Origin of the sequence: Neobacillus canaveralius (assembly GCF_047237705.1) — a bacterium.
Taxonomy (GTDB): domain Bacteria; phylum Bacillota; class Bacilli; order Bacillales; family Cytobacillaceae; genus Neobacillus; species Neobacillus niacini_K.
In genome coordinates this window covers 5,007,501-5,065,171 of sequence record NZ_JBDFLL010000001.1, presented here as the reverse complement: position 1 = coordinate 5,065,171, position 57,671 = coordinate 5,007,501, and the positions used below count along the sequence as shown (strand labels likewise).

Annotated in this window: 59 protein-coding genes (2 of these 59 cut by a window edge); 44 read left to right on the top strand and 15 right to left on the bottom strand. The window is 38.6% G+C overall.

Features of this window, described 5'->3' with window-relative positions:
- From ABC255_RS24855 to ABC255_RS24840, 4 genes are all read left to right on the top strand, one after another.
- On the top strand, positions 1 to 1,152 hold the 3' portion of the coding sequence (locus tag ABC255_RS24855; protein ID WP_412998631.1) for a cbb3-type cytochrome c oxidase subunit I. The gene continues 531 nt to the left of window position 1, outside the view; 1,152 of the gene's 1,683 nt are visible here — the last part of the coding sequence; its start codon lies beyond the left edge, outside the window; its stop codon occupies positions 1,150 to 1,152.
- 106 nt (positions 1,153 to 1,258) lie between these two features.
- Entirely contained in the window at positions 1,259 to 1,888 is a 630-nt protein-coding gene (locus ABC255_RS24850) for an SCO family protein (protein WP_412997663.1), read from the top strand.
- Positions 1,889 to 1,891: 3 nt separating this feature from the next.
- On the top strand, positions 1,892 to 2,449 hold the full coding sequence (locus ABC255_RS24845) for a hypothetical protein (protein ID WP_412997660.1): 558 nt from the start codon (positions 1,892 to 1,894) through the stop codon (positions 2,447 to 2,449).
- Positions 2,450 to 2,471: 22 nt separating this feature from the next.
- Positions 2,472 to 3,080: a methyltransferase gene (locus ABC255_RS24840; RefSeq protein WP_412997659.1), complete on the top strand. Its 609-nt coding sequence runs from the start codon at positions 2,472 to 2,474 to the stop codon at positions 3,078 to 3,080.
- Positions 3,081 to 3,114: 34 nt separating this feature from the next.
- On the opposite strand, the gene ABC255_RS24835 is transcribed toward ABC255_RS24840, so the two are convergent.
- Positions 3,115 to 4,179 carry a UvrB/UvrC motif-containing protein gene (locus ABC255_RS24835; protein ID WP_412997657.1) on the bottom strand — a complete coding sequence of 355 codons (1,065 nt, stop codon included), beginning with the start codon at positions 4,177 to 4,179 and terminating at the stop codon, positions 3,115 to 3,117.
- A gap of 553 nt (positions 4,180 to 4,732) precedes the next feature.
- Here ABC255_RS24835 and desA point away from each other — a divergent pair.
- The 12 genes from desA (at position 4,733) to ABC255_RS24775 (ending at position 16,703) form a co-directional block, all read left to right on the top strand.
- Positions 4,733 to 5,764 carry a Delta(5) desaturase DesA gene (desA, locus tag ABC255_RS24830; protein ID WP_412997655.1) on the top strand — a complete coding sequence of 344 codons (1,032 nt, stop codon included), beginning with the start codon at positions 4,733 to 4,735 and terminating at the stop codon, positions 5,762 to 5,764.
- 144 nt (positions 5,765 to 5,908) lie between these two features.
- Complete coding sequence (locus ABC255_RS24825; protein ID WP_412997653.1) at positions 5,909 to 7,042, top strand: sensor histidine kinase; 1,134 nt, start codon at positions 5,909 to 5,911, stop codon at positions 7,040 to 7,042.
- Positions 7,043 to 7,044: 2 nt separating this feature from the next.
- Positions 7,045 to 7,644 carry a response regulator transcription factor gene (locus tag ABC255_RS24820; RefSeq protein ID WP_306077233.1) on the top strand — a complete coding sequence of 200 codons (600 nt, stop codon included), beginning with the start codon at positions 7,045 to 7,047 and terminating at the stop codon, positions 7,642 to 7,644.
- A 103-nt stretch (positions 7,645 to 7,747) separates the two neighbouring features.
- Complete coding sequence (locus ABC255_RS24815; protein ID WP_412997651.1) at positions 7,748 to 9,361, top strand: acyl-CoA dehydrogenase family protein; 1,614 nt, start codon at positions 7,748 to 7,750, stop codon at positions 9,359 to 9,361.
- A gap of 124 nt (positions 9,362 to 9,485) precedes the next feature.
- Positions 9,486 to 10,250 carry a MerR family transcriptional regulator gene (locus tag ABC255_RS24810; protein ID WP_412997649.1) on the top strand — a complete coding sequence of 255 codons (765 nt, stop codon included), beginning with the start codon at positions 9,486 to 9,488 and terminating at the stop codon, positions 10,248 to 10,250.
- Between the two features lie 177 nt (positions 10,251 to 10,427).
- The gene (locus ABC255_RS24805; protein ID WP_412997647.1) at positions 10,428 to 11,690 is read left to right on the top strand and encodes a diguanylate cyclase; all 1,263 of its coding nucleotides are present in this window, start codon (positions 10,428 to 10,430) and stop codon (positions 11,688 to 11,690) included.
- Positions 11,691 to 11,817: 127 nt separating this feature from the next.
- Positions 11,818 to 12,921 (top strand): MFS transporter, encoded by a 1,104-nt coding sequence (locus ABC255_RS24800; RefSeq protein WP_412997645.1) that lies wholly within the window; start codon positions 11,818 to 11,820, stop codon positions 12,919 to 12,921.
- Positions 12,922 to 15,084: a formate dehydrogenase subunit alpha gene (gene fdhF, locus ABC255_RS24795; RefSeq protein ID WP_412997643.1), complete on the top strand. Its 2,163-nt coding sequence runs from the start codon at positions 12,922 to 12,924 to the stop codon at positions 15,082 to 15,084.
- Positions 15,077 to 15,646, top strand: coding sequence for a 4Fe-4S dicluster domain-containing protein (locus tag ABC255_RS24790; protein ID WP_335529863.1), 570 nt, complete (start codon positions 15,077 to 15,079; stop codon positions 15,644 to 15,646). Before fdhF ends, ABC255_RS24790 begins: the two co-directional genes overlap by 8 nt.
- Positions 15,643 to 16,146 (top strand): QcrA and Rieske domain-containing protein, encoded by a 504-nt coding sequence (locus ABC255_RS24785; protein ID WP_335529865.1) that lies wholly within the window; start codon positions 15,643 to 15,645, stop codon positions 16,144 to 16,146. Before ABC255_RS24790 ends, ABC255_RS24785 begins: the two co-directional genes overlap by 4 nt.
- Positions 16,147 to 16,158: 12 nt before the next feature.
- On the top strand, positions 16,159 to 16,353 hold the full coding sequence (locus ABC255_RS24780) for a hypothetical protein (RefSeq protein ID WP_412997641.1): 195 nt from the start codon (positions 16,159 to 16,161) through the stop codon (positions 16,351 to 16,353).
- Between the two features lie 14 nt (positions 16,354 to 16,367).
- Complete coding sequence (locus ABC255_RS24775; RefSeq protein WP_412997639.1) at positions 16,368 to 16,703, top strand: globin domain-containing protein; 336 nt, start codon at positions 16,368 to 16,370, stop codon at positions 16,701 to 16,703.
- Positions 16,704 to 16,746: 43 nt separating this feature from the next.
- On the opposite strand, the gene ABC255_RS24770 is transcribed toward ABC255_RS24775, so the two are convergent.
- Both ABC255_RS24770 and ABC255_RS24765 read right to left on the bottom strand, forming a co-directional pair.
- Positions 16,747 to 17,484 (bottom strand): Mrp/NBP35 family ATP-binding protein, encoded by a 738-nt coding sequence (locus tag ABC255_RS24770; RefSeq protein WP_412997638.1) that lies wholly within the window; start codon positions 17,482 to 17,484, stop codon positions 16,747 to 16,749.
- Positions 17,485 to 17,501: 17 nt separating this feature from the next.
- Positions 17,502 to 17,879, bottom strand: coding sequence for a hypothetical protein (locus tag ABC255_RS24765; protein WP_412997636.1), 378 nt, complete (start codon positions 17,877 to 17,879; stop codon positions 17,502 to 17,504).
- A gap of 237 nt (positions 17,880 to 18,116) precedes the next feature.
- Between ABC255_RS24765 and argC the strand changes: the two genes are divergently transcribed.
- The 12 genes from argC to ABC255_RS24705 all read left to right on the top strand — a co-directional run bounded on the left by argC (position 18,117) and on the right by ABC255_RS24705 (position 33,141).
- Entirely contained in the window at positions 18,117 to 19,154 is a 1,038-nt protein-coding gene (gene argC / locus ABC255_RS24760; protein WP_412997634.1) for an N-acetyl-gamma-glutamyl-phosphate reductase, read from the top strand.
- Between the two features lie 43 nt (positions 19,155 to 19,197).
- Positions 19,198 to 20,424 carry a bifunctional ornithine acetyltransferase/N-acetylglutamate synthase gene (argJ, locus tag ABC255_RS24755; RefSeq protein WP_412998630.1) on the top strand — a complete coding sequence of 409 codons (1,227 nt, stop codon included), beginning with the start codon at positions 19,198 to 19,200 and terminating at the stop codon, positions 20,422 to 20,424.
- 15 nt (positions 20,425 to 20,439) lie between these two features.
- On the top strand, positions 20,440 to 21,234 hold the full coding sequence (argB, locus tag ABC255_RS24750) for an acetylglutamate kinase (RefSeq protein WP_412997632.1): 795 nt from the start codon (positions 20,440 to 20,442) through the stop codon (positions 21,232 to 21,234).
- A complete protein-coding gene (argD, locus tag ABC255_RS24745; RefSeq protein ID WP_412997630.1) occupies positions 21,234 to 22,433 on the top strand; it encodes an acetylornithine transaminase in 1,200 nt (399 codons plus the stop codon). The genes argB and argD overlap by 1 nt, the downstream gene beginning before the upstream one ends.
- Before the next feature lie 5 nt (positions 22,434 to 22,438).
- A complete protein-coding gene (locus ABC255_RS24740) occupies positions 22,439 to 23,515 on the top strand; it encodes a carbamoyl phosphate synthase small subunit (protein ID WP_412998629.1) in 1,077 nt (358 codons plus the stop codon).
- Positions 23,502 to 26,735, top strand: coding sequence for a carbamoyl-phosphate synthase (glutamine-hydrolyzing) large subunit (gene carB, locus ABC255_RS24735; protein WP_412997629.1), 3,234 nt, complete (start codon positions 23,502 to 23,504; stop codon positions 26,733 to 26,735). The genes ABC255_RS24740 and carB overlap by 14 nt, the downstream gene beginning before the upstream one ends.
- On the top strand, positions 26,719 to 27,696 hold the full coding sequence (gene argF, locus ABC255_RS24730) for an ornithine carbamoyltransferase (RefSeq protein WP_412997627.1): 978 nt from the start codon (positions 26,719 to 26,721) through the stop codon (positions 27,694 to 27,696). The genes carB and argF overlap by 17 nt, the downstream gene beginning before the upstream one ends.
- Positions 27,697 to 27,773: 77 nt before the next feature.
- A complete protein-coding gene (locus ABC255_RS24725; RefSeq protein WP_412997625.1) occupies positions 27,774 to 28,985 on the top strand; it encodes an argininosuccinate synthase in 1,212 nt (403 codons plus the stop codon).
- A 63-nt stretch (positions 28,986 to 29,048) separates the two neighbouring features.
- Positions 29,049 to 30,425, top strand: coding sequence for an argininosuccinate lyase (gene argH, locus ABC255_RS24720; protein WP_335529902.1), 1,377 nt, complete (start codon positions 29,049 to 29,051; stop codon positions 30,423 to 30,425).
- Between the two features lie 485 nt (positions 30,426 to 30,910).
- Positions 30,911 to 31,771 (top strand): carbon-nitrogen hydrolase family protein, encoded by an 861-nt coding sequence (locus ABC255_RS24715; protein ID WP_412997623.1) that lies wholly within the window; start codon positions 30,911 to 30,913, stop codon positions 31,769 to 31,771.
- Positions 31,772 to 31,789: 18 nt separating this feature from the next.
- Positions 31,790 to 32,470: a GNAT family N-acetyltransferase gene (locus ABC255_RS24710; protein WP_412997621.1), complete on the top strand. Its 681-nt coding sequence runs from the start codon at positions 31,790 to 31,792 to the stop codon at positions 32,468 to 32,470.
- Positions 32,471 to 32,472: 2 nt separating this feature from the next.
- Entirely contained in the window at positions 32,473 to 33,141 is a 669-nt protein-coding gene (locus ABC255_RS24705) for a GNAT family N-acetyltransferase (protein ID WP_412997619.1), read from the top strand.
- A gap of 322 nt (positions 33,142 to 33,463) precedes the next feature.
- Here ABC255_RS24705 and ABC255_RS24700 read toward each other — a convergent pair whose 3' ends face one another.
- Both ABC255_RS24700 and ABC255_RS24695 read right to left on the bottom strand, forming a co-directional pair.
- Positions 33,464 to 33,649: a YfhD family protein gene (locus ABC255_RS24700; RefSeq protein ID WP_412997617.1), complete on the bottom strand. Its 186-nt coding sequence runs from the start codon at positions 33,647 to 33,649 to the stop codon at positions 33,464 to 33,466.
- 95 nt (positions 33,650 to 33,744) lie between these two features.
- Positions 33,745 to 33,879, bottom strand: a complete 135-nt coding sequence (locus ABC255_RS24695; protein ID WP_335529918.1) for a YfhE family protein — start codon at positions 33,877 to 33,879, stop codon at positions 33,745 to 33,747.
- Positions 33,880 to 34,101: 222 nt separating this feature from the next.
- On the opposite strand from ABC255_RS24695, the gene recX reads away from it, so the two are divergent.
- Positions 34,102 to 34,911: a recombination regulator RecX gene (recX, locus tag ABC255_RS24690; RefSeq protein WP_412997616.1), complete on the top strand. Its 810-nt coding sequence runs from the start codon at positions 34,102 to 34,104 to the stop codon at positions 34,909 to 34,911.
- Between the two features lie 9 nt (positions 34,912 to 34,920).
- Here recX and ABC255_RS24685 read toward each other — a convergent pair whose 3' ends face one another.
- On the bottom strand, positions 34,921 to 35,598 hold the full coding sequence (locus tag ABC255_RS24685; RefSeq protein ID WP_412998628.1) for an SDR family NAD(P)-dependent oxidoreductase: 678 nt from the start codon (positions 35,596 to 35,598) through the stop codon (positions 34,921 to 34,923).
- A gap of 84 nt (positions 35,599 to 35,682) precedes the next feature.
- Here ABC255_RS24685 and ABC255_RS24680 point away from each other — a divergent pair, with 84 nt between their 5' ends.
- Positions 35,683 to 36,006 (top strand): YfhH family protein, encoded by a 324-nt coding sequence (locus ABC255_RS24680; protein ID WP_412997614.1) that lies wholly within the window; start codon positions 35,683 to 35,685, stop codon positions 36,004 to 36,006.
- A gap of 49 nt (positions 36,007 to 36,055) precedes the next feature.
- On the opposite strand, the gene ABC255_RS24675 is transcribed toward ABC255_RS24680, so the two are convergent.
- Entirely contained in the window at positions 36,056 to 36,229 is a 174-nt protein-coding gene (locus ABC255_RS24675; protein ID WP_335529929.1) for a small, acid-soluble spore protein K, read from the bottom strand.
- A 134-nt stretch (positions 36,230 to 36,363) separates the two neighbouring features.
- On the opposite strand from ABC255_RS24675, the gene ABC255_RS24670 reads away from it, so the two are divergent.
- On the top strand, positions 36,364 to 36,633 hold the full coding sequence (locus tag ABC255_RS24670) for a YfhJ family protein (RefSeq protein WP_335529930.1): 270 nt from the start codon (positions 36,364 to 36,366) through the stop codon (positions 36,631 to 36,633).
- Between the two features lie 35 nt (positions 36,634 to 36,668).
- Here ABC255_RS24670 and ABC255_RS24665 read toward each other — a convergent pair whose 3' ends face one another.
- Positions 36,669 to 37,649, bottom strand: coding sequence for a metal-dependent hydrolase (locus ABC255_RS24665; protein WP_412997611.1), 981 nt, complete (start codon positions 37,647 to 37,649; stop codon positions 36,669 to 36,671).
- A 121-nt stretch (positions 37,650 to 37,770) separates the two neighbouring features.
- Between ABC255_RS24665 and mutY the strand changes: the two genes are divergently transcribed.
- Both mutY and ABC255_RS24655 read left to right on the top strand, forming a co-directional pair.
- Positions 37,771 to 38,883 carry an A/G-specific adenine glycosylase gene (mutY, locus tag ABC255_RS24660; protein ID WP_412997609.1) on the top strand — a complete coding sequence of 371 codons (1,113 nt, stop codon included), beginning with the start codon at positions 37,771 to 37,773 and terminating at the stop codon, positions 38,881 to 38,883.
- A gap of 152 nt (positions 38,884 to 39,035) precedes the next feature.
- Positions 39,036 to 39,734 carry a YetF domain-containing protein gene (locus ABC255_RS24655; protein ID WP_412998627.1) on the top strand — a complete coding sequence of 233 codons (699 nt, stop codon included), beginning with the start codon at positions 39,036 to 39,038 and terminating at the stop codon, positions 39,732 to 39,734.
- A gap of 74 nt (positions 39,735 to 39,808) precedes the next feature.
- Here the strand turns inward: ABC255_RS24655 and ABC255_RS24650 are convergent, their stop codons facing one another.
- Positions 39,809 to 40,033, bottom strand: coding sequence for a hypothetical protein (locus ABC255_RS24650; protein WP_412997607.1), 225 nt, complete (start codon positions 40,031 to 40,033; stop codon positions 39,809 to 39,811).
- Positions 40,034 to 40,143: 110 nt separating this feature from the next.
- Here ABC255_RS24650 and fabL point away from each other — a divergent pair, with 110 nt between their 5' ends.
- The 5 genes from fabL to ABC255_RS24625 all read left to right on the top strand — a co-directional run bounded on the left by fabL (position 40,144) and on the right by ABC255_RS24625 (position 44,311).
- Positions 40,144 to 40,893: an enoyl-[acyl-carrier-protein] reductase FabL gene (gene fabL / locus ABC255_RS24645; RefSeq protein ID WP_412997605.1), complete on the top strand. Its 750-nt coding sequence runs from the start codon at positions 40,144 to 40,146 to the stop codon at positions 40,891 to 40,893.
- Positions 40,894 to 40,968: 75 nt separating this feature from the next.
- Positions 40,969 to 41,289: a gamma-type small acid-soluble spore protein gene (locus ABC255_RS24640; protein ID WP_412997603.1), complete on the top strand. Its 321-nt coding sequence runs from the start codon at positions 40,969 to 40,971 to the stop codon at positions 41,287 to 41,289.
- A 149-nt stretch (positions 41,290 to 41,438) separates the two neighbouring features.
- Positions 41,439 to 41,696, top strand: coding sequence for a YgaB family protein (locus ABC255_RS24635; protein ID WP_412997601.1), 258 nt, complete (start codon positions 41,439 to 41,441; stop codon positions 41,694 to 41,696).
- 191 nt (positions 41,697 to 41,887) lie between these two features.
- Positions 41,888 to 42,418: a nucleoside tri-diphosphate phosphatase gene (gene ntdP, locus ABC255_RS24630; protein ID WP_095249190.1), complete on the top strand. Its 531-nt coding sequence runs from the start codon at positions 41,888 to 41,890 to the stop codon at positions 42,416 to 42,418.
- Positions 42,419 to 42,535: 117 nt separating this feature from the next.
- Positions 42,536 to 44,311, top strand: a complete 1,776-nt coding sequence (locus ABC255_RS24625; protein ID WP_412997598.1) for an ABC transporter ATP-binding protein — start codon at positions 42,536 to 42,538, stop codon at positions 44,309 to 44,311.
- A 96-nt stretch (positions 44,312 to 44,407) separates the two neighbouring features.
- Here the strand turns inward: ABC255_RS24625 and ABC255_RS24620 are convergent, their stop codons facing one another.
- The 4 genes from ABC255_RS24620 to ABC255_RS24605 form a co-directional block, all read right to left on the bottom strand.
- Complete coding sequence (locus ABC255_RS24620; RefSeq protein WP_412997596.1) at positions 44,408 to 45,349, bottom strand: glycoside hydrolase family 43 protein; 942 nt, start codon at positions 45,347 to 45,349, stop codon at positions 44,408 to 44,410.
- 196 nt (positions 45,350 to 45,545) lie between these two features.
- Positions 45,546 to 46,619 carry an FUSC family protein gene (locus ABC255_RS24615; protein WP_412997594.1) on the bottom strand — a complete coding sequence of 358 codons (1,074 nt, stop codon included), beginning with the start codon at positions 46,617 to 46,619 and terminating at the stop codon, positions 45,546 to 45,548.
- Positions 46,620 to 46,808: 189 nt separating this feature from the next.
- Positions 46,809 to 51,278: a glutamate synthase-related protein gene (locus ABC255_RS24610; RefSeq protein ID WP_412997592.1), complete on the bottom strand. Its 4,470-nt coding sequence runs from the start codon at positions 51,276 to 51,278 to the stop codon at positions 46,809 to 46,811.
- Positions 51,279 to 51,577: 299 nt separating this feature from the next.
- Positions 51,578 to 52,873, bottom strand: coding sequence for a glutamate-1-semialdehyde 2,1-aminomutase (locus ABC255_RS24605; RefSeq protein ID WP_412997591.1), 1,296 nt, complete (start codon positions 52,871 to 52,873; stop codon positions 51,578 to 51,580).
- A 175-nt stretch (positions 52,874 to 53,048) separates the two neighbouring features.
- Between ABC255_RS24605 and ABC255_RS24600 the strand changes: the two genes are divergently transcribed.
- Both ABC255_RS24600 and bcp read left to right on the top strand, forming a co-directional pair.
- Entirely contained in the window at positions 53,049 to 53,453 is a 405-nt protein-coding gene (locus tag ABC255_RS24600) for an ion channel (RefSeq protein WP_335536701.1), read from the top strand.
- Positions 53,454 to 53,519: 66 nt separating this feature from the next.
- On the top strand, positions 53,520 to 53,990 hold the full coding sequence (gene bcp / locus ABC255_RS24595) for a thioredoxin-dependent thiol peroxidase (RefSeq protein WP_412997589.1): 471 nt from the start codon (positions 53,520 to 53,522) through the stop codon (positions 53,988 to 53,990).
- A 50-nt stretch (positions 53,991 to 54,040) separates the two neighbouring features.
- Here the strand turns inward: bcp and ABC255_RS24590 are convergent, their stop codons facing one another.
- Positions 54,041 to 54,811 (bottom strand): IclR family transcriptional regulator, encoded by a 771-nt coding sequence (locus tag ABC255_RS24590; RefSeq protein WP_412997587.1) that lies wholly within the window; start codon positions 54,809 to 54,811, stop codon positions 54,041 to 54,043.
- Between the two features lie 237 nt (positions 54,812 to 55,048).
- Between ABC255_RS24590 and ABC255_RS24585 the strand changes: the two genes are divergently transcribed.
- The 3 genes from ABC255_RS24585 (at position 55,049) to perR (ending at position 56,770) form a co-directional block, all read left to right on the top strand.
- Positions 55,049 to 55,261, top strand: coding sequence for a hypothetical protein (locus ABC255_RS24585; RefSeq protein WP_412997585.1), 213 nt, complete (start codon positions 55,049 to 55,051; stop codon positions 55,259 to 55,261).
- 411 nt (positions 55,262 to 55,672) lie between these two features.
- Positions 55,673 to 56,227, top strand: a complete 555-nt coding sequence (locus ABC255_RS24580; RefSeq protein ID WP_412997583.1) for a cob(I)yrinic acid a,c-diamide adenosyltransferase — start codon at positions 55,673 to 55,675, stop codon at positions 56,225 to 56,227.
- A 105-nt stretch (positions 56,228 to 56,332) separates the two neighbouring features.
- Positions 56,333 to 56,770, top strand: a complete 438-nt coding sequence (gene perR / locus ABC255_RS24575) for a peroxide-responsive transcriptional repressor PerR (RefSeq protein ID WP_335514335.1) — start codon at positions 56,333 to 56,335, stop codon at positions 56,768 to 56,770.
- A gap of 18 nt (positions 56,771 to 56,788) precedes the next feature.
- Here the strand turns inward: perR and ABC255_RS24570 are convergent, their stop codons facing one another.
- A complete protein-coding gene (locus ABC255_RS24570; protein WP_412998626.1) occupies positions 56,789 to 57,157 on the bottom strand; it encodes a YgzB family protein in 369 nt (122 codons plus the stop codon).
- 145 nt (positions 57,158 to 57,302) lie between these two features.
- Here ABC255_RS24570 and ABC255_RS24565 point away from each other — a divergent pair, with 145 nt between their 5' ends.
- Positions 57,303 to 57,671: the 5' portion of a nucleotidyltransferase-like protein gene (locus ABC255_RS24565; protein WP_412997580.1), read on the top strand. The gene runs 507 nt beyond the window's last position; only the first 369 of its 876 coding nucleotides appear in the window; its start codon is at positions 57,303 to 57,305; its stop codon lies off the right edge, out of view.

Here is a 57,671-nt window from a genome sequence, read left to right as displayed (position 1 = left end):
CAACACGTTCCAATCCTATCTTACTTCGCAACAGGAGTATTCGTTCTATTATTTTTCGCTCTAATGTTCGTAGCAGTGGAAGTATTATTTATGATTATTCCATGGGTATTTGGCTGGGTCGACACGATCAATGTAATGGTCGCTCGTACACTGTTCTGGGCTTTTGGACACACATTGGTTAATATCTGGTATTTAACAGCTGTTTCTGCCTGGTACGTAGTGGTACCAAAAGTAATCGGCGGAAAGCGCTGGAGTGATTTACTAACACGTGTGGTTATTATCGCTCTAGTCATTATGAACATCACTGGTGGATTCCATCACCAAATCATTGACCCAGGTATTAATGCAGTCGTTAAATTTATGCACGTATTTATGAGTTTGGCAATTGGTTTCCCGTCACTCATGACAGCATTTGCACTATTCGCAGTATTTGAGCGTACAGCTAGAAGAAAAGGCGGTAAAGGCTTAATCGGCTGGTGGAAGAAAATGCCTTGGGGCGATGTTCGCTTTCTAGCTCCATTTATTGCAATGGTTGCTTTCATTCCAGCTGGAGCAGGCGGTATTGCACAAAGCACAAACCAATTAGACCAGGTGGTTCATAATACAATGTGGATTGTTGGACATTTCCACTTAACATTAGGTATGACAGTCGTTATGACTTTCTTTGGAATCAGTTATTGGTTAGTTCCTTTTATCTCAAACCGAGTATTAACACCGCAAATCAATCGATTAGGTGTGATCCAAACATGGATTTGGACTGCTGGAATGGTCTGTATGTCTGGTGCTATGCACTACGCTGGATTGCTTGGTTCACCCAGAAGAACTTCTTATACCACTTATGGAGATCATGCAACAGCATTAAGCTGGGACCCGTACTTAATGCTATTAGCAGTTGGCGGTACGTTGTTAATTGTCGGTGTTATTCTTCAAGTATACGCAGTATTTAATATGATGTTCTTTGCACCAAAAGGTGAAACAGAATTCCCAATTGCAGAGGAAGAAGATAACGCAACAAAAACACCTTATTTAACAGAGCGCTGGGGCATTTGGATTGTAGTTATGCTTATCGTCGTTGCAATGGCATATGTAATACCACTTACAGAATTTATCGTAAATGCACCTCCAGGATCACCACCGTTTAAAACTTGGTAAAACGAAAAGCGGAAGCGCTGGAGCTAGACAATTATTTTTAAAGAGATAGCTCTTTGTTTATGGGCTATCTCTTTATTCTAATAAAACAAATTTGGAAGTGATCACTATGATCAATAATAGGTATACGAAAATCTCATTTTTCCTAGTTATAATATTTGGCCTTGGCTTGTTTTACTTCGGAACCGATGGATTTACCGCCTTAACTGCCGAGACTGCCAGAGTGCAGCAGCTAAAAGATGATCAACCTAAATTCCCTGATGTTACCATTGAGGACAGCATGGGGCGAAAATATTCAATTTCTGAATTTGAAGGTAAATATGTATTTATTACATTTCTCTATACATCCTGTACCACTGTTTGCCCTGAATTAGAATACAACATGAAGCAAGTTTACGATAAACTGCCGAACAGCGTTAAAGGAGAAGAAATTGTCTTTTTAAGCATAAGCTTCGATCCTGAAAGTGATACACCCGCTGTTTTAAACAAGTACAAAGACTATTTTAAAAGTGATGGGGAAACCTGGCGGATGGCAAGAATCCCGGACCAGGCTGAGTTAGATTCATTATTAAAAGCATTTGGTGTCATCGTGATCCCAGATGATAACGGGACTTTTGCTCATAATTCTGCTTTTTATTTAGTGAATAAAAAAGGCAGTTTAATTGATGTAATGGACTATAAAAAAATCGACGAAGCTGCTCAAAAGGTTAGTAACATCCTAGTAAGAGGGGAGGAGTAAGCTATGAATCAGTCCTTTTATGGTTTGCTTTTATGGATTTTCCTGGTAGCTCCTCCTGTCGCGAATTTCATGGAATCTGTTATGGTCATTCATATGCATATGCAAATGCCAATGCTGGTCATTGCGGGAATGTTAATGGCACGTTTTTTTCAAAAAAAACTTCCGGGATTTTTTGAAAAGTGGAACAGCAATGGGGTTCCAGGAATTACGCTATTTGTCCTTATCGTGATATACTGGATGTTACCGCGGACAATGGATGAAGCATTAACTTCTCACCTCGTAGAAGGATTTAAATTTATCAGTTTACCATTTTTAGCGGGAATTTCTTTAAGTGACAGCTGGAAAAAGCTCAATCCTTTCGGAAAAAATTCAATCATTATTAGTTTTACAGTTTTGTTTTTAGGCTTAGGATGGTTATATATTTGGTCACCCGTGCAATTATGTAATAACTATCTGGTAATCCAGCAGATTACTCTTGGATGGGGCTTTTTAACGACTTCAATAGGGATGGTAGTCTATTTAGGCTATACCTTTTTTATCGACCCTTCCGCATATGAATGAGAGGGCAGGCAGGAGAAAGTGAATGAAAGAATCGAATTACGATGTACTGTTGAATATCGAAACGGAAGGAAATCAAAGGGGATATAACAAATCCTTCCATTATCACAGATACGAGCCAACTCCCTATCACGCACTTGAAAGATTATTCGCAGAATATGGATTAACTAGCAGCGATCATATCGTTGATTTTGGCTGTGGAAAAGGACGACTCAATTTCTTTATTCATTATCTGTTTCATGCTTCGGTAACAGGGGTTGAGATGAACGAAAAGCTATACGATGAAGCGATGGAGAACAAAGCGAATTATTTATTAAAAGCGAAGGAAAATAAAGGTGAGATTCAATTTCAATGCTGCCTGGCAGAAAAATATGAAATAAATCCACTTGATAACACTTTTTATTTTTTCAACCCATTTACAATACCGATTTTTTGGAAAATCATAAATAATATTTTGGTTTCGGTAGAAAAATACAAACGCGAAGTAGACGTGATTTTATATTATCCATCTGAGGATTATATCTACTATTTAGAAAACAATACTTTATTTGAATTAATAAAAGAAATTCAACTTCCTGGTTTATATGAGAATAACGCAAATGAGCGATTTTTAATTTACCGCTTGGCATATTAAATGGCCCTCGCAGTCTAATGGAGACAATCGAAGGCTATTTTGTGATCGTTTGTTTTTTATATATTAATTTCGTAACTGCATTTTCAATGTTCTTATCGTTTTGGTTTCGAATCCATTTATCCGGAATCGTCTTATAGCGGCAATGGCTGCTATTTAGATAGTTATAAATAATTTGAGCTTCATCGATCTCATCTCTCTTTATAAGGCTGCCAGCAGGTAAAGTAGTACCATTAAAGGTTTTGGTGATGAGGCTGCTAAGTTGATTAATCTCCAAATTATCAATAGTAACTATTTTACTGAAAAGAATCTCGTTGCGTTTAATGAGAAAAAGTTTGAAGGTTTCCTTGCTTAAATTTTCTAGGACCACAAGATTTTTATTTTCCCCGGTAAACTCGATGACCTTTTCTTTTCGAAGGAGAAACTGAATGGCATCAATCCTATCTCTATACTGTGCTGCTGTCTCAAAATCAAAATCGACGGCGGCCTTATCCATTTCCTGCTTCATATCATTAAGGACCTTCTCATTTTTACCATTAAGTAAAGCAATGATATCTTTGAGTATGGCATGGTATTCCTGTAAAGCTGGTCCTCCGCCGCACATCCCGATGCACAACCCAATGGAATGATTCAAGCACAGCGAATTCTGCCTCTTAGGGTTGCTGCATAGAATTTTATAGGCTTCCTTGATGCCGATTATCGCAGTTTCGACTCTAGCTTTACTGGGAAATGGTCCAAAATAAAGTCTGCCATCCTGTTCATCTCGATGGTTTGTGATCTCAATATCCGGATATTTTCTATCCTTATCAATCACAACGTAGGTGTAGGATTGGGGACTTTTCATCATTTTATTGAATAGCGGTTTTATCTCTCGAATTAATTTACATTCCAGCATAAACGCTTCAAATTCGGTATCGGTTAACAAAATATCAAAATCTCGAATATTGCTGACAAGCTTAATAATCTTTTGCGGATGTGCCTTTGATTGTTGGAAATAGGATTGAACACGTCTTTTAAGATTTTTTGCCTTGCCAATATAAATAATGGAGCCGCGGGAATCCTTCATTAAATAGACCCCAGGGGTCGAGGGAAGATTCTTCACCTTTTCTTTTATAAAAATAAAACTCTCCCCCTTTTCCCATTTTTCTTCATTTTATCATAAATCGGAGTGGGGTTATGTTAAAAGAATAGCAGCTACCATAATCCTAATTAATGGAATTACTGGATATTTTACACTTTAAAAAAGTGAAATTTTTAAAAGTAAGGGTTAATAATGCGCTTGAAAGTAAAAAATAAAAGTGCCCAAAAGGGAGGAGAGGCTCGAAGTCGAGCTTCTCCTCTCTTCGTGTAATAGGGGGAATATGACATTTATCATATTTGGCACATGACAGCTATATCTACAAAATGGTGTTTTACTGAGGCTATAATTTTGATAACAAATAGGCTGTGTTAAAGGTAATTGTTGAGTTTTGCACCCTGTTGATTTACGCGGAAGGCACGAAGACTCCTGCGGGAGGACGGGGCAGGGGAGACCCCGCAGACGCTTTAGCGGCGAGGAGGCTCCCCGTACCGCCCGCGGAAAGCGAAGTGCCTGGAGTGTAAATCAACAGGCCCGGTTAACACAGCCAACAATTAAAAGGAAGGGAATAAAAGTTATGATTGAACAAAACCAAAAGAATTTACGAAAGCAAGTTGCACCTTTTGAAAAATCCAATCTACGAGCAAGCATTTGGCAGATATTCAATACCTTGGTACCTTTCATATTATTGTGGATTCTTGCCTATCAAAGTCTAAATATATCTTACATACTTACATTGGGTATTTCAGTACTTGCAGCAGGATTTTTGGTGAGAACATTTATTATTTTCCATGATTGCTGCCATCACTCCTTTTTTAAAAATCGGAAGGCAAACATGATCCTTGGAACGATTACCGGAATATTGACCGTTTTTCCCTATCATCAATGGCAGCACGATCATTCTGTTCACCATGCTACCAGCAGCAACTTGGATAAGCGGGGAACAGGAGATATCTGGGTGCTGACGGTGGATGAATACTTAGCTGCCTCAACCTGGGGAAGATTAAAATACCGGTTATATCGGAATCCACTTGTTATGTTTGGACTCGGTCCGATTTACGTATTCCTGCTTAAAAACCGCTTTAATCGAAAAGGCGCCCGCTTGAATGAACGTATGAATACCTATATAACCAATGCAGGAATTGCTGCTTTGATAGCGATACTTTGCTTAACAATTGGGTGGGAGCCATTTCTATTAGTCCAAGCTCCAATCTTTCTAATATCAGGATCGCTGGGAATATGGCTATTTTATGTGCAGCATACTTTTGAGGATTCCTATTTTGAGGAAGATCAGCATTGGGAATATGTAAAAGCAGCTGTTGAGGGCAGTTCCTTTTATAAGCTTCCAAAAATTTTACAATGGCTGACGGGGAATATTGGTTACCACCATGTTCACCATTTAAGCCCGAGAGTTCCTAATTATAAGCTTGAAGAGGCACATAATAACGCATTGCCATTGCAAAGTGTTCCAACCATCACGTTAGCAACCAGCTTAAGTTCACTCAAATTTCGACTGTGGGATGAGCAGGGGAAAAAGTTTGTCGGCTTTAGAGAGGTTAAGGTCCTATTAAAAAAACAGAAAGAGTTTCTTCGACCGGAGAAAGCTTAATTTCGGCAAGCCCAAATAGGGGCTTGTCGTTTTTACTGTTCTAAATGGAGGTATTGGCCGAATAAATAGTAGTAAATGAAGATAGAGGGGAATTGTGGTAAAATTAAGGTGATTACTATTAAAAAATGAAAATGAGGTTCCTTCATGTTAAAGAGGTATATGACATTCCAGAAAAATAGCGGTATATCACCTTATATATGGACAATTCTTTGTATATTGCCATTTTATTTTATTTTTCAAACAGCCTCACCTATTAAAATCATCATTGGGATTATCCTTACCATTCTCTTTTTCATTTTCTACCGGATTGCATTCATTTCGAAAGGATGGCCGGTTTATCTCTGGACCTTTATCCTAATTGGTATTTCGATTACATCCACGAGCCTTTTCAGCTATGTGTATTTTGCTTTTTTTCTCTCATATTTTATCGGGAATATCAAAGACCGTGTCACGTTTCTAACCTTATATTTTATTCATTTGATTAGCACATCCGCTTCTATTAACTTCAGTATTGTACAAATGGATGAACTTTTTCTTAAGCAATTGCCTTTTGTTATCATCATTTGGATAAGCGTCATTTTGCTTCCATTTAATATTCATAACAAGAAAGAAATGGGGCAGCTTGAAGAGAAATTGGAGGATGCCAATAAGCGGATTTCAGAGCTTGTTAAGCTCGAGGAACGCCAGAGAATAGCCCGAGACCTTCACGATACATTAGGGCAAAAGCTCTCACTCATTGGTTTGAAGAGTGATTTAGCGAGGAGATTAATTACAAAAGATCCGGATAAGGCACGTAATGAGTTAAAGGACGTGCAGCAAACCGCAAGAACGGCGTTAAGTGAAGTCAGAAAAATGGTATCTTCGATGCGGGGAATCCGATTAAAGGATGAAATTGTCCGGGTGAAACAAATCCTGAAGGCTGCCGAAATAACCTTCGAGGGAAACCAGGAGATTTCCATAAAAAATGTTCCCTTATTGACTGAAAACATACTTAGCATGTGCTTAAAAGAGGCAGTAAACAATGTAGTCAAACATAGTGGTGCCACCTCTTGCTCCATATCATTTGTACAATCATGGAAGGAAATGGTGATGACCATCCATGATAATGGTGTGTTTAAAAGCGAAGGAGACAAAGACACAAGGGGAAGCGGTCTTTTAGGAATGAAAGAACGCCTTGAATTTATTAATGGCAGCTTAGAACTTCAAACAATAGAAGGCACAACCTTAGTTATCAGAGTGCCTAATGACGTAAAGCCGTCTGATAGGGAGGAGGCGTAAAAATGATTAGAATTGTACTAGCGGAAGACCAGCAAATGCTTTTGGGCGCCTTCGGTTCGCTTCTTAATTTGGAAGAGGACATGGAAGTGGTGGGCAAGGCTTCAAATGGGGAAGAAGCCGTAGCTTTGGTACGAAAACATCAGCCTGATATATGTATAATGGACATTGAAATGCCAGGGAAAACAGGACTGGAAGCGGCAGAAGAGATAAAAGGATTAAACTGCAAAGTAATCATTCTAACCACCTTTGCCCGGACTGGCTATTTCCAGCGTGCGCTAAAAGCAGGAGTAAGAGGCTATTTGTTAAAGGATAGTCCAAGCGAAGAGCTGGCAAGCTCCATCCGTCGTGTTATGGAGGGAAAACGGATTTACGCACCGGAGCTAATGGATGATGTCTACTCCGAAGAAAATCCACTAACAGATCGTGAAAAAGAAGTATTAGAGCTCGTCGCAGATGGCAAAAATACACAAGAAATCGCAGAACAACTGAGCATCAAAACAGGAACCGTCCGCAACTACATCTCAACCATCCTAGACAAACTGGACGTCAAAAACCGAATCGAAGCCATCAAACAATCCAAAGAAAAAGGCTGGTTCAAATAAGCCCGGTAAATGGAAACAGGAGGAGAATCCTGTTTCTTTTTATTGGAGCACTCGTGTTATAATTAGACTGAAAATTAAGGTTATTAAAAGAGGTGAGCTTAGGATGAGTTTGACTTCGGATGAAACGGAAACAAGGGGAAAGAATACGTATAGTTTTGATGAGTTTGTCTCTAGACGTGAGGATCTGGATTGGTATAGGGATGAACCTTTTTTGCAAAAGGCTGTGAAGAAATTTACTGGTGCTCAGTTTGAACAGGTTAACGAGAAGATCCTCGCTTTTTCAACAAGGGTGTCTTCGAAATGGAATACATTAGCTGAACGAAATGCGAGACCAGAGGTTCGGCCATACATGCTTCATTATGATGCTTTTAATCATCGAATTGACCGAATTGTGCGGCCGTATGAGGTACATCAGTTAGAGAACGAAGTATTTGGCGAAGGGGTATTTTCGAGTAAAATGCCGCCATGGGAAAGCTTTGTGAAAAGAATGCTGACACACCAAATTGGTGAAGGCGGCGTAACATGCCCACTAACTTGTACACATGGATTAATTGCACTACTAGAGCAATTCCCCAATCATGAAATAGCTGAACTCCAAGACATTTTACTACATACTAAAGAAGGCCTAAACGGCGAATTTGCGATTGGGGCGCAGTTTATGACGGAAATTCAAGGCGGCTCTGATTTGCCTGCAAATGTTCTTGAAGCTGTACCTGATGGTAAAAACTATCGGCTATATGGAAATAAGTTTTTCTGTTCTGCAGCTCATGCTGATTATTCCGTTGTTACCGCAAAAATATCCGGTTCAAATAAGGTATCTACGTTTATTGTTCCTGCATGGCTACCCGGCGATAAGGAGAAGGAAAAACGAAATGGATATCAAATCAATCGGATAAAATGGAAACTTGGCACGGCTGAATTGCCAACAGCTGAAATTGAATATAACGGAGCACTTGCTTATCCGATTGGTCCTAAGGATAAAGGTATTGCCGTCGCGGTGGGAATTGTTCTTACCTTATCGAGGCTGGAGATTGGGATGGCATGTGCAGGTTTTATGCTTAGGGCTTCAAGGGAGGCGAATCTTTATAGTGACTTCCGTACAGTCTTTGGTAAAAAGGTTAAAGATTATCCATTAGCTGCTAGCAAACTACGAAAAATTGAAAACGCTGCCAAACGAACAACTGCAGGGGCTTTTAAAATTTATGAACTTTTCTTACGATTGGAGAAACCTTTAAATCCAGGGATTAATTCTGACCATCCTATTGAAGTGCGAAAGCAGCTATTCAACTTACGAGAACTTGTCTTACTTCAAAAAATATGTGCGACAAATGAGGGAGCCGACGTGCTTCGAGAAGCGATATCAGTATTTGCTGGTCACGGAGTAATGGAGGAGTTCTCCGCACTGCCAAGAATTTTCCGTGATGTTGTCGTTAATGAACAATGGGAAGGCCCGCGTAATCTGCTTCTCACCCAAATTTATCGGGACCTTCAGAGAGTTGCAGACTGGTATTCACCATCTGATTTTGTTCGTAATGTATTAGTAGGTGCGCAGCATGAAACGATTGAGCCATTCTCTGATCAACTGGCGGATTTACTCCAAAGACCAGTCCTAGGAGAAGTAAGTGAGGCTTCAATGAAAGCCGCTGAGGAATGGGATACTTTTTGTGATTCCTTCTTCAAAGCATATCAAGAAGTTGCTCTAGCAGAAATCGAATAACACGTTTGGCCAGCCAGTGTCTTCCACCCAATGGCTGGCTTTATTTTTTTGAAAAATAGGCAACCTAAGGTATTGACCTTAACGCTGCGTAAAGGTGTATTGTTATTTATGAGGAGATGATCACATGGAATATACAATACAAAAACTAGCTAGTCTCGCAGGTGTCAGCACTCGAACACTCAGATATTATGATGAAATTGGAATTCTTAAGCCGGCAAGAATCAATTCATCAGGATATCGGATCTATGGACAGGAGGAAGTAAATCGACTTCAGCAAATCCTATTCTATAGAGAGCTAGGAGTGGGTTTAGACAGCATTAAGGAGATTGTAACAGCACCTTCCTTTGATGGGGCTAAAGCACTGCGCGAGCATCGTGAAAAACTCCTCGAAAAAAGAGAACAACTAGATTTATTAATCAACAATGTCGATAAAACCATAGCACTTACCGAGGGGAGAATAACCATGTCAAATAAAGAAAAATTTGAAGGCTTTAAGAGAGGGATGGTTGAAGATAACGAGGAAAAGTATGGCAAGGAAATCCGTGATAAGTACGGCAAGGAAAGTGTAGAGGCTTCAAATGCAAAAGTAATGAACATGACAGAGGAGCAATATCAAGAGGTAACCGCATTGGCTGAACAAATCTACACTACTCTAGCTGAAGCATTTAAAACAGGAGACCCTGCAGGTGAATCAGCGCAAGAAGCAGCACATCTCCACAAGAAATGGCTAACCTATTATTGGAAAGAATACAGCAAGGAAGCCCATGCAGGACTAGCTCAAATGTATGTGGATGATGAAAGATTTTCAGCTTACTATGACAAAGAACAACCGGGTACAGCAAAGTTCTTAAGAGATGCGATTCATATCTACACAGGTCAAAAAAACTAATAGTCAATGCTCACCCAATAATTGTTCTGGGTGAGCTTTTTATATTTTAAAAGTAAAGAGTGTAGAATAAAGTAAAGTTTATATAAGAATTTCCATGGAAAGGCGAAAATTATGGTTGAAAAATACAGTTTAGAGATTTTGGATAGGCCCGATCTATTTTATCAGCTGATTAATAATATGACTGATTTAGTGTTTTTGACAAAAGTAAATCCTGATAAATCATTAAGCTACGTTATTTTAAATAAACCAGCTAAAGACCTTTACGGATTAACAAATGAATCCTTTGGCAAGCCGATTCAAGAGGTTCTTCCAAAAAATGCTTACCACATTGTCAGGAGCAAATACGAAGAAGCAATGGAGAATAAAAAGCCGATTAAATACGAAGATATGGTTACTGTTTCACACCTTCCTCAAAGCAGTAATAAAGAAGTAATATATTGGGAATCGACGATAACTCCTGTATTTAATCAAGACGGTGAGTGTACCCATTTGCTAGCCATTGTTCGTAATCTAACAGAACAAAGGGAGAAAGAAAATGAAATACAAAGAATTAAAGACCGATTGGAGCTCGTTTGGAATAGCGTGGCGGATGCCATGTTTACATTTGATAAAAATCAAAATATTGTATCAGTTAATAGATCCTTTGAAAAATTACTAGGGTGGACGGCAGAAGACCTGATAAAGGATAAGTCTATCATTTTTGTCCCTGAAGGGGAGAAAGAAGACCTAAGTAAAATCATTGAAAGAGTAAAAAACGGTGAGACAGTTACTAATCATGAGGTAAAACGGATAACAAAGAGTGGAGGAATCATTTATTTTCTTGGCTCGTTTTCGCCTCTTTATAATCAGAATGGTGATTGGGATGGAGGTGTAGTCGCATATAAAGACATTACAGAAAGAAAGAAATATGAAGATATGTTAAAACAATTAGCTCTTCATGATCCATTGACGGGTCTTCCCAATAGAACTTACTTTTCACAATGTCTAAAAATAGAGATGGACAAAGCAAAATGCTCGAAAACGTTGCTTTCAGTATTTGTACTTGATATCGATCACTTTAAAAACATTAATGATACATATGGGCATGACATTGGTGATGAAGTATTGAAGGAATTTGTCGAGCGCGTCAAAAGTGCATTAAGAAAAAATGATATCATGGCAAGAATAGGAGGAGATGAATTCGTCATTCTTGTACCCGATTTGAAAGAAAAGACAAATGTGATTGAAATAGCGGAAAGAATCAAGCAGTGCCTCAGTAGTGTATGGCAAGTAGGTATGACCAGATTACAAATTACTTCAAGTATTGGTATTGCTTTCTACGATTATCCGTTTAACCTAGATGATAAGGTATTATTTAAAAACGCTGACCTAGCTTTATACGAGGTCAAGGTAGAAGGAAGAAATAATTATAAAATCTATGAAGACATCGAAACCGGCTGATTTATAACTATGCCGGTTTTTTGTATGCCCGAAAGGATTACACCTGCATATTTCTGCTAAATTACTGGGAATTTTTTAATAGTGCCTTGGTATACTAAACGAGACAAAGAGTAAAGGAGTTTAGCATATGAACTTTTATCCATATGAAGATGATTCACTGCTTTTTTCAAAAAAATCAGCACGAAATGTATTCATCGTGTTAGTGATTGTATTCTTTTCAGTTTATATTGGATCAGAACAATTTGGTTATTTCGATATGGCCTTATACGGGTATTTATGGGCAACTATTTTGTGTTTTGTTCTATTAACCATAAGAATCACTTCATGGACACTAAGGCCGCCAACGAGAAGGCTGTGGAAGCAGGGCATTAAAATGATGTTTAGTGCCAAGGGTTTAGCCTTTGTCTTAAAAACTCTCTATACCAATATTGGAGAGCAAAAGTTTATTAGAAAAAGATCGATGTACCGCTGGGCTCAGCACATGTTTATTTCTTGGGGAGTCTTGTTTTCTTTTGCTATCACTTTTGCCCTTGTTCTAAATTGGCTCCACTTTGAATTGGTGGAGCCCAAAACATATGCAGCGATTGTCTTTGGAATTCCCTTTTTCCGAATGGGCGTAGATTCACCACTAGCGATTGCGATTTATCACGGATTAAATTGGACAGGAATTGCAACCATAATCGGGTGTGGAATGGCCTTGTATCGAAGAGTTACCGATGAAAAAAAGCTGGTGGAGCAATCAAAGGAATACGATTTCTTTCCACTGTTTCTACTAATTGCAATATCTATTACAGGTTCATTATTAACCGTGTCTGCGCTATGGATGGAAGGGGCTTTTTATTTAGGGATTGGTCTTGCCCATCAAGTAACCGTCATAATTTTTCTGCTTTACTTTCCTTTCAGTAAGTTTTGGCATCTACCACTTAGATTTTTAGCTGTAATAGTTCCGATGTATCATTCTATGGCTGAACAAAAGCCTTGCGCGCGGTGTGGACGTGAATATGCAACTGCAACCCAAATAAAAGATGTTCAATTAGCTTTAGAAAAAAGGCATTTGTCTGTACCCATTGAACATACGAACTTACATTTCTCTGATATGTGTGCCGAATGCCGGAGGGTTAGTCACCGATTAGGCGGCTATGGAGCAAAAATTGAGCTGGGTCAGGCCCATTTAATATTAGAACCAACTGGCAGAAATGGACTGCAGCTGAAGAAGGGAGGAAAACAGTAGATGGGTCATGCTCAAAATAAAGATTATTCGCAAAGAGATTACGACGCGATTTTAAGAGATGGAGAGGAACTAATTTCAACACATTGCTGTTTTTGTGGTATGCAATGCGGTATGAACATACGTGTCAAAAAAGAAGACCAATCCGTTATAGGTGTTGAGCCCCGATACGATTTTCCAATGAACGGAGGAAGGCTTTGTCCAAAAGGTGTGGCGGCTTACAGGCAGGCTGAGCACCAAGAACGGATCCTTCATCCGCTTATTCGTAAAAATGGCAAGCTGGAGCAAGCCACTTGGGATGAAGCAATGGACTTAATCGTTTCAAAAATCCAAGAAATTCAGGGGAAGCATGGAAAAGATGCTTTTGGCATTTACAGTGGATCATCGATGACCAATGAAAAGTGTTATTTAATGGGTAAATTCGCCCGGATTGGGCTGGGAACCAAAAATATCGATTATAACGGTCGTTATTGTATGTCCTCGGCATCTGTTGGTTTTAATCAAAGCTTAGGGATTGACCGAGGTGGTACGAATCCATGGTCAGACATCAAGTTTGCAGATGTTCTATTAATTGCTGGCTCAAATACAGCAGAATGCCACCCATTATCAATGCCTTATATCTGGGGAGCAAGAGACCGCGGAGCGAAATTAATTGTGGTCGATCCACGCCAGACAAAAACAGCTCTTGTTGCAGATGTTCACCTAAATATTCGCCCTGGTACAGACGTTGCGTTAGTGAATGGTTTATTACATGTCATGATTAAAGAGGATCTAATCGATCAGGATTTTATTACCAAACATACCACCGGTTTTGAGGAATTAAAGGAACTGGTCCAATCCTATAATCCAGCATATGTTTCTGAGATAACTGGAACTGCTGCTGATAAGATTATAACCGCCGCAAGGATTTTTGGTCAGGCTAAGAATGGATTTGCCATGTTTGCCCGCGGAGTAGAGCAGCATGCGACAGGTACAGATGCTGTTTCTAACTATGTGAATTTATGTTTGGTTACTGGAAAGTTTGGAAGAAAAGGTTCGGGTGTAGCTACATTCACCGGCCAAGGGAATGGGCAGGGTGGAAGAGAGCATGGTCAGAAAACCGATCAGCTCCCAGGTTTCCGAAAAATTACTGACCCGAAAGCAAGAGAATATATTGCCGGCGTTTGGGGTGTTGACGAATCAGAGATCCCAGGGCCAGGGCTATCAGCCTTTGAAATGCTTCAGTCACTAGGAAAGGAAATAAAGGGACTGCTATTGGTGTGCAGTAACCCCATTGTTTCATCTCCAACTGTGGGAGATGTCGGTGAGTATCTCAAAAGCCTTGATTTCTTTGTTTGTATGGACTTCTTTTTATCAGAGTCAGCTGAGTTGGCAGACGTTGTTCTTCCATCAACAGTATGGATTGAAGATAATGGAACGATGACAAATGTGGAAGGTCGTGTTTTACGCGTTAAAGGAGTTGATCGGACTCCTGGGGAATCAAAACGGGATTGGAAGGTGATTTGTGATATCGCCGAACGTCTTGGCAGGGGTCAGTACTTCCAATTTGATTCGCCAGAGGACATTTTCAATGAATTGCGGGTAGCAAGTAAAGGCGGTATTGCTGATTATTACGGAATCACCTATGAGAAGCTTGATAAAATGCAAGGTGTATTCTGGCCTTGTCCAACAGAGGAATCTGAGGGAAAGCCAAGATTATTTGAGGATCTAAAATTTAATTTCCCGGATGGAAAAGCAAGAATTCTAGCATTCGAATATAAAGGTCCAAATGAGAGAACAAGTAAGGATTTTCCAATTATTCTCACTACTGGACGAGTTGTGTTTCATTATCTAAGCGGGAATCAAACACGTCGAATTGATACACTCAGAAATTTTTGCCCAGATCCATATGTAGAAATTCATCCTAAACTAGCAGAAAAGTACAATATTTCTAATGGTGAAACTGTTAAAGTCTCGAGCCCAAGGGGCAGTATAGAGCTCGTAGCAAAAATAACAAAAATAACCCGTGAAGATATGGTGTTTGTACCCTATCATTGGGGCAAGTCATTGGCGATTAATCATTTAACCAATCCTGCCCTCGAACCGAAATCCAAGATTCCTGAATTCAAGGTGTGCGCAGTCAAGCTTGAAAAAATAGCTTCAAGTGCAGGTGAAATGCATGGATAAGGTTTTATATATTGATTACGAACGCTGTATAGGATGCCGTGCCTGTGTAATTGGCTGTGAGGAATGCAGCGGGCATGATCATTTATCAAGGATGTTTGTCGACGAGCTGAATCCCGGTGAAACGGTTGCGACTTCTCCCACACCATGTATGCACTGTGTGACCCCTGCATGTGCGGAATCATGTCCTGTACAAGCGATCTCTATAGCTGCAGATGGAACGGTTTTATCTGCTTCAATGGAAAAATGTATTGGCTGTAAAAACTGTACGTATGCCTGTCCGTTTGGGATACCCAAAGTGGATGATGTGAAAAAAGTCATGTATAAATGCGACATGTGTTATGACCGTACGTCTAAAGGAAGACCGCCGATGTGTGCAAGTGTCTGTCCGACTGATACGATTCGATTTGTGGATCAGGATGATATTAAAAATGACCCGCCGAAGCCTGTTCAATTTAAATGGGATTTTGGGGGTACTATCATTGAAACACGAACAGTAATTGGTTTGCCAGACACAGAAGAGCATAGATTTGGATATAGAGAAGGCGATGGTGTTCAATCATGAAGAAAATAGAAGAGTTTCTTCGTAAATTGTCTTTTAATATCAGAAGAGATCGAGAATTAGATTTGAATAGAAGGGGATTTATTGCCTCTACTTTATCACTAATGGGTGTGTTCTTTGTCAGTGCCACCCCGTTAGCGGTTTTATCTAAGAATCGAAAAGAAGAAGGGCACGAATCTGAACTGTTTATTGTTAACGAAAAAGACATTTCAGTTGGAGAGAGTGTTTCGTTTCATTATCCAGAAGAAAATGATTCAGCTATATTGGTAAGAATCTCTGAAAAGGAATACAGGGCGTATAACAATAAATGTACGCATTTAATGTGTCCTGTTTATTGGGAAAAGGATACTGGGAAGCTAACCTGCCCGTGTCATAATGGCTTTTTTAACGTAGAGGATGGTTCTGTACTAGCAGGACCGCCGCCACGACCATTACCATCCATCAAATTAAAGTTTAAGAACAAAAAAATCTATGCTGTTGGAATCACTCAGGCTCAACATTAGGAGGCGGGTACTATGAAAATGGCATGGTGGGTTTTTATGAGTCTGCTGACCGTGCAAATTATTCTTATACAATATATGGTAGAGGAATATCTAGCAGGACACTATGGAGATCTTTTTTACTATGTAGTAGCCTTAGGCTTTATGTTTATTTTGACTGTGATAACGTATCTGTTCTTTAGAAGAGTAGATAAGGTAATGGATCATTAAAGGAGGTCGGAATCTTGCAAATCAATGATGAAAAAATAACTTCTGTTGTAAAAGACTTTTTTCATAAAATACATGCGGATGAACTTATGAGCAAGTTTTTTAAGGATCACGATCAGGAGAGAATCCAGCATCACCCACAGACATTTTTAGAGCATGGGCTGGGTGAAGGGAAATATAGTAATGAACAGATTGCAAAAGCACATAAGGATATCCCTATCAACGATGAGCATTTTGAAGCAATGGTCGGTAATTTCATGGCCACACTGGACGAACATGATTTTAGTGAGGAAGACAAACAAAAAGTACATGGGATATTACACGGATACAAAGGGAATATCTTAGGAAAATAAAATGGTGGTGCCCCGTTATGTTATGCGGGACACCGCCATTATTTCAGGCAATAGAATCCTGGACTTTATCAGCTAAGTCGTTGTATTTATCAAATAGTAAGGATCCTCGTTTATATATAGAAGGCTCAAAATCATCTTCGCTAGGAGCTAATATTGGCAGCTGAGCTATGAGGTCAGTACCCAATTTTGCTGCTAATTGCTCGGAACCGCCTCTGCCAAAAAGGTAATATTTTTGGTCGAGGTCTGGCGGCTGAAAGTAAGCCATGTTTTCCACAATACCTAAGATATTATGATTGTTGATGGCAGCCATTTTACCTGCTCTTTCTGCAACATGTGAGGCTGTTGGATGTGGAGTTGTGACGACAATCTGATTGGAGCTTGGAATCAGACGATTTACATCCATCGCAACATCTCCTGTGCCGGGCGGCATATCGATCACCACATAATCCAGTGGTCCCCAAATTACTTCATTAATAAATTGGTTAATGACCTTTCCAAGCATAGGTCCGCGCCAAACTACAGGATCGTTATTTTTTACAATAAAGCCCATTGACATGATTTTAACACCATGTGATTCGACTGGAATAATCTTATTATTCATCGATTTCGGTCCGAAACTTATATTCATCATATTAGGAATACTGCTTCCGTAAATATCAAAATCAATCAGTCCAACACTTTTACCCTGTCTGCTTAAGGAAACAGCAAGATTCGCAGATACTGTAGACTTACCGACCCCGCCTTTTCCCGAGATCACCGAAATTACTTTTCCAGATAGCATACAATCACCTCTTTAGTTTATAGACAATTTTTCATCGAACTTTGAAGATACTCTATCCATGGCTCCCAATTATTAACGATATATACAGGCTCACCATTGGATAGATAACCTAAAAAACTCTTAGAGTCATCGACTATCACATCATTTCTTTCACGTAATCGAGAGATTAAGTCATGAATAATGATATATTCTTCTAATAATAATTCACTGGAGTACTCAAGCGTAACCCCGTTATGGTCGATATGGACATCGCCTAAAGTTTTATCAGAGTTCTCAAGATAAATTTCGTAATGGCCTTCAGTCCTTTTTTTTAAAAAAGGCAAGTCATACTTGGCAAGGTCAACTTCTTTATGAAATGTTAATGTGGTAGTTAACAGTCTGTATACCCCCTTCACACTCTATAACAGTATTTACCAATGCCCCTTATAAAAAACATCTTTTTGAAGGAAGTTATCACATGCATAAATTATGCATATTACTTGTATGTTCATACATCGTATTATGAAAGCGTTTCCAAAAATAACAGCAAAAAAATTCGATAAAAACTGAAAATTGAGCAATTTTCTTGTTGAATAATTATTACTAAGTATGTATAATGATTCATTATGATGGAGACTTAGGAGTTGGAATAAATGAGAGCTGCGATAATTGGTGGAACAGGATATGGAGCAATTGAGTTAATAAGGCTTATAAACAATCACCCATATTTAGAGGTTGGTTCGGTTGTTTCCAACTCTCAAGCGGGTAACAACTTTAGCGAATCCTATCCGCACCTAACTGATATTATTAATCAACCACTCGAAAGCTTTGATGTAAATAGATTATCAGAACAAAATGAACTCGTGTTTCTTGCCACTCCATCAGGCGTGAGTAGTAAATTGGTTCCACAATTGATGGAAAAAGGAATAAAAGTAATCGACCTTTCAGGAGATTTCCGGCTAAGGTCGCAAAATGAATATGAAACATGGTATAAGCATTCAGCTCCTGAGGAGGAATACTTGAACCAGGCTGTTTATGGATTAAGTGAGATTTATGCAGAAGAAATTAAAGGTGCAGCACTAATTGCTAATCCGGGCTGCTACCCAACTGCAACCAGCCTCGGTTTGCTTCCAATCTTAAAAGCAAATCTAGCTGACTCAAATTCTATTATTATTGACGCCAAATCAGGAGTTTCTGGTGCAGGCAGGGGTCTTTCTTTAACCTCACATTATGCTGAAATAAATGAAAATGTAAGAGCATATAAGCTTGGAGCTCATCAACATATACCTGAAATTGAACAAGTACTTAAAGATGAAACTGGCAGGATAGTCACCATTTCGTTTACAACACATTTGGTTCCAATGACAAGAGGAATCATGATAACAGCGTATGTAAATTTATTGGGGAAAATCTCAACGAGTGAAGTGAATGATTTATATAAACAGTTTTACGAAAGTCATCCGTTTGTCAGGATCAGGCCAGACGGAATTTATCCATCAACAAAAGAAGTAAGTGGTAGCAACTACTGTGATATCGGCTTGCACGTTGACCCACGAACCAATCGTCTAACGGTCGTTTCGGTAATTGATAATTTAGTCAAAGGTGCTGCAGGGCAAGCTATACAGAATGCAAACATAATGAATGATTGGGATGTCAGGACGGGGCTAAACAGCATACCAATGTATCCATAATAATATTTTTCGAGTTACCTAGAATAAAGGGGGAATTAATTTGTTGCCAGCAGTATCGAATAAAGAAATCGTTGTATTAGAAGAAGAAAGTGTTACCTTGCCAAAGGGCTTTAAAGCAGGTGGCATGCATTGTGGGATTAAAAGAAAACGTCTTGATCTTGGTTATATTGTTTCGGAAGTTCCAGCAACGGTTGCTGGCGTGTATACAACGAACATTTTTCAAGCGGCTCCCCTTTTAGTTACTCAAGAGAGTATTGCAAAGGAAAATAAAATTCAGGCTATCATCGTCAATTCCGGTAATGCCAACGCTTGTACCGGGGAACAGGGAATGTTAGACGCTTTTGAAATGCAAAAAGGATTTGCAAACGTACTAGGAATCGAGGAGCACCTTGTTGCAGTTACTTCTACAGGAGTTATTGGTGAACTTTTACCGATGGATAAGGTGAAAACAGGTATTGATCAAATTCTTCAAACCAAATATGCAACAGAAGAGAATTTCAAGAATGCAATCTTAACAACAGACACTTGTATCAAGCAGGTTGCTGTTCAAGTGAAAATAGATGGTAAGACCGTCAGCATCGGCGGTGCAGCTAAAGGATCTGGGATGATTCACCCTAATATGGCGACTATGCTTGGTTTTGTCACAACAGATGCCAATATTGCCCATGAGGACTTACATGCAGCATTAAAAGATATAACAAATCAAACCTTCAATATGATCACAGTTGATGGAGATACAAGTACGAATGATATGGTTTTGGTTTTGGCCAACGGGCTAGCTGGTAACGAACAGCTAACAAAAGACCATCCAGATTGGGAGCTTTTCAAATCTGGCCTAAAGCTGGTAAGTGAAGAGCTTGCAAAGAAAATTGCCAGAGATGGTGAAGGGGCAACGAAGCTCGTTGAAGTTCAAGTAAACGGGGCTTATAGTCATGAAGCTGCTAGAGCAGTAGGAAAATCAATTATTTCTTCTAATCTTGTAAAAACTGCTATCTACGGAACTGATCCGAACTGGGGAAGAATTGTAACAGCCATCGGATATTCAGGAATACCTGTTGAGCCAAATGCATTGAAAGTGGCAATCGGTCCTTACAAGGTATTTGAAAATGGCTTACCATGTCCATTCGTAGAAGAAGAAGTAAAAGAGTACTTAGAGCTGGAAACAGTTAAAATCTTTGTTGAACTAAATCAAGGTGATGAAAGTGCAACGGCTTGGGGCTGCGATTTAACTTATGATTATGTAAAAATCAATGCATCCTACCGCACGTAAGTGGAGGGACAAAAGATGAACTATATAGTCATTAAGTGTGGCGGAAGTGTGTTAGAAAATCTGCCAAAATCATTCTATGAAGATGTGATTTCCCTCCATCAAAAAGGAGAATGGACACCGATTATAGTCCATGGCGGCGGACCACTTATCAATAAATTGTTAAAAAACTTACATGTAGAAACTACCTTTGTAAATGGATTAAGGGTAACCAATCATGAGGTATTAGATATTGTAGAAATGGTGTTAAGCGGAACGGTAAATAAACAAGTAGTGCGGAACATCATTGAAGCAGGCGGAAGTTCATTTGGTGTAAGTGGAGTGGATGGAAGTTTGTTAAAAGCCATTCCGACTTCAGATGAAACTTTAGGTTTTGTAGGCGAAGTGGTTGAAGTGAATACCGCAGTCATTGAAAGTATTGTATCCCAAGGACATATACCTGTTGTTTCACCAATAGGCATTGGAGCAGATGGGCAGCGCTACAATATAAATGGAGATGTTGCAGCAAGTGCTGTAGCCAAGGCGCTTGGTGCAAATCTTTGCTTTATCAGTGATATACCTGGAATTTTAGTTGAAAATAATGGTGAAAAATCTAAATTAGATAAGGTTACCAAAGCCGAAGTGGAAGAACTGATCGAAAATAAAACGATTTACGGCGGGATGATTCCAAAGGTCAAAGCAGCAATTGATGGATTAGTTCATAAAATACCGATGGTTGGTATTATCGATGGATTTGAAAAAAGTAGCTTAGTAGAATACGTGGATGGTAAAAATATCGGAACAAAAATTGTTTTAGACGAGGAGATTGCCTAATGACCATTAATACTTCTGTTTCCCAAATTTCGCCGGTAATGGCAACCTATAGCCGCTTTCCCATTACGTTGGTAAAGGGGAAAGGAAGCTATGTATGGGATGATCAAGGAAAAAAATACTTAGATTTCACTTCAGGCATTGCAACATGTAATTTAGGGCATGTGCCGGATGTGGTGAAAGAAAAGCTTGAAGAGCAGCTTCAAAATCTTTGGCATTGTTCAAACCTTTATAACATTCCAAATCAGCAGGAACTAGCTGCTCTACTTACCGCTAATAGCTGTGGAGATCAGGTTTTCTTTTGCAATAGCGGAGCGGAAGCAAATGAGGCAGCAATCAAGCTGGCAAGAAGATACGGACAGAAAGTTAAAGAAACAGATTCATTCGGAGTTATTACCTTTCAGCAATCCTTTCATGGCAGAACATTGGCAACATTATCGGCAACAGGTCAGGAAAAAATCCAACAGGGATTTGCTCCTTTAGTAAAAGGATTTAGTTATCTGCCATTTAATGATATAGAAGCACTTGAACAAATAAAAACGCTCGAGCCTGCAGCCATCTTATTGGAACTCGTCCAGGGTGAAGGTGGAGTCATTCCAGCTAATCAGGAATGGGTAAAGAAAATTGCAGAAATCTGCGAGGAGAAAGACATCCTTCTAATGGTTGATGAAATTCAAACAGGAATTGGCAGGACCGGCACACTGTTCGCATATCAACAATACGGTATAGAGCCGGATGTTATTAGTGTGGCAAAAGGTCTAGGATCAGGTTTTCCAATTGGGGCAATCATTGCGAAAGAAAAAGCTGCAAAGGCATTCGAGCCTGGTACTCACGGAAGTACATTCGGGGGCAATCCATTAGCAACTGCAGCAGGGGTGGCAACTCTATCCCATATTATTGATAGTAATTTATTGAAGCATGTTAATGAAATTTCTGTGTACTTTGATGAACTGTTAACTAAATTTAAAGAAAAGTACACTTTTATAGAAGATATTAGAGGAAAAGGTCTCCTAAAAGGAATCGTTGTCGGAGATAAGGCTCCTCAAATTGTTAAGAAAGCAATCGAAAATCAACTGTTGATTTTAACAGCGGGGCCAAATGTTGTTAGAGTGCTTCCGCCATTAACGGTATCGAAAGAGGAAATCAACGAATTCATAGAAGCATTGGAAATAACTTTCCAAAGTATAGAGAAAGGCGAGTGAGTATTTTGGAAAAGGGATATCTTACTTTGGAAACTGGAGAGGTTTTTGAAGGAATACTAATAGGTGCGAACAAGGACTCAATCGGAGAAGTTGTTTTTAATACAAGTATGACTGGCTATCAGGAGATCATTACAGATCCGTCTTATGCTGGGCAGCTCATTACGTTTTGCTATCCGATTATCGGAAACTATGGAATCAATGCAATGGACGATGAATGCATTTCGCCTTCCTTAGCTGGAGTGGTGATTGGGGATTTATGTGAAACACCAAGTCATTACCAATCGATTAATAAGTTTTCTGAAAAACTAATTCAGGCAGGTGTCCCTGGAATTGCAGGCGTGGATACAAGATTACTTGTCAAAACGATTCGCAGCCGTGGGACAGTAAAAGGTTATTTAAGTAAGTCCAAACAAGAAACTTTTGCTGAAAACAAAACGATACCATTTTGGGTAGAGCAAGTATCAACAAAAAATATTCAATATTTCAATAATGAAGGACCACACGTTGTCCTGATTGATTTTGGTTATAAAAAGTCAATACTCAATGCACTGCTAGATGAAAAATGTTCGGTTACCATCGTCCCATTTAATACATCTTATGAAAAGATTAAAGCCTTAAAGCCGGACGGTGTGTTATTAAGCAACGGACCTGGTGATCCAATGTCGCTAAAACAATGGTTCCCAGAAATCAAAAAGATTACACAGCACTATCCAACTCTAGGTATTTGCCTAGGCCATCAGTTAATTGCCCTTGCTTATGGAGCGAAAACGGAAAAACTTGCTTACGGACATCGCGGCGGCAATCATCCCGTTAAAGAATTAGCAACAGGTAAAGTGAAAATTACGGCTCAAAATCATGGATATGTGGTGGTCGATGAAAGTATTGATACACAGGTATTCCAGATTTCGTACCGAAACGTTAATGATAAATCAATTGAAGGGTTGAAGCATCGCCGCTTTCCGATTCAAACCGTTCAATTTCACCCGGAAGCACATCCAGGACCAAGTGACACCCAATACATCCTTGAAAATTTTGTATATCAGATAAATTCCGTGGGAGATAAACGTTATGCCATTAAATAAAAACCTAAAAAAAGTATTAGTAATTGGATCAGGCCCCATTGTAATCGGGCAGGCAGCTGAATTTGATTATGCTGGAACACAAGCTTGTATCGCTCTTAAAGAAGAGGGAATACAGGTGGTATTAATCAATAGCAACCCAGCAACGATTATGACGGACGAAACTGTCGCAGATAAAGTATATATCGAACCATTAAATGTAGAAACCATTGAAAAAATTATCCAAAAAGAAAAGCCTGATGGAATTATTGGAACTTTAGGTGGTCAAACGGGTTTAAATCTAACGGTAGAACTCTATGAAAAGAGTATTCTTCAAAAATACAATGTAGAGTTGTTAGGAACCTCTGTAGAATCGATAAAAAATGGCGAGGACCGTGATCGGTTCCGCAGTTTAATGATAAAGATTGAAGAACCAATCCCAGAATCTGCGATAATTCATACGTACGAAGAAGGTGTAACGTTCGTTAACGAGATAGGTTTCCCTGTTATTATCCGACCGGCATATACACTAGGTGGACACGGCGGCGGCTTTGCCCATAATTCTGAAGAGCTTGAAAATGTTCTAAAGAAGGGGTTAGCAGCAAGCCCGATTCATCAGGTCCTAGTCGAAAGAAGCATTAAAGGCTGGAAGGAAATCGAATATGAGGTAATAAGGGACGCCAATGATACATGTATAATTGTTTGTAATATGGAAAATATGGACCCTGTAGGCGTTCATACCGGTGATTCTATTGTTGTTGCTCCATCACAAACATTAACCGATGTCCAATACCAAATGCTTCGAGATTCTTCTCTTAAAGTAATAAGAGAATTAGAGATTATTGGCGGCTGTAATATCCAGTTTGCTCTTAATCCAGAATCCAATCAATATTGCATTATTGAAGTAAATCCAAGGGTAAGCCGTTCTTCCGCATTAGCGTCAAAGGCTACTGGTTATCCGATTGCAAGGATGGCGGCTAAATGTGCGGTTGGGTATCATTTAGATGAGATTGTGAACCCAATAACAGGTAACACCTTTGCATCCTTTGAACCGGCAATTGATTATATTGTTGTGAAGCTTCCACGCTTTCCATTTGATAAATTTCCAGAGGCGGATCGTACATTAGGTACACAAATGAAAGCAACTGGTGAAGTAATGGCAATTGACCGAACCTTTGAAGGGGCGCTAAATAAAGCAATTCGTTCAATGGAATTAAATACATTTGGACTTTGTCTGGAATCAAACAAAAATATAGATACTGAAGTCTTATTTGAAAAACTTGAAGTACCAAATGACCAAAGATTATTTATGCTGGCAGAAGCATTCAGAAGAGGTATTTCCCTAGAGGAAATTAAGCAGTTAACGGAGATTGATTCATGGTTCTTAAACAAAATCAACGCGATCGTTGACTTAGAAGTGGAATTAGCTTCTTATGAATGGAATGATGTACCACTTTCTTTGTTGAAAACTGCGAAGCGTCATAATATTTCCGATAAGCTGCTTTCACAAATATACAGCATAGAGGAAAAGCAAATAAGAAGTAAGTGGAAAGAACTTAACTGGAAGCCTGGCTACAAGATGGTTGATACGTGTTCAGCAGAATTTGATGCCGTTACCCCTTACTACTATTCCACATGGCTTGGAGCGGATGAGGTAGAGGAAACTAACAGCAAGAAAATTCTTGTTCTTGGTTCAGGACCAATCCGAATTGGTCAGGGAATTGAATTTGATTACTGCTCTGTTCATGCTGCAAAAGCGATTAAGAAGATGGGCTATGAGGCAGTCGTAATCAACAATAATCCTGAGACGGTTAGTACGGATTACTCTGTGGCAGATCGCCTGTATTTTGAACCATTAACAGCAGAAGATGTTCTTACTGTGATTGAAAAAGAGAAAATTGAAGGTGTATTAATCCAGTTTGGTGGGCAAACGGCTATTAATCTAGCACATGACCTTCAAGAAGAAGGAGTAAAGATTTTAGGCACAAGTGTTAAAAGTGTCGATGCCTTCGAAGATCGTAAAGAATTTTATCAGTTACTGGAAAACTTAAACATTCCACATATTGTAGGTGAGACTGTATCTCATAAGGATGAATTACTAGAAGCAGCTGCAAAACTTGGATATCCTGTGCTGGTTCGTCCATCTTATGTAATTGGCGGCCAATCAATGTTTACTATTTTTACAGAAGAAGAGCTTAACTATTATATTCAGCAGCTTGAGGAAAACTCATCTCAAGAAAAAATGTGGCCGTTATTAGTGGATCGCTATATGCCTGGATTAGAATGTGAAGTGGATGTCATTAGTGATGGACAGAATGTCATTGTTCCGGGAATCTTTGAACATATCGAAAGAGCGGGCGTACATTCTGGGGATAGTATTAGTGTTTTCCCACCAATCTCATTAGCGGAAGGGATTAAAGAAACATTAATCGATTATGCTGAAAAAATTGCTAAATCGGCTCCAATCGTCGGCATCATGAATATCCAATTTGTTATTTATCAGGACCAAGTCCTTGTTTTAGAAGTAAATCCACGTTCTTCACGTACGGTTCCAATTATGAGCAAGGTTACAGGCGTTCCAATGATTGAGTGGGCGGTAATGGTTCAACTAGGAGTACCTTTGAGTTCTCTAACGAGTGAAACAGGACTATTAGCAGAACCTAATTATTATTCGGTAAAGACACCGGTATTTTCTAGAAGCAAATTAAAAGGAGTCGACCACGTTTTAGGACCGGAAATGAAATCAACAGGTGAAGTGTTAGGGTTAGGAGCAACCTTCCATGAAGCGCTCGAAAAGGCTTTCCCTTTATCAAGTGAAACAGAGAAATATCTATTCTGTTCAATATCCGATCGGGAAAAACAAGCCAGCCTTCCAATTCTACAGCAGTTTGTCAATGAAAGTTACAAGCTAACTGCAACCGAAGGGACAGCAAAATTCCTACAAGAAAATGGCCTTATCATTGAAAAGGTTATTAAGGATAACGAAGATGTAAATGAACTATTCAAAAATAATACCATTCAAGCAGTCATTAATATACCAAATCAAGGAAGAAATAAAATTAAATTTGGTTTTTACATTCGTGAACAAGCAACCCGCTACAATGTACCTGTATTTACTCATTTAGATACAGTCGAAGCAATGGTTAACCTTCAGGCTCAAGCTATTACTCAATCAGAGGTACGCACAGTAACGGAATATTACAATATCAAAGAGAGCGGTGTGGAACATGTCAAATGTGATTAACTGGAACGCAAAGGGTGTGTCACAACAGCCACAATTAAAAGGCAAGGATTTTTTATCCTTGTCCGATTTTCATACTGATGAGATTCTTTTCTTATTAGAGGAAGCAAAGGAACTGAAAAGCCTTCAGAAACAAGGGAAACCACATCCTTATTTGAGCGGAAAGGTTCTAGGGATGATATTTGAGAAGTCTTCAACTCGTACTAGGGTTTCCTTTGAGGTAGGGATGCTCCAATTAGGTGGGCATGCGATTTTCTTAAGTTCGAGGGACATTCAGCTGGGTAGAGGAGAAAGTATTTCAGATACAGCAAAAGTTTTATCAAGATATATTGATTGCATGATGATTAGAACTTTTTCACATGACTCTGTTAAAGAACTTGCCGAGCATGCAACCGTTCCGGTTATTAACGGTTTAACTGATTTGCATCATCCGACTCAAGTGATGGCTGATTTATTAACCATTCAAGAGCACAAAGGCAAATTGGCTGGATTAAAAATGTGCTATTTAGGGGACGGTAATAATAATATGGCTCATTCATTAATGGAAGGTGCAGCAAAGGTTGGAATGCATATCAGCATTGCAAGCCCTCCAGGGTATTTACCTGATGGAAAGATTACACAGAAGGCAATTGAAACTGGTAAAGTAACGGGAAGCAAAGTTACGATTACTCATAATCCAGTAGAAGCGATCAAGGATGCGGATATCGTTGTCACAGATGTTTGGACCAGTATGGGTCAAGAGGCGGAAACGGAAAAAAGATTAAAAGATCTTGCGGCATATCAAATAAATACTGAATTGTGTCAGCATGCTAAAAAAGATTATATCTTTTTACATTGCTTACCTGCCCACAGAGGTGAAGAAGTAACAGCTGAAATCATTGATGGACCGCATTCGGTGGTGTTTGATGAAGCCGAGAACCGACTCCATGCTCAAAAAGCAATTTTAAAACTTTTACTAGAATAGTAGATTTTATTTGGATTCTTATGTATAATAATTCTATTGATTGAATATTAATTCACGTAAATGCGAGGAGAATATAAATGGCTAAGGAAAAAATTGTTTTAGCTTATTCAGGCGGATTAGATACTTCCGTTTCAGTTAAATGGATTCAAGAGAAATATGGTTATGATGTCATTGCACTAGGTCTAGATGTTGGTGAAGGTAAAGATCTAGAAGCAATTAAACAAAAGGCGTTGAACGTTGGAGCTATTAAAGCCTATATGATCGATGCAAAAGAATTGTTAGCAAAGGAATATATTTTACCTGCCTTAAAGGCGAATTGTTTATATGAAGGAAAATACCCTCTATCATCTGCACTTTCTCGTCCATTAATTTCAAAATTATTGGTAGAAGTAGCTGAAAAAGAAGGAGCAACTGCTGTTGCTCATGGTTGTACAGGAAAAGGAAACGACCAAGTTCGTTTCGAAGTTTCAATTCAAGCGTTAAATCCTAGTTTAAAGGTTGTTGCGCCTGTTCGTGAATGGGGTATGACTCGTGACGAAGAAATCGAATATGCACAGGAAAATGGAATCCCAATACCTGTTAATTTAGACAATCCTTTCTCGATTGATGCGAATATCTGGGGACGTGCTTGCGAAGCAGGTGTCCTAGAAGATCCATGGGCAGAGGCACCTGAAGCTGCTTTTGATTGGACTGCTCCAATTGAATTAACACCAGATCAAGCAGAGTATTTAGAAATTGAATTTGAGCAAGGTGTTCCTGTTGCGTTGAATGGTGAAAAGCTGCCATTGGTGCAATTAATCGAAACCTTGAACGAGCTTGGTGGTAAACATGGCGTTGGTCGTATCGATCATATTGAAAATCGACTAGTAGGAATTAAATCTAGAGAAGTTTATGAAAATCCTGCTGCGTTAATTTTGATTAATGCTCACAAAGAATTAGAATTCTTAACATTAACGCGTGAAGTAACACAGTTCAAAACCCAAGTAGAACAGCAAATGGCAAAAATCATCTACGAAGGACTTTGGTATTCACCAATAAAACCAGCTCTCGATGCCTTTATTGATGAAACCCAAAAGGTCGTTTCGGGTACTATTCGGGTGAAACTCCACAAAGGAAACCATACAGTTGTCGGTCGTAAGTCGCCTAACAGCCTTTATAATGAAGAATTAGCAACTTACTCTAAAGGTGATGCTTTTGACCACAATGCGGCTGTTGGATTTATCAAAATTTGGGGACTGCCAACAAAGGTATATTCTGAGGTAAATAATAAAGAAACGATAACGAAATAATAAACGGGTGCCCTCGAAACCTTTTCGAGGGCAAACTTGTTAGTTTTTAAGGAGGAGCAATCAATGTCCAAATTATGGGGCGGGCGTTTTACAAAAGAAACAAATAAATTAGTGGAAGAATTTACAGCTTCCATTTCCTTTGATCAAAAGCTGGCAAAAGAGGACATCGCGGGCAGTATGGCACATGTTCAAATGTTAGGGGAATGTGGCATTATTCCGCTTGAGGACGCGGAAAAAATAAAAGCAGGCCTTCTTGAAATTAAAAAGATGGTGGATCAAAATGAAGTTGAGTTTTTAGTTGAAGATGAAGATATTCATATGAATATTGAAAAGTTATTGATTGAAAAAATTGGTCCTGTCGGTGGTAAGCTTCATACTGGACGCAGTCGAAATGACCAGGTTGCAACCGATATGCACTTATACTTACGAACAAAAACAACGGAATTAATTAAGCTGCTTGAGGATGTTCAAAGTTCACTGCTTGTACAGGCAAAAGAGAATGTTAATACCTTAATTCCAGGTTATACTCATCTCCAGCGTGCTCAGCCGGTTTCATTTGCCCATCATTTAATGGCTTACTTCTGGATGTTTGAACGTGATAAAGAGAGATTGATTGATAGCTTAAAGCGTGTCAATTGGCTGCCCCTTGGTGCTGGTGCCTTAGCAGGAACTACATTTCCTATCAATCGTGAACGTGTTGCAGAGATACTAGGGTTTGAAACGGTTTATCCAAACAGCATGGATGCCGTGAGTGACAGGGATTTTATTCTAGAATTCCTTTCAATTGGTTCCATTATCATGACTCATATTTCCAGATTATCTGAAGAGCTTGTGATTTGGTCAAGCCAAGAGTTTCAATTTGTTGAGCTTGATGACTCTTTTTGTACAGGTTCGAGCATTATGCCACAAAAGAAGAACCCAGACGTACCTGAGTTGTTAAGAGGAAAGACTGGTCGTACTTTTGGTAATTTGATTGGTCTATTGACCGTTCTAAAGGGTTTGCCTCTCGCATACAATAAGGATTTGCAGGAGGACAAGGAGGGAATGTTTGATACAGTGGAGACACTGGAAGGGTCCCTAATGTTGTTAGCACCAATGATCGAAAGTATGACAGTAAACAAAGATATTATGCGAAAAGCGATTAATAACGACTTCTCAAATGCAACGGATATTGCAGATTATTTAGTTAGAAAAGGTCTGCCATTTAGAGAGGCACATGAAGTCATCGGAAAGATCGTTTTATATGCGATTCAAAACCAAAAATTCTTACTTGATTTAAGTTTTGAAGAATACCAAGAGTTCAGTTCCTTATTTGAAGAGGATATTTATGAAGTTCTATCACCAGAACATGTTGTAGCGGTAAGAAATAGCTTTGGTGGGACTTCACCTGAACAGGTGATTAAACAAATCGAGCTTGGTGAAGGAAAACTAGGTAAGTAAACGAAAACCACCGAAGGGTGGTTTTTTTTGATGATAAAGCCCCTTTTTTGGGGGGATGGGATGGGTTAATATGTAAAAATGGTTATCAGGTATCCTTTGTGCGGTCTTATAGTGACCGTGGTACCTATTATTTTGTGGTTAGGGTAACTATAGAGCACTAATAGTGACCGTGATACCTACTTTTTGGAGGTTAGGGTAACTATAGAGCACTTATAGTGACCGTGGTACCTATTAATTTGTGGTTAGGGTAACTATAGAGCACTAATAGTGACCGTGATACCTACTTTTTGGAGGTTAGGGTAACTATAGAGCACTTATAGTGACCGTGGTAGCTACTTGTTTGGGGTTTCGGTCACTATAGCTACTTTGAGGGTCGTCTATAGGTATCATCAACGAAAACCACCGAAGGGTGGCTTTTTATTTGTTTTATTATCCAAAATATTAGATAATTTCCTCATAATGGTTTTTTTAAAAGGAGGAAAACGATGAAATTACGTGTCTCAGTTGTACAGTATCACTTACATACAATTCATTCCTTTGAAGAATTTGCCGCACAATGCGAGCATTATATAAAAACGGCGGAGGAATTTGGTGCAGAGTTTGTCCTTTTCCCTGAATTCTTTACCACACAGCTCCTATCGATTGGAAATGGGCAGGGGCAGAGTCTGACAATCAATGATTTACCAGGTTTCACCGAGCAATACCGAGAATTGTTCTCAAATTTTGCCGAACAAACCAATATGCACATCATTGCCGGTACACATGTTATTGAAAAGGGCGGCAAGCTTTATAATACGGCCCATTTATTTTATCCAGATGGAAGGATTGGCGAACAGGCAAAGCTTCATATTACCCCTACGGAGGTAAACGAATGGAATATGGAGAAAGGTGACAGCTTTCAAATCTTTGAAACAGAAAAAGGGAAAATTGCCCTGCTCACTTGCTATGACATTGAGTTCCCTGAAATTGTCCGTATGGCAAAAGCCAAAGGTGCCGACGTAATCTTTTGTCCATCTTGTACTGATGACCGCCACGGCTTCCATCGTGTACGTTATACAAGTCATGCTCGTGCTATTGAAAATCAGGTATATGTGGTTTTAACCGGAACCGTCGGTGTCCTGCCTACCGTTGATTTTATGCGTGCTAATTTCGGTCAGGCCGTTATTATCACACCAAATGATATCCCATTCCCGCCAAAAGGTATTCTCGTTGAAGGGGAAGTGAATAACGATATGGTTGTCACAGCTGACCTTGATCTAGAGTTATTATATGAAGTTAGAGAACGAGGATCCGTTACTACTTGGCGTGACCGGAGAACAGATTTATATCCGGATTGGGAAAAATAATCGAAGGGTGGAGTGGCCTTGTATCGGAGTGAATTCTACGTATTTGACCAAGATAAGCCAGTTCCTGTGATCATTCGCAATTACACTCAAGACGATTTTGACGAACTTATTAAAATACAGTCTGAATGCTTTCCACCTCCATTTCCTTCAGACCTTTGGTGGAATAAAGAACAATTATCCAACCATGTGATGAGATTCCAAGAGGGAGCTATATGTATTGAAGTCGATGGTATATTAGCAGGTTCCCTTACTGGGCTTTGTGTTGATTTTGATCCTAACCATATGGAGCATACATGGGAAGAAATCACCGACCATGGATACATTACAAATCATAATCCTAGTGGTGATACACTTTATATAGTAGATATTAGTGTTCGTCCAAAGTTTCGGAAACTTGGTCTTGGAAAATTGATGATGCATGCTATGTATCATGTTGTTATCCAGAAAAAACTAGTGCGATTGCTTGGTGGTGGCAGAATGCCCGGGTTTTATAAAGTGGCTGATATCATGACACCTCAAAATTATTTAAATAAAGTACTCAAAGGGGATTTAAAAGACCCTGTTATCACATTTTTGCTTCGGTGCGGAAGGGTGCCGATTGGCATTGTAGAAAATTACCTAGACGATGAAGAATCATGTAATTATGCAGCACTAATGGAATGGAAAAATCCATTTAATAAACCAAAGGGAGAGTGTTGATAATGGAATATAAAAGGATTGTAAGTATAGAAGATTCAAACTTTAAAAAACTGCACGACTTAATGGGAGAAATATTTCCGCCAGAAGAAGTCTTAGAGTATGACTTATGGAAAGAGCCTTTAGAAGATCCAGGTATTCGTGTATTTGTTGCTGTTAATGGCGAGGAGGTTGTAGGGGCAACCGAATATCGTTATTATCCAGATTGGAATATTGCGATGACAGATTTCACAATCATTAGCAGGCCTGGTCTTGGCCTAGGGAGATTCTTAGCACAGAACCGCTTAAAGGATTTACAAAAGCTTGCTGCAAAAAACGGAAAAGAGCTTTTCGGTATGTTTGCCGAAATTTATGATCCATATCGGGTAGGACATGAGTTTGGCGGTGTTAAGGTGATGGACCCTTATGTGCGGCGTGAGGTACTTTCACATTTAGGTTATAAACGAATTGATTTAGAATACGTACATCCATCCTGGGAAAATAATGGTGAGGCTGTAAAAGGACTCGATTTTTGCTTTATGCCAATGGACGATGAGCTAGACTCTATTCCTGCGTCTCTTGTGGCTGATTTTCTCACCAACTATTACTCCATTCTCTCAAATAAACCTCAAGAATGGCTCGATATGGTTGCACACTTAAGAACGAAAGAGACCATATCTCTGTTTCCGCTTTAATAAAAGTAGGTTTCTAATATAAACAACTTATAAAGTTCACATACTATTCATATTTCTACTGTTAATATGTTAAGAAACTGTGAAAACAATTGTTATTGCAACTAAAGGGGAGTATATTGAAGTTGTAAAGGAGATAGTGATTCGATTCACAATCACCTAGTATCAGTTTTACCCGGGTCCTATTGCCTGATAATGGCATTAATCTCTCTGTAGGATTCGCTGATTTAATCAATTTTTCCCCCTAATAAATTTTTGAAAGAAGCAGGAGTAACCCTGCTTCTCTTTTTTGCAGCAAAATACGCTGCCAATTTGCTTAAAAGGGTTATTTTTTTCTACGCTTCACGCGCTGGTTGGCTGCATTTGCTCGTGCCATTGCTTCAAGGTCTGCATGATCAGCAAATTCAGCGGAATATTCCACATCATAACCATCTGATTTCATGTTTTTAGGAACCTGTGGAAGTGATGCTTTGTTTTTATCACGAGTTTTATGTCCCTGCGCACGACCCATTAGAAAAACCCCTTTCAATGTTAGCTATTAAGGAACCTAAGAAGTTCCCTCTATTAGCATGTACCATTAGAAAGGGGTCCATTAATGGAAAAATATTAAAGTTTAGTCTTACTGTCGTTAAACCCAGCAGCACGATCTGCTAATTTAAAGTCACGCTGATACAGTACCTCTTGTGTACTTGTTAAGCTGTATTTCCCTCTGCCCATATCCTTTTTCTTTTTTCCTGCCATTTCGCTCATTCCTTTCAACATTTTTGTTTGTTAGGCTGTGTCAATTGTGTCTGTTTATTTCCGCTCCAATCAACAGGGTGCAAAATCAAGATAGCTATAACACAGCCAATTGTTAAAAAGCTTATGGAAAAAATTAAGCACATTCTCCATTTTTACCTTTTAGGAATGGAATGATACTCAAATGTTAAAAAAATATGGTAAAGTAAGGGTGAGGTGACTGATATGGCTGTAATTACGAAAATCACCACGCAGCAGAAAAATAAAGATCGATTCAATATATTTATGGATTCTGGTGAAGGCGAAGAATATGCTTTTAGTGTCGATAGTGATGTACTTGTAAGGTTTCATTTAAAAAAAGGGTTGGAGATTGATGAGTTTGCCATCCAGGAGATACAGTATCAAGATGACATCCGGAAGGCATATAATCTAGCGGTTAATTATTTGGCCAGAAGAATGAGATCTGAAAAAGAGATAAAGGATTATCTTACACAAAAGGAAGTAGAAGAACCGATTATTATTGAAGTTCTACATAAATTGGATTCTCTAAAATACATCAATGATGAAGAATATGCCTTCTCCTTTGTAAGGACTCAAATGAATACAACAGATAAAGGTCCAGACGTAATCACCATGGAGTTAAAAGAAAGAGGAATTAACGAGGCTCTTATTAAACTGGCAATTGCCGAGTACCCTAAAGAGGATCAAGTCGAAAAAGCCATTAAAGTATCCGAAAAGCTAATCAAGAAAAGTACAAAGGATTCGGAGCGGATTGTTAAGCAGAAAGCGGAGCAATTGCTGTTAAGGAAGGGCTATCCTTTTGATGTCATTCATATCGCACTAAATGAGGCAGAAATCGATAAAGAACAAGATGAGGAAATGGAAGCCATTAGGTATCAGGGTGAAAAGGCTCATCGGAAGTATAGTAAATATAGTGGTTTTGAATTCGAACAAAAAATGAAACAAGCCTTATATCGTAAAGGCTTTTCAATAGAATTGATTGAAGAATATCTAAGAGAAGTCAAAAAATCATGACGCCGTTCGTCATGATTTTTTACTTTCGATGATAATCTCATCCTGATCGATTTGCTCGATAATCATCTTCGCTACCTCTTTAGCTGAACGAAAGCGTGAAGCGTCTTCTATGTGATTGCTTCCTTCCCAAAAAGGAGTATCCATGCCACCCATATAAACGGCTTTAATGTTTATCGGGCTATTTTCGTATTCCTTTTGTAAGCTCTCAGTAAAGCCTCTGACAGCAAATTTACTTGCAGCATAAACAGCTTCATTGACTTTCCCTCTTAGTCCCGCAGTTGAAATAATATTTATCAATAGACCTTCACCCTGTTCTTGAAGTAAAGGTAATACAGCTTTTGTCATTAAAATGGTACCAAGAACATTCGTGTTTAGCATTTCGATAATTTCTTGTTGTGTTATTTTAAAAAAAGGACCAAAATGTCCGACACCAGCATTATTGACTAACCCAACGACTTTGTGATTCATACGGATTTCATTAACTCTGTTTAATATATCAGCATCCTTTTGAACATTAAGCACAACGTAATCCGCGACACCGCCTGCTTTTTCAATTTCCTCTTTAACTGCGGACAGCTTACCAACGGATCTTCCGGTTAATAAGACATGATAGCCTTGCTGCGAAAATAATAAGGATAATTCCTTCCCCAATCCAGAACCAGCGCCGGTAACAATGATGGTTTTCAGTGAAATCTCTCCTTCATCCTTTATTAATTCATTAAAAATAACTATACTAAAATAAAGGGAAAAACGAAAACGGGAGTGGGAGAAATGCAACAGGAGAGACGATATAGCACTATGACAGAGCATGAATTAAAACAGGAAATCGCCCAGCTGTTAGAGAAAGCGAGAAAAGCAGAGCAAATGGGAATGGTTAGTGAATATGCCGTGCTCGAGAGAAAGGCAGTTATGGCACGAGCGTATCTATTAGATTCAGCTAATTTCAAACCAGGAGAAATTTATGAACTAGAGGGTGACCCAGGGGAATATTTTAAAATAGACTATTTAAATGGTGTATTTGCTTGGGGGTATCGCCTAAAAGGTGATGGGAAAGAAGAAGCATTACCCATTTCAATGTTGAAAGAACTCAAATAAATAAACAAACCAGAGAACAAGTCTCTGGTTTGCTTGCTGGTTTTTATAACTACAAAAACTCAGGTGTATCCTTTTCACGCTGACCAGAAGCACGCATCCGCTCTTGCGGGTGTGTATTAATCGTGCCATCGGCTCTTTTAGAAGCATATTCTGCTTTTGCTCTTGGCTCTCCCTCTAACTTGTTGTTGTTTTGGTTAGGGAAATTGGTTTCTTTATTTCTCATGCTGTACCTCCATCAAAAGGGAATGAGAAACCATGAAAAGCAAAGTGTCGTCACTCCAGTGCTTATCACGTGGTATTAGTATTCGATTTATAGGGTTAGGTTATGTTATAAGAAATTGGCAATGAGGTGAATTTATGAACGATTATCATGAAAGATTAGCAAAACTTTTGTTAGAAAAAAACGAGATGCTTTCCTATCATCAAGCTAGAACATGGGTTGAATTAATGTGGGAGGATTTCGAAACCACCGCCGCAAAAGCGGGAAGGGATTATCTCGGCAGCGAAATGACGGAAAGAATTGTTACACAATGGATAGAAACCTATGGCGACCGACTCCATGATTTTATTGCGAAAAATCCTAAATATAAAGACTTCCTTATCCAAGACAAAAATACAATGAATTAAAAGGCGAGCGACCCATAGTCACTCGCCTTTTGCTATTAACTCGGTATAATACTCAATTTTTTCCGTAGTTTCTTTTCACTGAACACCCAGCCTGTGTATGAACTTATTGGGTTTAGCTCCTGATCCAACTGGACCACTGCGACGAATGGATAATGCCCATTACTGCGGTATCTCAAATCAATAAATCGTACTTCGTAATGGTCATCATACTCATCTAATTCCCAACGGTACACAGGGGAAAAGGATAAAAATGCAGCCAAATTACTATCTTTTTTTGCTGCTTCAAGGACTGGAGTTTTAGGAACAGGCACGCGCTTAAAGCGATCGTATATGACAATATTCGTTCCCATAGCCCTGCCAACAAAGAACTCCTCTTCATTCATAGCAGCGATTCTCCAGAAGTTAAACTTCATGGTAGGTGAAGTAATGATATCTGTGGCATCAGGTATTAATTTTCTAACGGCTGATCGTACTTTCGCTTGGGCGTAAAATCTAAGCAAATAGTATCCAATTAAAATAATGAACATCCATAAAAAGGTATAACCAGGATCTGCGCCGATAACCCAAATTACGATGGCTGCGACGTGTATTCCAAAGATGATGGGGTCAAAGGTATTAATTACTCCAAGTGCTACCCATTTAGAGGTAAAAGGACGGAGCGCCTGTGTCCCATAAGCATTAAATATATCTACAAAAACATGGATGAAAACCGCTGCAAATGTCCAGCCCCATAGGTGGAGAAGGTTTGCCCCTGGAAAGAAGGGGAATATCACCGCTAAAAGAATAAGGGGCCATAAAAGTACAGCCGGCATTGAGTGGGTGACACCACGATGATTACGAATATAAATCGCATTATTTCTTAATTTTAGTACGGTATCAATATCAGGTATTTGTGAACCAGCGATGGTAGCAATTAACACACTCGTAGCGGTTGCAGAGTTACTGGCCACCACTGGGTCAAGAGTCGCAAGACCCCCAAGGGCAATTCCCATTACAACATGAGTTCCAGTATCCAAAAGGAAAAATCCTCCTTTAATAAGTTCTTGTCAAATATTAAAATATGGCTTATCGTTAAAAAATGCTTATTATTATATTCCCTTATTTCGTTTTGTTTAACAGGCTGGAGGAAATTTTGTAATGGTAAATGAGTTGAAAAATATAGAAAAAGTCTCAATAAAAAAATTTCAGGAAGATTTAATTTCTTGGTTTAAAGCTGAACAACGAGACCTGCCATGGAGAAAAGACCAGGACCCTTATAAAGTATGGGTCTCTGAGATCATGCTGCAGCAAACACGAGTGGATACGGTTATTCCTTATTTTAATCGATTTATTGAATGGTTTCCAACAATAGAAGTATTGGCAAACGCAAATGAAGATAAAGTTCTAAAAGCATGGGAAGGACTAGGTTATTATTCGCGTGTAAGAAATTTACATTCTGCTGTAAAGGAAGTCAACACAAAATATGAAGGTAAGGTACCCGATACACCAAAAGAGATTTCAAACCTTAAAGGGGTTGGTCCCTACACTGCCGGCGCAATCTTAAGTATTGCCTATGGGATCCCCGAACCTGCGGTAGATGGTAACGTGATGAGGGTATTATCAAGAATCCTATCTATTTGGGAGGATATCGCCAAGCCATCAACTAGAAAGGTATTCGAAGAAGCAGTTAGGCAGGTTATCTCCCATGATGAACCATCTGCCTTCAATCAGGCACTAATGGAACTTGGTGCATTAATCTGCACACCTACATCCCCTTCTTGTCTACTCTGCCCTGTACGGGATCATTGCCAAGGGTTTCATGAGGGAGTCGAGACAGAACTTCCCATCAAAACGAAAAAGAATACACAAAGAAATGTGGACCTTGCTGCAATTATTGTGAAAGATGACACTGGAAAAATTTTAATTCATAAACGTCCTGAAAATGGGCTGCTAGCAAATTTATGGGAACTTCCAAATGTTGAACTTCATCAATCAATGGTGATGGAACGTGCCCAAATTGCCGAACTATTCAAAGAATCATTTAATATGAATATTAAGTTAGAAAAGAATATTGGTCAAATAGAACATGTTTTTTCCCACTTAGTTTGGAATATCCGTCTATATATAGGCACTATAGGAGCGGGTTTTACAGAGAATAAGGAATGGAAATTTATCACCTTAGATGAGATAGAAGAGCATGCCTTTCCAGTTTCGTTTCATAAAATGCTTAAACTTTATTATGGATTCAAATTTGGAGCTGAAAATAAATAATTTAAAATTGCACCGCTTTTTGCGGTTTTTTTTTATGCAATAAAACCCCATTCCTTAATTTCTGTAACGTTTGAGCTAACGAATATATATAGTTAAAATTGGCAAATTATAAGCAATACCTCTTATTCAATAAAAAGAAATTTGGTGAATGCATGGAATTACATACCTTGATACTAAGGATAACTTTAGGGTTTTTTGTATTATTTTTACTAACTAGGATAATGGGGAGAAAAGAGATAAGTCAAATGACTTTTTTCAATTTTGTTTCTGCTATTGCTATTGGAGAAATAGCTGCAAGCCTTGTAGTTGACCACCAATTAAGTATTTTTAATGGCCTTATTGCTCTAATTGGATGGAGCCTTTATACACTTTTAATGAGTTATATTGATATTAAATCCACAAATGCTAGAAAGTTTCTCGTAGGTGAACCTATAATCCTGGTTAAACAAGGAAAGATCATGGAGCAAGCCCTCCGAAAATGTAGATTAGATTTGGATTCCTTAAGGGCTATGCTTAGACAAAAAGACGTTTTTTCTATGGCAGATGTAGAAAATGCCATAATTGAAACAGATGGTAAAATCTCAGTCATGAAAAAGGAAACTGGAGAGCCTTTAACGAAAGGGGATATGAACATAGAAAATAAGAAAAAATTATTCCCTCTGCCAACTGGAGTAATTCTAGATGGTACCATTAGTACCGAAAATTTGAAAAAATTACACCTTAGTACCGAATGGCTGCAACAAGAACTTCTAACAGCTGGGGTTAAATCGGCATCTGATGTTTTTTATGCTGAAATTCAACCGGACGGTACACTTTTTATTGATAGTAAAATACATACTTATAAAAAATAAAAATGACTATCGACATATGATAGTCATTTTTTTACATGATTTATTGGCCTAATAAACAAAGGTGAAATTTTAGATTAATCATAACTAACTTTCGTTCCGTGTGTATAATCGGCTTCTTGTAGCTTAATTCCGCCGCGATTTTCTATTTCTTCAATGATTTCACGATGAATTGTCACACCTTCACTATTTAAGTAAGGTGCTATTTGCTGCAATGAGTGGTGAAAGAAGGCTAGTTCGCTGTCCCTCCATTCGACTTTAGAGACCATAGAAAGTTCTGTCATATCCCGTCCTACATACATAATCTTCTTCCTTTCTCATTTAATAACCTTAGGTTTTGTAATCAATTGTCATCTATACATTAAAACGCTAAAATGAATACAAAACTTGTTTATGAAGGGAATTAGAGTAAATGACACAAAAAGTAGCACTTATTACAGGAAGCAGCAGAGGAATTGGTAAAGCTACAGCCCTAAGGCTGGCTCAAGCAGGCTATGACATCGTCATCAATTATGCAAGAAGTAAAAGTTCTGCACTTAAAGTGGCAGATGAAATTGAAGCTTTAGGCAGAAAGGTTTTAGTGGTAAAAGCGAATGTCGGTGATGTAAGTAAAATTAAAACTATGTTCCAACAAATTGAGGAAGAGTTCGGAAGACTGGATATTTTTGTTAATAATGCTGCATCTGGAGTTCAACGCCCTATTATGGAGCTAGAAGAAAATCACTGGGATTGGACATTAAATATTAACAGTAAAGCTCTACTATTCTGTGCACAAGAAGCAGCAAAATTAATGGAGAAAAATGGCGGCGGGAAGATTGTCAGCATAAGTTCTTTAGGATCTATTCGCTATCTAGAAAATTACACAGTCGTAGGGGTATCAAAAGCAGCCTTAGAAGCTTTAACAAGATATTTAGCAGTAGAATTAGCTCCGAAAAATATCGTGGTTAATGCTGTTTCAGGCGGAGCAGTTGATACAGAAGCATTAACACATTTTCCGAATCGTGAAGAGCTGCTGCAAGAAGCAAAAGAGAAGACACCAGCGGGACGAATGGTCGAAATTGAAGATATGGTGAATTGTGTTATGTTCCTTTTATCTGAAGAATCTAGTATGATTCGAGGGCAAACCATTATTGTCGATGGCGGTATTTCGTTATTAGTGTAAGATAAATTTTTTTAAAAACTTTTTGGATAGACCCCTCACCTCCTGGGTATCTTAATTTTTGTGGAGGTGATTAAAATGGCAAACAACTTCAACCAACAACCAAACAAAACTTCTGCTGGAACTAACATCCAAGAAGTTAGACAACAAAATGCACAATCTCAAGGTTCAGCTGGTCAATTCGGAACTGAATTCGCTAGCCAAACAGATGCTGCAGAAGTAAGAAGACAAAATCAGCAATCTCAAAGCGGTCAAGGTTCTGCTGGAGCTACTGGTTCAGCTGGTCAATTCGGAACTGAATTCGCTAGCCAAACAGATGCTGCTGAAGTTAGAAAACAAAATCAGCAATCTCAAGCTAACAAAGGCCAAGGAAATTCTGGTCAATTTGGTCAAAGCTAATAAATTTGTAAGCAGAAGGCGCTCTCATTCGAAAGAGCGTCTTCTTTATTTTTCGACAAAACTTCTCCCAAGTTTACATAAGTAGTCAAAGGATATAGCTGTTTATTAAAGAATACATATTAGATAGAAAAAATAAGGCGGTGTGGTAAATGGATCATTTTAACCGTTTAGTATCTGAGCAGATGATGACAATGGAAAAATTACTATACCTTCAGGGAGAACTTGAACGTTGTCAGGAAATCGAACAACAACTACAGACAATACAAAACGAAACCGAGTTAGAAAGTGTCCAATTTGATATCAATCAAATGAAAAAAGAGCTAAAAGAAATTCAGGAAATTTTTGAAAAACAAACAGAAGAAGTGATTCAATCCTATCGTGAAACTGACTTAGAGCCTTCAATATAGGGCAAAATCGAAAAAATGATTAAAAATATGCAATTTTTTTCAAAGAGTCATTGAAATCAATGGCTCTTTTGTTTTAAATTCCTTGTTCAACCGTTATAATAATAAGAAATAGTAAATGATTTGTTACCATTTGTCGTTTAAGTGCAGGAATATAGGTTACAAAGCGTTTAGGAAGGAAGAAGGGGAGAATCATGGGCGTACCCATCGAAGGAGAACCAATACAAATACATAGCTATAAACACAATGGGCACATCCATCGCGTCTGGGAAGAAACGACCGTTTTAAAGGGATCCCAAAATTTAGTGATTGGCGGGAATGATCGCACAATTGTAACGGAATCAGATGGAAGAACATGGATTACAAGGGAACCTGCAATTTGTTATTTCCATTCACAATATTGGTTTAATATTATTGGAATGATTCGGGAAGATGGTATTTACTACTACTGTAATCTCAGCTCACCATTTATCTTTGATGGCGAAGCAGTTAAATATATTGATTATGACCTCGATATCAAGGTATTCCCTGATATGACGTTTAATTTGTTAGATGAAGATGAGTATGAACGTCACCGTCGTGAGATGAAATATCCCGAAGTGATTGACCAAATTCTGAAAAGAAATGTGGAGAAGCTCATTCAATGGATTCGCCAGCGCAAAGGACCATTTGCGCCTGACTTTATTGATATCTGGTATGAGCGTTACTTAACTTACAGACGTTAATGGAAAATGTTCCACGCCATGGAAAGATGATGAAGGCACCTACACAGTAATTAGTAGCTGCCTTCATCATCTTTCCCTGTTCTTATTAAAGTACACAGCGCAGAAAGGGGGCAAAACTTGAGCAGTGTTCGCAGATTTCTCGAATTTGTTAAGCCATATCGCCTTCAAATTATTGGGACGATTGCTATCGGGGTTGTAAAATTCGCCATCCCGCTTATCATTCCCATGCTCATTAAGTATGTAGTGGATGATATCATTGGCAATGGTGGTTTAGCCAACGATGAGAAAATAGAAAAATTACTTCTGATCATGGGGGTAATGATCGTTGTTTTTGTCGTCTTAAGGCCGCCGATTGAATATTATCGCCAATATTTCGCCCAATGGACATCAAGTAAAATTCTATACGATATCCGTGACCGTATGTATTCTCATATTCAGAAACTCAGCTTTAAGTATTATGCCAATACTAGGTCAGGAGAAGTCATTTCACGCGTTATTAATGATGTTGAGCAGACAAAAACCTTTGTGATCACTGGTTTAATGAATTTATGGCTCGATATCGCCACAATTGTTATCGCAATTATAATTATGTTTTATATGAATGTCAGTCTAACCGTGGTCTCAATTTTGTTATTTCCGCTCTATGCAATCTCAATCAAATACTTTTTTGGCAATTTGCGTAAACTCACAAAGTCTCGTTCCCAAGCACTTGCTGAGGTTCAGAGCTACCTTCATGAACGGGTGCAAGGAATGCCCGTCATAAAAAGCTTTGCAATCGAAGAGTTTGAGCAGACACAGTTTGATAAACAAAATAAAAACTTTTTAGATAAAGCCTTAGAGCACACCAGCTGGAATGCGAAGGCATTTGCAGCCGTTAACACGATTACGGATGTTGCACCTTTACTCGTTATCGGTTACTCTGCCTATCTTGTTATTCAAGGAGATTTATCGCTGGGAACAATGATGGCGTTTTTCGCTTATATTGATAAATTGTACAATCCGTTAAGAAGGCTAGTCAACTCTTCCACAACACTGACGCAGTCATTCGCCTCTATGGACCGGGTATTTGAATTCCTCGATGAAAAATATGATATTGTAGATGCTCCCAATGCGGCCCCGTGCAAGGATGTGAAGGGGGACATTACGTTTGATCATGTTCAATTTACCTACAATGATTCAGGGGATATGATTCTGAAAAACATCAACCTTGATGTAAAAAAAGGTGAGACCATTGCCCTAGTTGGGATGAGTGGAGGAGGAAAGTCGACTCTTGTCAGTCTGATTCCTCGTTTCTACGATGTTATGGATGGGAAAATACTTTTAGATGGAGTGGATATCCGCCACTTCCAGGTTCAATCCTTACGGGATAAAATCGGAGTGGTTTTTCAGGATAATATCTTATTTAGTGAATCTGTAAAGAACAATATCTTATTAGGAAAACCCGGCGCAACGGATGAAGAAGTATATCAAGCAGCCAAAGCGGCCAATGCACACGATTTTATTCTGAATCTAGCAAATGGGTATGATACGAAGGTTGGAGAAAGAGGTGTCAAGCTATCTGGAGGTCAAAAGCAAAGAGTGGCAATAGCTCGAGTGTTTTTACGAAATCCTCCTATTCTAATCCTAGACGAAGCAACTTCAGCACTAGATTTAGAAAGTGAACATCTTATCCAAGAAGCACTTGATAAGCTCGCGAAGGATCGGACGACCTTTGTTGTTGCTCACCGTTTATCTACGATCACCCATGCTGATCGAATTGTCTTAATCGAACACGGCCAAATTGTCGAAGTAGGCAAACATGATGAATTAATGGCGAAACAGGGCAATTATTATAAATTATTTCAAGTGCAGCAGCTGGAACAGCATAAAGAAAAAGCGCCGCTGCAAGCCTAGAAAAGAGCAACAAAAAATGACGTATTTACCTACGTCATTTTTTTTGTGCATGAATAAGTAAGCTTTTAATTGCTTCCAAAAGCGCTACATATTATGCTAAATACTTCTTTTTCCATAGGCTTGTACCACAGCGTTGTACTCATCGATAGTGATTGGCATAACCCCGCCATGCTTGGAATTAACAGGTATATCCAAATCCTCTGGACTCTTTGTAAATTGTGCTGTTTGTAAGTCCGTTGTATAGTAGGGTACATATTTTTTCTCAATCGCATAATGATCGAGCAATAAACACCATTTATCTTCACCTTTTAATTTAAAGCAGGCAGGTCCCTCAACGCCGATTATATTTTTAAGATTTGTATCTAGTGGAGTAAACTCACCGAGTAAAGCTTCCGAAACCTCTACAGTAATCGTTTTAACTGTCTCGTCTTTTGAAAAACGATAGTATTTACCGTCCTCTTCAATAATGGTTGTGTCTATAATATGATTCTCTCTTTCAATATAGATTTTAGGAGCAGTAAAATTTATAAAATCCTTCGTTTTAGAATAATAGATTCTATGCTTCTCAATTCCAAAGTTCTCCCTTGAAGCCCAGAATACTAGAAAATCATCGGCTTCTTTATCATATATTGCCTCTGGAGCCCAAACGCAGCCTGCAGTTTCCGGTCCAACCTTAACTAATCGTTGTTCAGACCAGTTTATCAAATCTTTAGACTCCCAAACCACAATATGCTGACTTCCAGTTCTCTGAACCTGATCCCAATCCCTACGATGATACATAGATAAATCGGTGCCAATAATATAAAATTTATTTTCTTTTGGGGAACGGATAATAAACGGATCTCTTACCCCGAAGTCTCCTAATGTTGATGTCAATATCGGTTTCTTTTCATTAAGAGTTTCCCATCTCAAGCCATCCTTACTAACGGAAAAGTAGACTTGCTCTAAGTCAGCACTGCTCTCGTCTTTATGAATAAAATGCACAAATAGATAGGCCTCATATTCTTTCTTATCTAAATTCATTTCAACAAATGACATGCTGTAAACTCCTTCCAAAAAAATATTTATAAATGAATGTTCTCATTAATAAAGCTATAATTCAATCTAAATAATCTACTAAAATAGTGAAAAATCAGTAGAAATTTCATTTCTGAACATAAAAAAACACCCCGTAAATGTTAGAAGGGTGTCTAACATTTACGGGGCAGATCAAATCCAGTAAGTTTTCTTTTTTCTATTCGATTTCTTTCTGTTCAATGGAAACCTCATTATGATGAAAAGAATGAAAGCTGGTGATTAACGTATCCAGGTGCTCAATCTGCTCCCCGTAATCAATAATCGAAGAAATGACCTGCATAGTGTGATATAAATGCGGAGCGTTTTGGTTGCTGTATAGCTTTTGATGGCTCAAGAATAACTCGAATAGTTCCTTATTATTAATACAGGTATTCGTTTCATTGTCTAAGGGTGTTGGAACTTTGCCAATAAACCGCAGCATTAATTGCTCATGGTGGTAAATGACACTGTCGAGTTGCTCTTGTATCGACTGTTGAAAGTTTTCTGGCAGATGTAGGATCTCGTTTTCAAATCGGTGAAGTTTTTTTAAAGTATCCAGTGCCTTTTTTGCCGTGGAACTCATTTGCCTGAAGACCACTAGCTTTCTTGATTTTTCTAAACTAATCTTTTTAAAATAACTTCTTTCTTCTTTATACATTAAATAAAACTGTTCAATCTTAATTAAGTTGTCTTTTAATTTTTCAATATCAGTCTTTAGCATATTGTGATCGAAGTCATGCCGGGTACTTAATCGTATCCAGCGAATAATTTCCTCAGTAGTCCCTGTGATTTTAAAATAAAGCTTATTTTCATACTTAGGCGGCAGAAAAACTAGGTTTACTACGAAAGCAGAAAAGACTCCAATCATAATGGTTGAGAAACGGATTCCTGCAAATGGAATAAAATCAGTTCCAGGGGTTTCCATAATTGAAATTAGGGTTACAAGAGAAAGTCCGATTGTATTTTCAATTTTTAGTTTAAGATTGATAATTATAACAATCACAGCGGCTAACCCAATAATGATAATGTGATTTCCTAATAAAAGGACAAAAATAACTGCAAGTATTGCACCAATTAAGTTTCCTTGTATTTGTTCAACAATCGTCAAAAAAGAGCGATATATTGTTGGTTGGATTGCAAAAATTGCAGCAATACCTGCCAAGACAGGAGAGGGTGAGTGCAGCAGCTGAGCTAAGTATAGGGATAAGACAATTGCAATTCCCGTTTTAAAGATGCGGGCACCTAACTTCATTCCAAATGGTTTCCTTTCAAATTTAAGTGTTTAATACATAGTTTACTTCATTAATGAACAATTACGTACTATACAGGGATTAAAAGATTTTATCAAGAGATATTATATGAATTTTTATTAGTAATAGTTAAAGATATTTGTTCAAACACAAAAAAGGAACGTCCACCTAAGGGGACGTTCTCTTATTAATCATTCCGTAGATACAGCTGGGTCAGCTTGTTCTTTGACTGGAACAATTTGAATAAAGTGATCTTCTGGATTAGAGAGTAAGGCACGAAGCAGCTTTGCTTCTTCTGTCTGCCCGTCGTTTTCGAGTAAATCAGTATATTTACCAAGAAGCTCATTGACATCTTTTTTACCATTTTCGCTTAAGCTCATGACTGAAACTTTAGCACCTTTAGCAATCCTTCGCATAATTGCTTCTGCTGTTAAACCAATTTCAGGCTGTTGGCGAACATAAACGACACCACCAGTCATACCAGCACAAATCCATGGACCTGGGTCTCCTAACACTAATCCTCGACCGTTCGTCATGTATTCAAATGCAAATCCTTTAATGTTTGCATTGGCGCCAATATTACCAGTCTCTTTTTCAGGGATAGGCTGCTTCACAAAACCACCGACGATTAGATCAGCACCAGAAAGACGAATTCCTGCGCGGGCATCGGCGTTACCTTGAGCGACAAGAAGACCTTTTTGAGCGCCATATCCGAAACCTTTACCGACAGAACCATTGTAATAGTTGCCATTTTTTCCTTTGGATTTCAGGATATAGATATTTCCGCCAAAAGAAGTTTTACCAACTCCATCTTGACCGCCGCCGTTAACAGTGATCTCAATACCACCACTATTATAAGCGCCTAAACCATTACCAGGAATCGAGCCATTCTTATACTTAAGCTGTACAGGAGGAAGCTGTTGGTATGAACCATCAAGTCTTCCGCGTACACGATGACAAGAAACTCTGCTTGCTAGAACGCGCTGTTCAGAGGTGACACTGTCAAATTCACGAGAAGAATGTAATTCATCCACGCTGGCGTCTAAATACTCAGCACCAACGGCTACTTGCATTTGAACCTCTTGCAATGCCTTGGTTTCTTCTGTTTTTGTGAATTGGCTAATTTCTAATGACTTTATTAAATAAGACAGGCTAAGCTGATTTTTACCCTTAACCTGCTCAAGCAAATCGGACCGTCCAACCGCATCCTGCAAATTAGTAATACCGACAGAAGCAGCCAGTGCCTTTAGTTCATTTCCAAAGGATGAAAATAAATTCATAATCCCATTAACAGCTAAGTCAAGTTGACGTGGGACAAAGCGGCGAAGTCCATGTTCCTTCGCTTGAACTTCAGATTCAATCTGAGTGGCAATACCGACGTGACATGTATCTAAATGACATCCACGGCATGTTGTACAACCGATTGCAAGCATAGATAATGTTCCAAAGCCAACACGGTTTGCGCCGAGAAGCATAACCTTCATAACATCGAGGGCGCTCTTCATCCCGCCATCTGCCCAAATTTCTACTTTATTACGGAGTCCGCTTTCAAGCAGGGCATTATGGGCTGCTTTTACACCGATTTCAACTGGAAGTCCAACATGTTGAAGCGCATGAATTCTGGCAGCTCCCGTCCCGCCGTCAAATCCGCTTAATGTAATAATATCAGCGCCAGCCTTCGCAATCCCAACAGCAATGGTTCCGATATTTGGTACAACAGGTACTTTTACAGCAATTTTTGCTTGATCATTACCTGTTTTCAATTCTAGAATCATTTGCGCTAAATCTTCAATTGAATATATATCATGGTTGTTTGATGGTGAAATTAAGTCTGAACCGAGTGTTGCATTACGTGCAGCAGCAACCTTGGCGGTTACCTTCGAGCCAGGTAAGTGTCCGCCTTCACCAGGCTTCGCACCTTGACCGATTTTAATTTCTAATAGATTAGAAGAGTTTAATAACTCAGCGTTTACCCCAAAGCGTCCAGAGGCAATTTGCTGTCCTCTTGTTTTTGGATATTTACCAAGCATATCCTTGATTTCGCCGCCTTCACCATTTAGAGAGACCATGTTTAGGCGGTCAGCACCTTCAGCATAAGCTCTAAAGGCAATCTCATTCTGGGAACCAAACGACATCGAAGAAATAATAAATGGTAAATCATGCTCACCAACTGTAATATTAACATTATCTTGTGAGATTGCTTGATTGCTCTTCTTTAATTGAAGTAAATGGCGAATGGTCGTTGGATTCTGCTCTTCTTGTTCACTGATTTTTTCCCGGTAAGCACTGTAGTCACCAGTTGCAGCAACTTCACCGATAGCCTTCCAGATACGAGGGAAGAGATGGAAGGTTTTACCGACTCTTTCCTTCTCATTCTGATAATCCGCAGCTCTTGCAAAAGCATCATTCTTCATTGCTTCAAAATCATTCTCAATCTCTTTAGAGCCAAAAAAGTTAACAATACCCAACACATTGGCAATATCTTCGTGTAAGCCGATACTGGAGTAAAGTCTGCCATATCCGCGTAGTTCATGAATCCCAATGGTTGATATTACTTTTTCAAGTCCTTTTGATAATGCACTGTAAAGGTTAATCAAAGGCTTATTGTTTTCATCGATTACGGTCATGAACATGTAATATGGGCTGATTAAATCTGCGCCTAATCCAAAAACAGTAATCAAGTCATGCAGGGAACGAATGGCTGCTGATCGCAGTACTAATGAACAATTTCTTCTTAATTCAGCCTTTACCAATGCCTGGTCAACGGCAGATGTAACTAAATGTGGATCAATCCAGTAAAAGTCATCCTGATGTGCGTTTGCGTCATCAAGAACGATTAATGACTTTCCTGTAGTGACAGCTTGAACAGCCTCATTAGTTATTCTTGTTAGAGCACTATCAATGTTTTCATCTTTCCTAAAAGTTGTCGATATAAACGCAACAAGCTTTTGCTTTTGAAAGTGGTGAACCACTTGATCAAAGCTAGGTTGACCTATTGTCTCGGAACAACTGTAACCAGCTTTGCCTTCTAGAAGAAGGGGAGTGGTTAGCTCAAGAAGTGTTTCTGTTTTTTCGTTACCGAATAAACCAGGACGTTTTCCAATAATCACTCGTGTAGAAAAATGTTCTGTTTCACGGTCTCGGTCAATCGCCGGATTCGTGACAACTGCTACGCTTTCTTTTATATAATCGGCAATGTTTTTGCGTTCTGGATTAAGTGCAGCCAATGGTGCGTCATGACCTAGAGATCGAATAGGTTCGACACCCTTTTCCGCCATTTGCTCGATTAATTGAATGTGATCTCTTTCCCAGCCAAATGCTTTATATTGTCCATTATGAATTTTGTCTGGATAATTCATGGTAATCGTTTTTTCTAACGTTGGTACTTGTAACCGTAATCTGGAATTTTCAAGATTTAAGCGGTTAGAATAACGGTTATAAACCTCTGTTTGGAAGCGTTTCTGCTCGAAAACTTCTAATTTATTATTGTTCCACTTAAAGCCGACTTTTTCTCCAGGTGCTAAAGGCTTAGGGTCGTTTACATACTCACTGGAAGGAATGATCCCTGGCTCCGATGAAAATAAATAGGAAGTCTCGATTTCTAGCATCCAAAGAGGGCGTAGACCTAATGCATCTACACTAAAAACGGCTTCATCTCCATACCTAGAAATAATGCCAGCTGGACCCTGAGCAAAATGACCCCAAGCTTCACGAATATAAGTATATAAATCTTGTAAATCAAGAGAGTAGGCTTTAATTTCATTAATAATTGGCGGGAATAAAAGATCCATTGCCTCGAATAACGTATACCCTTCACGGCAAATTAACGTTTCCATCGTCCGGCTTAAATCTTGCGAGTCACTGCCATCCTTTACGAGTGGAACCCCAATCATCTTCGCTTCGTCACGAAGCTTTGCAATCGTATTAATTTCTCCGTTGTGTCCAAGCACACTAAAAGGCTGCACCCGGAAAAAACTAGAAAGGGTATTCGTAGAATAACGGTTATGACCGAGAGTAATCGTTGATGCAACAATTGGACTAGCTAGATCCTTGTAGTAACGGGGGAGTATATCGCCAGCACCCATGACTTTATATACAGCATGATTTTGGCTGAGCGAAGCGACATGTACATGTTCATTGGTTTCTAAATCGACGATTGCTTCGAATAAGATTTTCGTTAATGCTTGCCCTGATTTTTCAGAAAGGCAGGCAAATTGCCAGAAAACAGGATTTTCCTGGATAGCAATCGGTCCTAATGCACTTGAATCGGTTACTTTATTTGTCTCAAAGACAATATCTAATTCAAAGGTCTTTAGTTTCTGAAGTAATTCTTGTTTAGTAGATAACCAGTCAGCCTTTTGGCTGATAAAAACATGACCTACAGCAAAACTCGCATTATCTGTGTGAGAGGGGTCTACACCGGCACTTTGTAATTTTTCCTTCCAAAGTGCTTTTGGAATATCAACATGAATTCCAACTCCATCTCCTTCACCGTTTATAAAACCAGCACGATGATTCATGGTAACTAAGGCATCTATGCAATCTAAAATGTTTTTTCTAGTTGGCAGCTTGTTTTTTTCAAGACAAGCGACAATTCCGCAAGCATCGTGTTCTTGCTTATGGAAATCTTTAAAAAGGGAAGGGGTCCATCTTTCATTCATATAAATTGGCTTCAGCGGAGATCCTCTAAAGCCGCTTCACCTCCTATTTATCTTTTTATGTGAGAAATTATGACAAATAAAGCACGGTCCAATAGAAAAATTTGTTTTAAGAATAATAAATTAATATTATCATAAGAATTTTCAGAAATCAAATAAATATACAATAATGTGGATAGAAAATTCAGGGAAAATTATGCGTTGGAAAGTAAAGGAAAGTGATAATGTAAACGTTTTCAACGGAGGATAACAAAATAAAGAGAGTGTTAACCACTCTCTTTTAGTGCATGAAAAATGTATATTTATTCGTTTCTAAGTAGAGAAAATGCATTATTCACCGCATGAAGTGTAGCCTCTATGTCGTCTTCCGTATGAGAAATGGTTAAGAACCATGCTTCATATTTAGAAGGCGCAAGATTGATTCCTTGTTGTAGCATTAACTTGAAGAACCTTCCGAACATTTCACCGTCTGTATTTTCTGCTTGCTCATAGTTTTCAATTTTTTCTTTTGTAAAATAAACAGTAAGTGCACCCTTCAAACGATTGATGGTGATTTGAATATCATGTTGTTTAGCTGCTTCTAGAATTCCTTGTTCAAGCAAGGCACCTAAACGATCAAGGTAGTCATAAACTCCATCTTGCTTTAGTACCTCAAGACAGGCAATCCCAGAAAGAATGGATGCTGGATTTCCAGCCATCGTTCCAGCTTGATAGGCTGGTCCTAATGGTGCAACATGCTCCATAATTTCCTTGCGTCCGCCATAAGCTCCAATTGGCAGACCGCCGCCAATAATTTTCCCTAGGGCTGTTAAATCAGGCTGGATACCTAATAAATCCTGTGCTCCTCCATACATAAAGCGAAAAGCTGTTATGACTTCATCATAGATAACAAGTGCACCTGCTGCATGGGTAAGGTCGTTGACCTGCTGTAAGAAACCAGGTTTTGGTTCAACAATCCCAAAGTTCCCAACAATTGGTTCTACTAGAACAGCAGCAATTTGGTCGCCCCATTTATCCAACGCTTCTTTAAAAGGCTCAATATCATTAAAAGGAACGGTAATCACTTCTTGGGCGATACTCTTTGGAACACCAGCAGAATCAGGGGTTCCGAGAGTAGATGGACCTGACCCGGCCGCAACCAGAACGAGGTCAGAGTGACCATGGTAACATCCCGCAAACTTAATAATCTTATCTCTGCCTGTATAGGCACGTGCCACACGAATCGTTGTCATGACTGCTTCCGTACCTGAATTCACAAAACGAACTTTTTCTAAAAATGGCATTGCTTCCTTAAGCATTTTTGCAAATTTTACTTCATGGGGTGTAGGAGTTCCGTAAAGAACACCACTCTCCGCAGCCTTTTTAATCGCTTCAGTAATATGTGGATGAGCATGACCTGTAATAATCGGACCGTAAGCAGCTAGATAATCAATATATTGGTTTCCGTCGACATCCCAAAAATAAGCACCTTGAGCGCGCTCCATAACCACTGGGGCACCGCCGCCAACTGCCTTGTAAGAACGAGAGGGGCTGTTTACACCGCCAACAATATGTTCTAACGCTTCATTATGTATTCGTTCAGAATTGGTAAATTGCATTTCTTTTCCTCCTTGAAATGGATTCCTTCCTATAATAGCACTTTTTTAATCTACTTTTATTTGTTTAACTTTTGAAAAATTTAAAGTTCCTCCTTTTTAAGTAAGGATTGTTGATATTTTATTGTCCAGGCAGGCATAGAATGAGACTAACTGACTCTACACGAGGTGTCCGCTGATGTTTTATTTTTTATTACCAATCGTAATCTTCTGTATTTTTATGAGTATCAGAACATTGTTTATTCCAAACACCATAAAAGGAAAGTTTGTTTCTATTGAAAACGCACTTTTTTTGGGTTCTATCTATTTAACTGTAATTCTCGGATTTGGGCTCATCTATTTATTGTTTGAATTAAAAGGGATCTCGTTACTTGTGGAGGTAAATGAAGGCAACAACTATAACTTGTTCGAAACAAGCTTTTATTTTAGCGCCATGACATTATTTTCTGTTGGCAATGGAGATGTAATTCCACATGGTTTAGGGAGGATGGTAGCTGTGGTGGAGGCATTAATTGGCTATACACTGCCTGCAGCTTTCGTTGCCCGGGCACTGATGGACCGTGAAGTGAAAGAAATCAAATAGTTGTATTGTGGAGCTTGTTTGGTTAGGCTTATGGAAGAGTACATTTTCCATGAGGTGATGTTAGTTATGACAATTGAGCTAGGCAAACAAGCCCCTGATTTTGAATTGTTAGCGAGTAATGGCGAAAAAGTTAAATTATCAGATTTTAAAGGGAAAAATGTTGTATTATACTTTTACCCTAAGGATATGACGCCTGGTTGTACGACCCAAGCATGTGATTTCAGAGATTATCACGGTGACTTTTCACAGCTGGACTCTGTAATTATTGGTGTGAGCCCAGACCCTGTAGAGAAACATGAAAAATTTATAGAAAAGTATAACTTACCGTTCATACTTTTGTTTGATGAAGAACAACAAGTTTCTGAATTGTATGAGGTGTGGAAATTAAAGAAGAATTTTGGTAAAGAGTATATGGGAATAGAAAGATCGACATTTGTCATTGATAAAGAAGGTAATATTGCGAAAGAATGGCGAAAAGTTAAAGTAAAAGGGCATGTGGAAGAAGCTTTACAGTATGTAAAAGAAAATTTAGCATAAAAGTTAGAAAAAAAGCGGGGGAGCACCCTCGCTTTTTGTAAATATTCTTCTTATAACTCCATTGACCTATATCCGAAACTACCAGAAATTTCTTTGCTGATATCTAATAAATAACGAGATATTTCATTATCTTCATTTTGAGGGGTAAACTCAGAAAAGCCTACAACCGTTACAGCTCCAAGGAGGTTTTTCTTATAGTTTAAAATCGGAATGGAAACGGAAGACACGGATGGGACCAGCGGTTCCCTGGCAAAGGCAATTTCTTTCTCCCGGATGGAATCGCATTCCGCCTCCAGCTGACTTATCTTATCTGATGAAATCTGCATAAATTCCTTCGCTTTCCACTCCCGAAGCTTTTGTTCTTCCATGAAGGCCAAAAATACCTTGCCTGTCGCAGATCGAATAGGAAGAAAGGTTCCAATTTGAGCACCAATATTAAGCCCTCGATTGTTATTAAAATCTTTAACAATCATTGGACCATTTTGAGTCCAGGTCGAAAATAAAACGGTACTCGAACTCTTTCCGTTTATTTCATTTAGAAAAGGTGAGATCCGATCAATAACATTCTCTTGATCTACAGCAGCCATCCCATATTCAATTAACTTGCTTCCCAATACATATTCTCCGGTATCCTTGTTACGATAGAGGATGCCTAATTGTGTGAAGGTATTCAAATATTTATAAAGATTACTTTTGGTAATCTGTGTTAACTCTTGAATTTCGGAGAATTTTAACGGTCTTCCCTGTTTAGCGATTGTTTCTACAATGCCCATCCCTACTTCTAATGATTGGATGGTTGTTCCCTTTTTTATGGCTTCCATATTCCAACCTCCTATGACCTTAATCCCTATTTTACCATAGCAGTATTGCAAACAAATATATTGTAATTCTTGAATATGGAAAAATTTATGGATATAGTAATTAAAAAGACCTGTTAGTTAGAAGGAGTTTTAACTATAAAAATGGATACAAAATTACAGATAATCGACACTTCAATACCGCTTTTCCAGCATTGATTCAAACCATGTTATTATCAGTGGGCTTGACCGTCTCGTTTCGTGGATTCTATACCATTAATGATGCTTCTTTTATTCATCGGTTCTGCTGGTTCAGGAGTAATTGCTATGTCAATGTCCGTTATTCCAGTTGAGTCTGTTCCTTTACAGTACTCAGGACTTGCCATCGGTTTAACTATTGGAATCGGTGAGTTAATCGGAGGATTTTTAAATCCAATGGTGAATGGTGCCTTAGCAGACATCTATGGGATTTAAACACCTTTATACGTAGCAGGTGCTGCAGGTGCTCTTGCATTTCTTTTATGTTTCCTCTATAAAGAAACAGCGCCAGCAAAAGCTCATCCAACTCAAGGCCCGGAAATCAAAATGGGCGTCAATATATAGTAATAGTTTGTAATAAAACCTAATTAATATTTCAACGAAAATCTAGCCTATTTTCTATAGAAGAGGCTTTTGTCCAATGCAAACGAACGTAATTTGAATATCATTTTATTAGGGCATACCTCCTCAGATAAAATTTGTTGGGTCGGTAAACGACCCTTTTTTTTATGGAATGATTGTCACCTCTTTGTTACCTGTTTTATTGGCAGCCTAATAGGTGATATGATTGAAATAAACAAATGGGATACATATTTCAAAAACAAAGAATAATTGGGGGAAAAAACTATGAAGATTTATACGAAGACAGGTGACAAAGGAACTACATCATTAATTTATGGGCAAAGAGTCGCAAAAAATGATTTACGTGTTGAGGCATATGGGACCTGTGATGAAACAAATTCAATGATTGGACTTGCATTAAGTTATATAAAAGATGAATCTTTTCAAAAGAAAGAATTAATTGAGAATATGTATCATAAAATACAAACAAATCTTTTTCACGTTGGTGCGGAGCTTGCCACCCCTAAAGGAAAGGAAGTAAAGTGGTCTCTCAATGTCAATGATATTGAGGAAATGGAAAAGCAGATTGATGTATTAAATGAGTCCCTTCCAGAACTGACTAATTTTATTCTACCCGGAGGACATTCCGCTGGTGCAGCCTTCCATGTTGCACGTACAACAGCGAGAAGAGCGGAAAGATGTGCAGTTTCATTGGGGGAGGATGTCAATCCTCTTGTATTGGCTTATTTAAATCGTTTATCAGACCTTTTATTCGTAACAGCTCGATATGTAAACCATGCTGTGGGGATAAAAGAGCAGATGTTACACCAAGAAAAGTAATAACAAATGCCTAATAACGATATTACAATATTGACAAAAGTATTAATTCCTTAGTAAACTAATTATAACAATTATAATTTAAGAATATTTTTGGAATAGAGGTGCATGGCGATGAATCAGTTAAAAGAAGCTTTGGAAACCTTAAAAGAAACTGGAGTACGTATAACTCCACAACGTCATGCGATACTTGAATATTTAATAAACTCGATGTCACATCCTACAGCAGATGAAATTTATAAAGCCTTAGAAGGGAAATTCCCTAATATGAGTGTGGCGACAGTTTACAATAATTTACGAGTATTTCGTGAAGTTGGTTTAGTAAAAGAATTAACGTATGGTGACGCTTCAGCACGGTTTGATTTTGTAACATCACACCATTATCATGTGATTTGTGAAAGCTGCGGCAAAATTGTAGATTTCCATTATCCTGGATTAGATGAAGTGGAACACCTTGCTTCGCATGTTACTGGGTTTAAAGTGAATAATCATCGTATGGAAATTTACGGGACTTGTCCTGAGTGTACAAGTAAAGAAGTACATTAATATTGTAAAAAAAGCCGATTAAGATATCGGCTTTTTATTTTTTGACTTTTTATTATAGGATTCATCAAACTCTTTGCCTTCGAGATTTGGATCAAGTGTCAAAGGTTCACGACAATACATACACATATCCACTTTTCCAAGCATTTTTGTGTGTTTCCCACAGCTTGGACACTTGACTTGGATTGTTTTGGTTGATAACATCCCAATCCAAAAGTAAACGACTGTGCTTGCAATGATAAATAACAGTCCCAAAAGCATAAAGATGGTCATAATAAGTGGAGAATTGCGAAAGTAAATCCCACCATACATAACAATAAAGCCGATAAATATTAAGGATAATGCAAAGCTGCGGATTTTATTTATTTTACTTGAATATTTAGCCATAATTCTCCCTCCTAGACAAACTATACCATATTTACATCTTCTGAAAAAATGTTATGTTAAAGAATGTCGAAATTTGTCTTCTATATAAGAAGGAGATTTATTATTACTGTCGAACATATAGTTATCTAGAAAAATGGAGGAATGATGGATGAAAGACATTCTTCGGCCCATTTATCAGGAACGGGCTAGTCAATCCAATACACTTGGTGTATTGATGATAGAAAAAAGCTTTAAATCAAGTCATACTACAGACACCTTTGATGTAATCCTTTTAATTATTGTGAAAGAAGGAGAACAGCCGTTATTAATAAAGCATTATACTTATAACGACAGCAAGGCAGCGATGCATATTATTACGGAGGGCCAATTGAAAGATTGGCTTCTATTAGGCACCAATCGAAAAATATTTGAATGGCTCCATACCGCAAAGATATTATTTGATCGTAATGAATATATAGAAAACCTTAAAACAGAGCTCCGTGAATTTCCGTTTAATGGACGTAAGATTAAAATGGGA

What these genes read in the sequence shown, in the direction of transcription:
- ABC255_RS24850 (WP_412997663.1), top strand. Translation starts at nt 1,259, where the DNA reads ATGATCAATAATAGGTATACGAAAATCTCATTTTTCCTAGTTATAATA.
- ABC255_RS24845 (WP_412997660.1), top strand. Translation starts at nt 1,892, where the DNA reads ATGAATCAGTCCTTTTATGGTTTGCTTTTATGGATTTTCCTGGTAGCT.
- ABC255_RS24840 (WP_412997659.1), top strand. Translation starts at nt 2,472, where the DNA reads ATGAAAGAATCGAATTACGATGTACTGTTGAATATCGAAACGGAAGGA.
- desA (WP_412997655.1), top strand. Translation starts at nt 4,733, where the DNA reads ATGATTGAACAAAACCAAAAGAATTTACGAAAGCAAGTTGCACCTTTT.
- ABC255_RS24825 (WP_412997653.1), top strand. Translation starts at nt 5,909, where the DNA reads ATGTTAAAGAGGTATATGACATTCCAGAAAAATAGCGGTATATCACCT.
- ABC255_RS24820 (WP_306077233.1), top strand. Translation starts at nt 7,045, where the DNA reads ATGATTAGAATTGTACTAGCGGAAGACCAGCAAATGCTTTTGGGCGCC.
- ABC255_RS24815 (WP_412997651.1), top strand. Translation starts at nt 7,748, where the DNA reads ATGAGTTTGACTTCGGATGAAACGGAAACAAGGGGAAAGAATACGTAT.
- ABC255_RS24810 (WP_412997649.1), top strand. Translation starts at nt 9,486, where the DNA reads ATGGAATATACAATACAAAAACTAGCTAGTCTCGCAGGTGTCAGCACT.
- ABC255_RS24805 (WP_412997647.1), top strand. Translation starts at nt 10,428, where the DNA reads ATGACTGATTTAGTGTTTTTGACAAAAGTAAATCCTGATAAATCATTA.
- ABC255_RS24800 (WP_412997645.1), top strand. Translation starts at nt 11,818, where the DNA reads ATGAACTTTTATCCATATGAAGATGATTCACTGCTTTTTTCAAAAAAA.
- fdhF (WP_412997643.1), top strand. Translation starts at nt 12,922, where the DNA reads ATGGGTCATGCTCAAAATAAAGATTATTCGCAAAGAGATTACGACGCG.
- ABC255_RS24790 (WP_335529863.1), top strand. Translation starts at nt 15,077, where the DNA reads ATGGATAAGGTTTTATATATTGATTACGAACGCTGTATAGGATGCCGT.
- ABC255_RS24785 (WP_335529865.1), top strand. Translation starts at nt 15,643, where the DNA reads ATGAAGAAAATAGAAGAGTTTCTTCGTAAATTGTCTTTTAATATCAGA.
- ABC255_RS24780 (WP_412997641.1), top strand. Translation starts at nt 16,159, where the DNA reads ATGAAAATGGCATGGTGGGTTTTTATGAGTCTGCTGACCGTGCAAATT.
- ABC255_RS24770 (WP_412997638.1), bottom strand. Translation starts at nt 17,484, where the DNA reads ATGCTATCTGGAAAAGTAATTTCGGTGATCTCGGGAAAAGGCGGGGTC.
- argC (WP_412997634.1), top strand. Translation starts at nt 18,117, where the DNA reads ATGAGAGCTGCGATAATTGGTGGAACAGGATATGGAGCAATTGAGTTA.
- argB (WP_412997632.1), top strand. Translation starts at nt 20,440, where the DNA reads ATGAACTATATAGTCATTAAGTGTGGCGGAAGTGTGTTAGAAAATCTG.
- argD (WP_412997630.1), top strand. Translation starts at nt 21,234, where the DNA reads ATGACCATTAATACTTCTGTTTCCCAAATTTCGCCGGTAATGGCAACC.
- carB (WP_412997629.1), top strand. Translation starts at nt 23,502, where the DNA reads ATGCCATTAAATAAAAACCTAAAAAAAGTATTAGTAATTGGATCAGGC.
- argF (WP_412997627.1), top strand. Translation starts at nt 26,719, where the DNA reads ATGTCAAATGTGATTAACTGGAACGCAAAGGGTGTGTCACAACAGCCA.
- ABC255_RS24725 (WP_412997625.1), top strand. Translation starts at nt 27,774, where the DNA reads ATGGCTAAGGAAAAAATTGTTTTAGCTTATTCAGGCGGATTAGATACT.
- argH (WP_335529902.1), top strand. Translation starts at nt 29,049, where the DNA reads ATGTCCAAATTATGGGGCGGGCGTTTTACAAAAGAAACAAATAAATTA.
- ABC255_RS24715 (WP_412997623.1), top strand. Translation starts at nt 30,911, where the DNA reads ATGAAATTACGTGTCTCAGTTGTACAGTATCACTTACATACAATTCAT.
- ABC255_RS24705 (WP_412997619.1), top strand. Translation starts at nt 32,473, where the DNA reads ATGGAATATAAAAGGATTGTAAGTATAGAAGATTCAAACTTTAAAAAA.
- ABC255_RS24700 (WP_412997617.1), bottom strand. Translation starts at nt 33,649, where the DNA reads ATGGGTCGTGCGCAGGGACATAAAACTCGTGATAAAAACAAAGCATCA.
- ABC255_RS24695 (WP_335529918.1), bottom strand. Translation starts at nt 33,879, where the DNA reads ATGGCAGGAAAAAAGAAAAAGGATATGGGCAGAGGGAAATACAGCTTA.
- recX (WP_412997616.1), top strand. Translation starts at nt 34,102, where the DNA reads ATGGCTGTAATTACGAAAATCACCACGCAGCAGAAAAATAAAGATCGA.
- ABC255_RS24680 (WP_412997614.1), top strand. Translation starts at nt 35,683, where the DNA reads ATGCAACAGGAGAGACGATATAGCACTATGACAGAGCATGAATTAAAA.
- ABC255_RS24675 (WP_335529929.1), bottom strand. Translation starts at nt 36,229, where the DNA reads ATGAGAAATAAAGAAACCAATTTCCCTAACCAAAACAACAACAAGTTA.
- ABC255_RS24670 (WP_335529930.1), top strand. Translation starts at nt 36,364, where the DNA reads ATGAACGATTATCATGAAAGATTAGCAAAACTTTTGTTAGAAAAAAAC.
- mutY (WP_412997609.1), top strand. Translation starts at nt 37,771, where the DNA reads ATGGTAAATGAGTTGAAAAATATAGAAAAAGTCTCAATAAAAAAATTT.
- ABC255_RS24655 (WP_412998627.1), top strand. Translation starts at nt 39,036, where the DNA reads ATGGAATTACATACCTTGATACTAAGGATAACTTTAGGGTTTTTTGTA.
- ABC255_RS24650 (WP_412997607.1), bottom strand. Translation starts at nt 40,033, where the DNA reads ATGTATGTAGGACGGGATATGACAGAACTTTCTATGGTCTCTAAAGTC.
- fabL (WP_412997605.1), top strand. Translation starts at nt 40,144, where the DNA reads ATGACACAAAAAGTAGCACTTATTACAGGAAGCAGCAGAGGAATTGGT.
- ABC255_RS24640 (WP_412997603.1), top strand. Translation starts at nt 40,969, where the DNA reads ATGGCAAACAACTTCAACCAACAACCAAACAAAACTTCTGCTGGAACT.
- ABC255_RS24635 (WP_412997601.1), top strand. Translation starts at nt 41,439, where the DNA reads ATGGATCATTTTAACCGTTTAGTATCTGAGCAGATGATGACAATGGAA.
- ntdP (WP_095249190.1), top strand. Translation starts at nt 41,888, where the DNA reads ATGGGCGTACCCATCGAAGGAGAACCAATACAAATACATAGCTATAAA.
- ABC255_RS24620 (WP_412997596.1), bottom strand. Translation starts at nt 45,349, where the DNA reads ATGTCATTTGTTGAAATGAATTTAGATAAGAAAGAATATGAGGCCTAT.
- ABC255_RS24615 (WP_412997594.1), bottom strand. Translation starts at nt 46,619, where the DNA reads ATGAAGTTAGGTGCCCGCATCTTTAAAACGGGAATTGCAATTGTCTTA.
- ABC255_RS24610 (WP_412997592.1), bottom strand. Translation starts at nt 51,278, where the DNA reads ATGAATGAAAGATGGACCCCTTCCCTTTTTAAAGATTTCCATAAGCAA.
- ABC255_RS24605 (WP_412997591.1), bottom strand. Translation starts at nt 52,873, where the DNA reads ATGCAATTTACCAATTCTGAACGAATACATAATGAAGCGTTAGAACAT.
- ABC255_RS24600 (WP_335536701.1), top strand. Translation starts at nt 53,049, where the DNA reads ATGTTTTATTTTTTATTACCAATCGTAATCTTCTGTATTTTTATGAGT.
- bcp (WP_412997589.1), top strand. Translation starts at nt 53,520, where the DNA reads ATGACAATTGAGCTAGGCAAACAAGCCCCTGATTTTGAATTGTTAGCG.
- ABC255_RS24590 (WP_412997587.1), bottom strand. Translation starts at nt 54,811, where the DNA reads ATGGAAGCCATAAAAAAGGGAACAACCATCCAATCATTAGAAGTAGGG.
- ABC255_RS24580 (WP_412997583.1), top strand. Translation starts at nt 55,673, where the DNA reads ATGAAGATTTATACGAAGACAGGTGACAAAGGAACTACATCATTAATT.
- perR (WP_335514335.1), top strand. Translation starts at nt 56,333, where the DNA reads ATGGCGATGAATCAGTTAAAAGAAGCTTTGGAAACCTTAAAAGAAACT.